Genomic DNA, 57,671 nt, shown 5'->3' on the forward strand with positions numbered 1-57,671 from the left:
GCACGAATGGTGTAACGATCTGGACACTGTCTCAGCCATGAGCTCGGTGAAATTGTAGTAACGGTGAAGATGCCGTTTACCCGCAGTGGGACGAAAAGACCCTGTGCACCTTTACTATAGCTTAGTATTGACCTTGGATAAATGATGTGTAGGATAGGTTGGAGACTGTGAAGTGGCGTCGCTAGGCGTTGTGGAGTCATTGTTGAAATACAACCCTTTGTTTATCTGAGGCCTAACCCCGTAATGCGGGGGACATTGCTTGGTGGGTAGTTTGACTGGGGTGGTCGCCTCCAAAAGAGTAACGGAGGCTTCTAAAGGTTCCCTCAGTACGCTTGGTAACCGTGCGTAGAGTGCAATGGCATAAGGGAGCTTGACTGAGAGACATACAGGTCGATCAGGTACGAAAGTAGAGCATAGTGATCCGGTGGTTCCGCATGGAAGGGCCATCGCTCAAAGGATAAAAGGTACGCCGGGGATAACAGGCTGATCTCCCCCAAGAGCTCATATCGACGGGGGGGTTTGGCACCTCGATGTCGGCTCGTCACATCCTGGGGCTGGAGAAGGTCCCAAGGGTTGGGCTGTTCGCCCATTAAAGTGGCACGCGAGCTGGGTTCAGAACGTCGTGAGACAGTTCGGTCTCTATCTACTGTGGGCGCAAGAAATTTGAGTGGATCTGATTCTAGTACGAGAGGACCGAATTGGACTAACCTCTAGTGTATCTGTTGTTCCGCCAGGAGCATCGCAGAGTAGCTACGTTGGGAAGGGATAAGCGCTGAAAGCATATAAGCGCGAAACCCACCACAAGATGAGATTTCTTTTAAGGGTCGTAGGAGATGACTACGTTGATAGGCTATAGATGTAAAGGCAGTAATGTCATAGTCGAGTAGTACTAATAACCCGTAAGCTTATGTACAAATCCTCCCCCCAACCCCTCCGAAGGAGGGGGAGACAGCACGCAAGTGTGGGGAGAAGAAACTTTCTAATTAATTTTTTTTACTTATCTCAGTATGTTAAGATATTGGTTTACACTTGAGTGTTCTTGAAACAGTAAATTGTAAGCAATGATTGCCCAAAGCAATTGTAACCTCTTAAGGTGGTTATTGCGGCGGGGCTCACCTCTTCCCATCCCGAACAGAGTAGTTAAGCCCGCCTGCGCAGATGGTACTGCAGTTATGTGGGAGAGTATGTCGTCGCCTTTCTTTTGAAAAACCCTATTCCTTTCGGAATGGGGTTTTTTGTTTTTATGCCTTTTTGAATGTTTCGGCAAAACTGGATCAATCCGGATCAATCCCAAAACCTGTAGACTTGGAAAAATTGGATCAATCCCAAAACCTGTGAAGCGATAAAAATTAAGCATAAACCGTCTTATTTTATCTCCAATAAATGGGTTTGTTCGCCAACATTCCAGCCCGAAATTACCAGTCGTATTTTGGTTTTTTGAACTAAATTCTTGGGGATAACGCATTTGATTGTTCTTTTCTCATTTGGCAAAACACTAACATAATTGTCATCCCAAAAAACCGGAAAAATGGTGTTATTTTGACTGTCCGTCATATTTAGATGAATAAAAAAGGCCATTTTTGAATTGGTATTTGTTAGCGTGACATTTAATTCCTCATTGGTTCCAATAGTTTTTATAGAATATGTTGTGGTAATTTCAGATTTTGGCAAATCATTTAATTTAGTAAAATCGGCATATTCTTTAAAAGGCGTGTTTCCCCAAAGGCTTTTGTCCCAATCGAAAACGTCTTTTTTATTAGATAACCAATATAAATTTGATGCAATTTGAACTCCTTTTTTATCAAATAATTTCAAGTCAAGGAAAATACCTTCGGGATAAGAATCCATTTGAAAAATAGATCGGGATGAAATAGAATTTATATCAAAATTTAAAATTTCTTTTTTTAATAAATTGGAATTAAAGTCATAAACAGTAATTTGTGCCTTGAGTTTTTTCTCAGTATTTAATGATTCATTTACTGCAATGATTTGATTTTTGGCATAATCATAGATTAATTGAGTAATATTGTTTGCTTTTCTAGTAGCGTAATATCCAGAAGTAGGCAACAAATAGTAATCATACAATTGCCAATAAAACGATGGCCAAGCGGAGTTAAGCATCCATTGAATTATACCTGTCGCTTTTGGAATTCTTGCTCTAAATCCTTCAAACATTCCTCTCATGGCTTCATATCCCAACGCATCGGATTTCATTAAATATTCATTTATATCTTCAGACTTCCCATAACGTTTGTCTATCATTAAAGTATTTACATCTAAATTATTAGACATTAGTAATGAACTCGTACAATGATAATTCCATGCGCTATTTATAGGCCATAGTTTATCTTTTGGAATCATTTTTTTTATAGTTTCTAATGAAGGGATTTGAGCTCCTGGAGAAGTTTCCGTATTAAAGCCAAATGCGCCACCTTTTTTCGTGTCTTCAAACCAATAATTTGGCGAAACATATTCATACGGGCCATTCATTTTTACTCCAACGGGCCCGCTAACTTCACTAGTTCTGGTTCCTGCGGTCAGTAAATATGGGCGATTGTCAATTTTATCAATTAGATTTTTATATTTAATTTCCAATTCGGGTCTTGGTAATTTATCGCTTCCTAAAAACCAAACAAAAATACTCGGATGGTTTCTTAACCAATAAATTTGGTCAGCCAAGGATTCGAGGGCCAGATTGATGTCGGCATCTGTTTGAATTCCGCCAAAAGCATCACATGGTTTTCCTAAATATTCAATCCATTCCCATTGACAACTCCATCCCACCATTGCCATTATTCCATATTTGTCGCATAAATCATAGATTTCTTGTGATGTTCCCCAAATGCCTTCGAACCGCAAAGTATTCAAATTCATATGTTTTACATATTGCAATTGGGTTTCTAAACTCTGCTTCGTATCTCGAAGGAAAATATCATCAGTCCAACCACCGCCTTTGATTAATATTTTCTTACCGTTGAGTATAAATCCTTTGTGACCTTCGGCTGTAAAATAGGTATCAATTTCTCGAATGCCAAAAGTGATTTCATCTGAATCGGTTATGTTCTTACCAGTTTCAAATCGAAGGGAAAGATTGTATAGATTGGGTTCGCCAAGATTATTGCACCACCAAAGTTTTGGATTTTTAATGTACAAAGAGGGGATTTCCTTTGAAGTCAACGATAAATTCCTAGTTTCGTTTGGGTTTAATTTCACGGGATAACGGAATTCTTTTCTGCCAATTTTGCCAACTAATGTTCCAGAAACAACTTCAGAAGTATAATTTTCGAGTTCGGTTTTTACGGTCAGCCAAGCTTCTTTTAGCGTCGAAGTATTTACTTTTGATTGAACAACTGTATTTTTCAGGCCCACTTCACCATCAATTTCGACATAAACTGGACGCCAAATCCCCATATTTTCGTCCAATGGCCTTGGATTCCAATCCACAAAACCGATGTTGTAATCTCCTGGTTGCGCACGGAATATTTCAACGGCAAGAATGTTTCCTTTCTTTTTGGCCAAAGCCGTAATATCAAATTCAAATTGTTGGAACGTCCCGAAAACTTTGTCCCGTGAAGCTATTAATTTTCCGTTAAGCCAAATATTGGCATAGTAATTTATTCCGTCGAAATGTAGGGAAATGTTATTTTCCGGAAGGATATTAGGCAAATCAAACTCAGTTTTGTACCACCAAGAATCGTCAAATTGGGTTTTGTCTAATTCTTTATAATTCGTGCCAACAAAAATGTCTTTATAGAAACCATTAGCGGTCAAAACTCCCATAACTGTTGACGGCACACTTGCTTTATACCAATTTTCGGAATTATTGTCAGATGAAGAAATGGTTGCTCCATCGCTTAAAACTTTATTGTTTTGCCCAACTTTCCAATTTTCTTTTAATTGTACTCGTCTTGAAATAATGGGTTTTGTTACTGCAAAAGAGTATTGCGAAAAGGCAATAAGAATGAACAAAATAAGTGATCTTGATGTTTTTCTCATAATTTTTCTAAATTATTATTTAATCCATGAGCTGTAGAGCATCCCAAAATATGCGATAATAACAAAATTACAGAAAATATTGTCCCTCTTGATTTTTGATTATTAGTGTAGGGTTTTTATGTGATATTGTCCTTATATTTTAAAAATTCCGGTAAGTTTAGTTTAAACCTGTAAGGAAAATATAATGAAAAAAACTAACCAAAATTTTAAAAATAATATCTTTTAAATGCTTCCATTGCCGTGTATTCGGCGAGACCCAAAGCATTGTATTTATCCGCCGTGTTTTTGGTGCGTTCTTCTACCCTTACCCAAAATTCTCTCGAATCTTCACCCTGAAACATTACGTTGTCTTTTTGTGATTGATGGTAAAAAATAGCTTTTCGTTTTTTTAATACCTGGTCTTCACTCATGGGAACTGCCATTTCAATTTCTTGTGGTTCCCATTCATGCCAAGCTCCACGATACAGCCATATCCAACAATCCTTGATAAAAGGTTCGTTTTTCAATTTTTCTATGGATGTAAATATGGCGTCTAAACAAACTTTATGGGTTCCATGTGGATCGGCTAGGTCGCCTGCGGCAAAAATTTGGTGCGGTTTTATATCCGAAATCAATTTGCTTACAATTTCAATATCTTTTGGCCCGAGATTATTTTTCTTAACGGTTCCGGTTTCATAAAAGGGTATATCCAAAAAGTGGACTTGATTATCGGGAAGTCCTAAAAATCGTGTTGCTCCCAGTGATTCTTTTCGTCTAATTTGTCCTTTTATTTTGCGAATGATTAGTTCGTCACTTTTGCCAATTTTTCGTGTTTGCAACGAAAGAATTACATTTTTTATGGTTTCATTATTCTCGGGAGAAATATTGAGGGTGACTTCGGCATATTTTAATGCTTCTTCGTCAGAAACCGCAATATTTCCCGAGATTTGATAGGCAATATGCACCTCGTGTCCTTGCTCTACAAGTCTGTCAAATGTGCCTCCCATCGAAATCACGTCATCATCGGGATGAGGACTGAAAATGACGACTTTTTTCTTTGCCGGCAAAGCTCTTTCGGGTCTGTTTTCATCATCGGCATTGGGTTTTCCTCCAGGCCACCCGGTAATGGTGTGTTGTAATTTATTAAACATTTTTATGTTTAAGTCGTACGCTGGGCCTTCTTCGGCAAGCAAACCTGACATTCCATTGTCATTATAATCCTTGTCGTTTAGTTTTAATACAGGTTTTTTTGTTTTTTCGCAAAGCCAAACAATCGCCCTGCTTTTTAGTTCTTCTGTCCAGAGGCAAGAAGAAACAAGCCACGGGGTTTTTATTCGGGTAAGCTTGGATGAAGCTTCTTTATCCAATACAAATGTAGTGTTGTTGTGGCTTTGTAAATAAGTGGCGGGAACTTGTGACGAAACGTCACCTTCTATGGTTTCCTTAATTATGGATGCCTTGTTTTCTCCCCAAGCCAAAAGCACGATTCTTTTTGCTTTTTTGATGGTTCCAATTCCCATCGTGATTGCTCTTCTCGGAACATTGTTTATTCCTAAAAAAGAGGCTGCTGCATCGGCTCTTGTAATGTAGTTTAAGGTTATGCTTCTTGTTCCGGAATTGAAATGGGAGCCAGGTTCGTTGAAGCCAATATGCCCTGTTCGGCCGATGCCAAGCAATTGAAAATCCAATCCTCCAGCTTTTAAAATAGCAGCTTCATAATCCAAACAGTATGGGTCTAAATTTTCCTGGGCAACCATTCCGTCCGGAATATGTGCGTTTTCGGGCTTTATATCGATATACTTGAATAGATTTTCGTGCATAAAGTATTGGTAACTTTCGATATTATCTTTTTCCATTGGATAATACTCATCAAGATTGAAAGTGATCACGTTGTAAAAACTCAAACCTTCTTCCTGGTGCATCCTGATTAACTCTTCGTAGACTTTTATAGGCGAAGATCCGGTGGCAAGTCCCAAAATGCAATTTTCATTTTTGGATTGTTTCTTTCGTATTAAATCCGCTATTTCCTGCGCCACTATTTTGGATGCGATTTCAGAAGATTTGAAAATGGCATTGTGTATTTTCTCGAATCGTGTCTCCTCAAATTGTCCCGGTTCTTTGTGGGAAATTGAAAAATTGTTGCTACCTTGATTTTGCATTTTATTTTGAAAGGATAAAATTATTTATCAACTATACATATTTAGTTTTTTAGCCGTGAACGGTTTCTTTTTTCCCGTAGTTTGTAATGAGCTCGCCCTCAAAATCTATCCATTCTTTCCAACGTTTGTCAACATCCACTTTTTCTGAATATTTTCTTGCGAAACGCAGAAACGTGGTATAATGACCGGCTTCACTTGTCATTAATTCCTTGTAAAATGCAGCCAATTCTTTGTCTTCAATGTTTTGGGACAACACTTTAAATCTTTCGCAGCTTCTGGCTTCAATCATTGCCGAGAAGAGTAATCTGTCAACAAAAGCATCATTTCTACTGCCGTCTTTTTTAAGAAATTTAAAAAGTTCGTTGACGTAATGGTCTTTTCTTTCTCTTCCCAAGGTTAGTCCACGTTCTTTAATAATGTTGTGAACCCTTTGAAAATGCTCAATTTCTTCTTTGGCAATTTCCAATAAATCAGTAACTAAATCGACGTGTTCTGAATTATAAGTAATTATTGTAATAATATTTGTTGCCGCTTTTTGTTCGCACCAGGCGTGATCGGTCAAGATTTCTTCGATGTTCGATTCGACGATGTTTACCCATTTTGGGTCGGTGGCTAATTTTAATCCTAACATTTTTTTGTTTTTATGGAAATTGAATCGTAAAAATACAGATTTTATTTGTTGTAGAACGGATTGATTCACGGATTATTTTCCTTATTTTGCATCGTAAATAATAATTTTATGATTGCAAATCAGCGCGTTTTAATTCTTGGATTTGTTTGGCCTGAACCCAATTCTTCCGCGGCAGGAGGAAGGATGGTGCAATTGATTTCAATCTTTAAGGAACAGGGTTTCGATGTTACTTTTGCCAGTTCCGCTTCGGATAGTGATTATATGGTTGACCTTGAATCGCTCGGTGTTGACAAGAAATCAATCGCTTTAAATTGTTCCAGTTTTGATGTTTTTGTGGCAGCATTAAATCCATCCATCGTTTTGTTCGACCGTTTTATGATGGAAGAGCAATTTGGCTGGCGCGTTGCCGAAAATTGTCCTGATGCCTTACGTTTGTTGGATACCGAAGATTTGCATTGTTTGCGTTTGGCACGCCAAAAAGCATTCAAGGAAAATCGAAAATTCACCACCGACGATTTGTTGGTTGAAGATGTTGCCAAGCGGGAAATCGCCAGTATTTTGCGTTCGGATATTTCATTTATAATTTCTCAATTTGAAATGGAATTGTTGCAATCCGTATTCAAAATTGATAAAGGATTACTGTGTTATTTGCCTTTGCTGTTGGAGCCAATTGATGATTCGGACATTCAAAATTTACCTTTATTCGAAGAACGAAACAATTTTGTGTTCATTGGAAACTTTCTCCACGAACCCAATTGGAATGCGGTTCAATATCTGAAAGAAACGATTTGGCCACTCATCAGGAAGCAATTTCCGGAAGCCGTTTTACAAATTTCCGGAGCGTATCCTTCACAGAAAGTATTGCAATTGCACCAACCGAAGGAAGGGTTTCATATTATGGGTCGTGCCAATGACGCTCAGGAAGTGGTAAAAAATGCTCGAGTTGTCTTGGCTCCTTTGCGTTTTGGTGCAGGAATAAAAGGGAAATTAGTGGAAGCGATGCAGTGCGGAACGCCAAGCGTGACGACAAACATTGGAGCCGAATCGATGCATGGAAATTTGCCTTGGAGCGGATTCATTGCCGATGATTCCCAAGTTTTTGCCGATGCGGCTGTGGAATTGTATCAAGACAAAACCCTTTGGCTCAAAGCCCAAGAAAATGGTTTTCGAATTATAGAAAAACGCTATTTGAAAGCCTTGTTTGTGGATGATTTGATACAGCATATTTTGAAAGTGCAAAACCATTTAAAACAACATCGATTGCATAATTTTATGGGCGCAATGTTGCAACATCACACCTTGACCAGCACAAAATATATGTCGCGATGGATCGAGGAGAAGAATAAGAAGATTTAGGATTTTCCCGAAAAATTTTTGTTAGATTTCTTTGCGGGTGTTTGTGTGTTCAAAATAGTTTTGCGCCAGTCTTTAGTTTTGCAAAGTATTTTATTTTATGTGATCTGACAAATTCTGTATAAGGAAAATATTTTCACAGATTGCATAAATTATACCATTGGTTAATATGTTTTAGTCCAATCGTTCTGGTATAATGCCGCTGTATATTTCATTTAGTTCNNTGAAATAACTAGCGGTATTAAAATATGACAATCTGTTAATAAAAAAAGGAACTCGATGGAGTTCCTTTTTTATATTATTCTAAAATTGGAAAAACTATCCTGCCAATTCCACCATCTTAATATCCCCAACCAAACTTACTTTTACCAAACCATGTTTCGCCAAGCCTTTCATGGCAGCATCCCATTTTTTGCCGCTCAAATCCGATTTGATTTTCAAAACACCCAAATCCATTTTATTGTCATTGGTTTTCAATAAATCAATGATTAATTTTTCTTCGTCTAATAATTCAATTTGAACTTGAGTTTTTTCTGGTCGCATTTGCGGGAATAACAATACTTCCTGAATAGAGGCATTATTGGTCAGAAACATAATCAAGCGGTCCATTCCTATTCCTAAACCAGAAGTTGGTGGCATTCCGTATTCCAACGCTCTCAAGAAATCTTCGTCAATAAATTGTGTCGCCTCATCGTCGCCTCTTTCGGCTAGTTTTAATTGGACTTCAAAACGCTCGCGTTGGTCAATCGGGTCATTCAATTCCGAATAGGCATTGGCCACCTCTTTACCGCAAACCATCAACTCAAAACGCTCGGTCAATTCCGGATTATCGCGGTGTTGTTTGCATAAAGGAGACATTTCTTTTGGGTAATCAGTTATAAATGTGGGCTGAATATAATTTCCTTCACATTTGGCTCCAAAAATCTCGTCAATCAATTTTCCTTTACCCATCGATGCATCAACGTCAATACCCATTGATTTTGCTGCTTCGAATAATTCGGTTTCATTTTTTCCGGCAATATCAAAACCAGTAAAATGTTTGATAGAATCAGTCATAGTAACACGAGCATAAGGCGCTTTGAAATTCACTTTGTGTTCGCCAAAAGTAGCTTCTGAAGTCCCGTTTACTGCCAAAGCACAATGTTCTAGCAAGTTTTCGGTAAATTTCATCATCCAGTTGTAGTCTTTGTAGGCTACATATATTTCCATGGCGGTAAATTCAGGATTGTGTGTCCGGTCCATTCCTTCATTGCGGAAGTTTTTCGAAAACTCATAAACACCGTCAAAACCACCAACAATTAATCTTTTTAGATACAATTCATTGGCAATTCGCATATATAAGGGAATGTCAAGCGAATTGTGATGCGTGATAAATGGTCTCGCCGCAGCACCACCGGGAATCGGTTGTAAAACGGGTGTTTCCACCTCAAGATATCCTTTGTCATTGAAGAAACTACGCATTGCATTGAACAATTTTGTTCTCTTGATAAACGTTTCCTTCACGTGGTCATTTACCGTTAAATCCACATAACGGCGACGGTATCTTTGTTCCGGATCAGCAAAAGCATCATGCGTTTTTCCGTCGGCATCCGTTTTTACCACGGGAAGTGGTTTCAAGGCTTTCGCCAAAACTGTCAATCCATAGACATGAACCGAAATTTCGCCCACTTGGGTTTTGAAAACCGTACCGCGAACCCCAATGAAATCGCCAATATCCAGCAGTTTTTTGAAAACCACATTGTACATTGTTTTCTCCTCGTCAGTAGAAATGTCATCTCTCGAAACATAGATTTGTATGCGTCCTTCGGCATCTTTCAACTCGGCAAAAGAGGCTTTCCCCATAATTCTTTTTCCCATCAAACGACCGGCCAGAATCACTTCTTTGCCGTCAAACTTCTCGAAATCGGCAAGGATTTCCTTGGAATATGCGGTGGTAATAAATTCGGCGGCGGGATAAGGTTCGATGCCCAAATTGCGTAATTGGGTGAGTGCTTCTCTGCGAAGGATTTCTTGTTCGGATAATGCCATTGGATTCTGATTTTAAGAGTGCAAAGATAACAAAAGATAACAAAAGATAACAAAAGATTGCAGATTGCAGATTTCAGAATTTTTAGGAGCAGAAATAGTGGTTGTTTCAATTGGCATTCGTCCCGCTATTCGCTCTATCTTTTTTCAAAGCTTCCAGACTTTGAAAGGCTGGAAGCTTTGAAAATTCAAAAATTCAACATTCGTTAATTAACATTCATCATTCAAAACTTTGTAACTTTGCCATTCAAAGAAAAAAAATGAACAAAAAAATCCAACTTCAAGATTTAGGACTCCAAGACTACAAAGCAACTTGGGAATATCAGGAAGAATTATTCAAAGGGGTTGTCGATTTAAAAATCAGGAATAGGAGGGAAGAACTCAGTCTGGAAACTCCTAATTATTTTCTTTTCGTAGAACATCCACACGTTTATACTTTGGGTAAAAGCGGCGATTTAGAAAACCTTCTTTTATCCGAAAAACAGCTCGAAGCCAAAGGAGCGACTTTCTACAAAATTAATCGTGGCGGCGATATTACGTATCATGGGCCTGGACAAATTGTGGGTTATCCTATTTTAGACTTGGAAAATTTCTTCACTGACATTCATAAATATTTGCGATTTCTGGAGGAAGCCATCATTCTCACTTTAGCAGAATATGGACTGGATTGTGGTAGAAGTGCAGGCGAAACAGGTGTTTGGTTGGGTGCAGGAACTCCATTTGCGAGAAAAATTTGTGCACTTGGCGTTCGTGCTTCGCGCTGGGTTACGATGCACGGTTTTGCTTTGAATGTAAATGTGGATTTGGGTTATTTCGACAATATCATTCCCTGTGGCATTCGCGGCAAAGCGGTAACTTCCTTAAATGTCGAACTTGGAGTCGAAAAAGTGGACGAAGAAGAAGTAAAGGCGAAAATCCTGAAACATTTTTCAATTCTTTTCGAAGCGAAATTTCAAACTTCAAATTCCTAATTTTATTTGTCACCCTGAGCGCAGTCGAAGGGCAATTCCAACTGTTCCGGCAATAATCGAAACGAAATTCGATAGTATTTTGCGATTCCGAGCAATCGAGTTATAATGTCCCGGCGCTTTGAGATGGTGGGGATTTCGGAACAGAATATTTTCTGTTTAACGAAAACGTGATGCGGAACGATAATTCCACTAAAAACCCTGCTTGCAAAAATATGCTGTTATGTGGTGTTTTGTTTTTCATCAAGTTCACTGTCTGTTATTATACCAGTAAATTCAAGGTCTTTAAGTCCCGCATACCAAGTTCGTCTGTTTTTTCCATCTCTAATATTAAACAGTTTTAAGTATCCTTTAGTCCGATCTAACTGATTATTTATACTAATTCCATTTGTAAAGTTTTCGGTAAAAAATGGTTCTTGATATTTGTCGCACCCAATGTCTTTGTATTCTCTCATTCCCTTTTTCTCCTGAGAATTGAACTCCTGAAACCAAATGTAAAAAATCCGATTGTAAATTTTCCCATAACCTGGGAAATAACTACAATCTTTCCCTCTACCAAAAAGATCTGCATACCTATCAGTTTTATATCTGACTAATTCTGTTTGATCATTTGGCAATGGTTCTATCCTTTCACTTTCAAAACAAACCCCTCTTGTATTGCCACTTCCATACCATTTAGGATATTTCTTTACCCATTTGGCATACTCAAGGCTATCTTCCTCTGTCTGATTAGAAACGGTCTCCATGTTAAATTGAATAGTCCTTTGCTCAGTAAAAGCTGCTGATTTTTGCTTTGGTTTTTGTTTGTTGATAAATACGACAAAAAATACAATAAGAATTATGGTGATGATAAATGTTGTCATTTGTTCTCGAATTGTTTTTTATGAAGCAATTTTTTAGTTCCCTTTAAAATCGCATCTTGGCTCAATAGGATATTATTATCACCTTCTATTGTGTTTGACTTTAAGTAGTCAGCATCCATACCTAATTTGGTAATAAGTCCCTCCAACTCCTTTTCTTCTTTAATGTCATCGTTTAGCATTATTTGAGCCTGATTTATGAGTAGGAGCATTTTCGTTTTATTTAATTTTTTGTTGTAGTCAGGGTCGGTGGTTGTGATTAGTTCTGATATAATTTGTCTAAAATTTGAAATCCATTCGTATCTGTTTTTAAAATCAAAGTCCGAATGAATTTGAAGCCTAATTTTTTCTAAGTCTGCTTTAATTGTTTTGCGAATTAGTAAATATTGAGAAGCAACTGTAATTATTGCAACCAGCAGCATTCCAAGAACAGTAACATAGGTCGAATTTAGGTCACTACTGTCCTGAACAGGTAGTTTGTCAACCGTGTCACTCAATAAGTTAATTACTTTGTCCTCTAATATAATTTTTAAGGTGTCTCTCATATTGTAATGGTCGTCTTAAAATGCCACTAACGTTTCGCAACTACAAGAAGTGGCAAATTTCGTAACTGGATATTTTCGGTTACTGCAAAATTCCCTGCGAAACGTGAACGTAATTTTACCACAGAATTTGCCATTTCTTGTAACTGCTGTTGGTGGTTCGGCTTTTTATTTATTTCAATTTTTTCGGTTTCGCATTTTCACCGCTATTAAGTAAAGTGCAAGTTTAAATTATTTATTATGAAAGATTACACAAAGGAAATTAGAGTAAAAATTACAATTAATTCAAAAGGAAAAAAAAGTTTTAAAATCACTCGTTATCTAGATGGTGTTTTACACGAATCTTACAGATACGAAAAACAAAAAATAGCTTTAATGTGGATTGTTAGTCTCTTTCTGCGTTATCAACCACAACGTAACCCTCTTCGTCTAGATAAACTAGCTCATTAAATTGAATGTGAATCAGGTCGTTTCCGTATAATTTAGCTTGAAAGAATTTTAATCCTCCAAATGATATTCTAAAATCATCGGGATATTGTTCTAATTCTTCTAGTAACCTTTTTTTAGTAATTGTTGGTTCTGATCTGTTCATATTGTTTTTATAAAGGGTTTTTAAATTGTTCAATTATGTCTGAAATTATTCTGTTTGAAACTAATGATAATTGCAAACCGATAATAATCAAAAATCCTCCTAATAGAGTAAAGTTTGTTTTATCTGCAATAAATTTTGGCAATTCCATTAATGTTTCGACATTAATATTTTCAGGATTATTTTCAATATTTGTTTCCATTAGTTGGGATTTAATTAAAAATACAATTCCAGCTATTAATATTACATTTCCAATTAATCGGATATAACCAGCTTCATTATTGTTGGCTTTTATTTCATCATTCATCTTTTAAATTTTAATTATTATGGCAAATTTTTTTCTTTTTCGGAAGTCTTTTTGGCTTTCAGTAGTTCGTTTTCCACTTTCAATATTCTCACTTGGTTCTCAAGGTTGGTGTTTGATAGGGATAATACTTTGTTTTTCAATTCGTATATATCACGATCGTGATTTTTGGGTGCAATTATGGGAATATATTCTCTCAAGATTGGTGTAATAGATATGAAAGCAAAAACTAAAGCTAAATATGTTAGCCACATTATGCTATTGGCTTGTTTGTCAGCAGTAATCCCTTGTTGTACGATAATGTCTTTTAATTCTTCTATTGTCTTATTAGTTTTATGTACAGGGTTTTCAGATATAATTGTTTCTAATGGAGGAGTTACTTTTGGTAAGTTTTTAAACATAGGACTTTCTGAAAATTTTTTAGCAAAATCGAGGGTATTTTTTAAACTCATATTTTTCTTATTTAGGTTTCAGTTCTGCAAGCTGACCACCAACGTTCTCGCGCTACACGCAGGCTGGGGCAAGGAAGCCTAAACTTTCGAGTAATAACTAACCTTAAAAACACAAAACTATGTTTAAATTAAGCCAAAATCCCAGCTTGCTTGTAGCGTGTGTTGGGCAACGTATTTTCTGTTTTCTATTCGGTTGTAGAATAGAAAACAGAAAATGCACCCGTTGCTTTTTGGAGTTTGGAGTTCCAAAAATGTCTAATCCTCCAAATCCTCCCAATATACCAAACCCTCCTTAATGTTTTCTGTCGATCTTGGATTTTTAAATTGTTCTTTGATTTCTGTAATTACTTGGTTTGACACTAAAGATAATTGTAACCCGACAATAGTCAATAATCCTCCTAATAGAGTAAAGTTGGTTTTGTCTGCAATTTTTTTAGGTATTTCCAGTAGTGTTTTAGCATCAATGTTTTCATAATCATCAATTGACACTTCCATAACTTGTGAAATTATCAGTAATATGATTCCAGCTATTAATACTAATCTGCCAACTAAACGTACAGAATCAGCCGAACTATCAGTTATTTTTATTTCATTACTCATTATTTATAAACTTTAAAAATTAAATTATTATGTTAGATATTACAGACAAAATCAAAGAGGAAACTATTTCAATTGTTACACTTTATGAAAATTTTGATTTACAAGATGAACTTGTAAATTTTTTAGAACAAAAAGGTTATATTGTAACTTTAGATAGTTCAGAAATTGATGCTCCAGAAAATCAACCACCAAGATTACTTATTTTGGTTAGGAAACAAAATGAAGCATAGATTCTAAAGACGTTTTTTTACCTGTCATTCTAAACATTTCGTAATGTGCTAAAATTGGAGTGTCAAAAGCAATAGGCAAATCTAATTCGGTTTTCTTTTTAAGTAATTCACTTCTTAATTCTAACTTTTCAGTTTTATCATTAGAATCGTAATACTTTTTAATTAAATCTTTTAATTCCATTTCGCTTTATGTTTAAGGTTATTATTAACGTTCTTTTGGCACTTCGGTTTCTCAATATGTTGCCCAACTTGTATATAGGTCTGACAAAATCATACAAAGCCACCCAAATTTAGCTAGATAGGTAAGATAAACATCATACTTTATTTGTTTCTCAAATATATAAATAATTCTTTACAAATTATCAAAAGGACTTTTATTAAAAAAAACAATCTAAATATCTAATTTCAACTGTTCCGGCAACAATCTAAACGTCATTCGATGGTATTTCGTAACACCATATTTCCTTATGGCTTCCCGATGCTCTTTCGTGGGATAACCTTTGTTTTGCTTCCAATTGTACATTGGAAATTCCTCGTGAATCAGGTTCATATAATCATCCCGATACGTTTTTGCCAGCACAGAAGCCGCTGCAATGCTCATATATTTCGAATCTCCTTTTACAATACTTTGATTGGGAATAGATTTCAATAATTCGATTTCAGCTTTAGAAAATTGTTTTCCAAAAGTGTTTTTTAAACCCAATTTTGCGTTCAACAACCTGTTGCCGTCCACAATAATAAATTCGGGTGTTAGATTTAATTTCAAAATACATTCCTGCATTCCTTTCATTGAAGCATTCAGGATATTGATTTCATCAATTTCATTCGGATGTAAATGTGTTACAGCAAACGAAATGGCTTGTTGTTCGATAATTGGCCTGAGTTTTTCCCTCGTTTTTTCGGATAATTGCTTACTGTCATTCAAGATTTCATTTTTAAAATCAGGAGGAAGAATTACGGCCGCTGCGGTAACTGGACCGGCAAGACAACCGCGACCAGCTTCGTCGGTGCCGGTTTCTAAATATTGTGTTAAAAAATAATTACTTAACATTAGATTAATTTTAGCAAAAATATAATTTTTTACACTATTTTTTAAATAATGTTGAATAAATAAGACTGTATTGTGTTGGTATTATGTTCATATCTATTTTTTATTGTGAATAAAAAAATAATATTATCATAGATTTATGTTGTTTATTTAAGAAATTATTAAGATTTTTGCAAAATAACTAATTCAAATAAATTAATATGAGATCAAAATTCAAATGGATTTTTACGCTATTTTTAGCGTTATCAATGCAGTTTTCTTTTGCACAAGAGAAAATAATTACGGGTGTAGTTTCAGACAATTCAGGTCCCATTCCGGGAGTAAATGTTATTGTTAAAGGAACAAAAAAATCAATACAAACTGATTTAGACGGGAAGTATTCTATTAAAGCAAGTGTGGGAGAAATTTTAGTATTTTCTTTTGTAGGTATGCAGGAGATAACGGTTAAGGTTGGTACTTCTGATTCTTTAAACGTTAAGATGGCTTCAGATGCAGAAATGATGAATGAAGTTGTTGTAATGGGGTATGTTACCAAAACTAAAAGTAACATGACAGGTAGTTCTAAACAACTTTCCGGAAGCGTTTTAAGTAGTGTTCCAACTGTTTCTGTTGATCAGGCTTTACAAGGTAAGGTAGCTGGTTTACAGGTTTCTAGTTCTTCAGGAACTCCGGGTTCGGTTCAGGATATTCGTATTAGAGGTGTAGGTTCAATTTCAGCAAATAATCAACCTTTGTATGTTATTGATGGCGTTCCTGTTGTAAGTGGAGATTTCTCAGGAGCTAATGATAATAGAACGAACCCAAATGCGAGTACATCTTCTTCGATTTCTTCTTTGGCGGCAATAAATAGTAATGATATTGAAAGTATTACAGTTTTGAAAGATGCTTCTGCAACAGCTGCTTATGGTGCAAGAGGTTCTAATGGTGTAATTGTAATTACGACCAAAAAAGGTAAAACAGGAAAGGCGGTTTACAATTTTAGTAATTCTGTTGGTTTTCAAAACAATGCTGTTGATGGAAGAAATGCTTTGACTGGAGATCAAAGAAAAGAGCTTTATTTAGATGCAATTTTTAATAGCTATGGAACGGCCAATGGTTTTGATAGAGCTGGTGCGCAAACTTGGTTGTTTAATACACCATTAGGACAAACTACAGATGGTAGGAATGGATCATTGGCAGATTGGGACGGAGTAAGTCATAATTGGGGAGAATTGTTAAAAAACAAAGATGCCTTAGTGCAAAATACTAATTTATCAGTTTCTTCAGGTGATGAGAAAGGTACGTTTAATGCATCTTTAGGTTATAATAAGACAGAGGCAACCGTTAAGGGGGGGGAATTTAATCGTTTGACAGCTAACTTAGGTTTGACAAGAAAATTGAGCGAATCGCTTAAGTTTAGTTCTTCGAATTCCTTTTCTGAGGCAAAGCAAAATGGTATTTTAGAAGGATCGGGTACTTTTAGTAACCCTAATTTATCTAAATATTTCATGAATCCATGGATTAATCCTTATAATGCTGATGGTTCTTATAATATTGGTAGTGCTGCTGGTACTGGGCCAAAACCTTCAGATATTAATTATTGGACATCATTGCATAACACATTTTATACTTTAGAGCATAATATTAAAAAGAATGATTTGGTTAGGCTTATGTCTAACAATACTTTGGATTGGAAAATTTCTAATCATTTCAAATACAAATCTGTATTTGCTGTAGATTACATAATGAACACCTATCTTAATTATAATAATAGAATTCATGGAGATGGAAAAGCTCTTAATGGCTCTGTTTATCAAAATGTTAGAAAGAATGTAAATCTAGTTTCACAAAATTCGATTAACTATAATTTGAAATTAGACAAGCATAGTTTTGATGCCACTGCTTTATTCGAACATCAAAAAAATAAAAATGATTATCTTGGTGGTTATGGTGAAGGTATTGCTGCGGACGGTTTGAATTATTTAGATGTTGTTTCAAAAAATAAAACTGTTGAAGGAAATTATGTTGATTGGACAAATATTTCTTATTTAGGATTGTTCAACTATGGTTACGACAGTAGATATATATTAGATGCTACATACAGAAGAGAAGGATCATCTAAATTTGCAGAAAATTTCCGTTTTGGTGATTTTTGGTCGGTAGGTGCTGCTTGGAATATTTATAAAGAAGCATTTATGGAGGGATCAGTTTTTAATAATTTGAAACTGAGAGCATCTTATGGTACTTCTGGAAATAGTGGTATAAACGAGAATCAATATCAACGATTATTAGGATTTTCCGCTTCTTATGATTCGCAGCCAGTTCTTTATCCATCAGGTGTTGGGAATGGAACTTTAACTTGGGAGAAAAATAAAACTGCCGATGTAGGGTTTGAATTTGGTGTATTCAATAATAGATTTTCTGGAAGTGCATCCTACTATAATAGAAACACTTACGATTTATTGCAAAGTGTTCCAGTTTCATTGACTCAAGGAGTTACCTCTCAGTTAATGAATGTTGGTTCTGTTCTGAACAAAGGAATTGAAGTAGATATTAATTTTGAAATTATTAGAAGTAAAGATTTCCATTGGTCAATTTCTGCAAATTATGCACATAATGATAATAAAGTTGAAAAGCTTGCAAAGGATTTAGCAGGGAAGGATATTGAAATTGTTTCAGGTACAAGAATTACCAAAGTTGGTGAATCAATTAATACTTGGAATATGCGTAAATGGGCTGGAGTAGATCCGGCAAATGGTTTGCCATTATGGTTTGTTAATGGTCAAGATGGAGCAACAACATCTATCTATAATGATGCTAAAGTTGCTATGCAAGGAAAATCGGCTCCTGTTTTTTCTGGTGGTTTCGGAACTCATGCTGATTACAAAGGTGTTTACTTTGATGTTTCATTTTATTATGCAGGAGGGCATAAAGTTTTTGAGGATTGGGCTTCTTATACTCAAAGTACAGGGAATTATACTTTCGCAACTTTTAATGGTACGGAAAACCTAATGGACAGATGGCAAAAACCTGGTGATATTGTTTCAACTCCAAAAATGGAAATTGGAAGTGGAAGAAGTGCTGCATCTACATCAACACGGTTTTTGTATGGTGGGGATTATTTAAGAATGAAAGATTTAGTATTGGGTTATCAATTTAACCAAGGGATTCTTAAAGCCATGGGACTTGCAGGATTAGACATGTCAGTAAGAGGAACTAATTTGTTGACTTTTGTAAAAGACAGCAATTTGAAGTACGATCCAGAAGTACGAGCTGATGGTTTAACTCGTTTAGTTAGCCCTCCTGTAAAATCAGTAGTATTTGCAATTAATCTAAAATTATAAGAAAATGAAAAAAATAATATATACTGTTTTGGTTTTTTCTGGAATTTTTTTAAATTCTTGTACAGAAAAAGATCTTGAACCTACTTTGACCGTTAATAAAGACGTTAATGTAATATCTAATGTAGGGGATTTGAAAGGTTTACTCAGTGGGGCTTATGATAGAATGACTTCTGCCACATACTACGGAAGAAATGTAATAGTTTTTGGCGATGTTCGTTCTGATAATGCATATGCAAATGGAACTTCAGGTAGGTTTTTAACTTCTGGGGCTATGGATATGACTAATTCTAATGTTGACGCCGATGATGCTTTTCTACAGATGTATAGTGTTATTGCTAATTGTAATATTATTATAAATGCTAACATATCTGGAGATCAAGTAGCTATTGATCATGTCAAAGGTCAGGCAATGGCTTTACGTGCATTAGTTCATTATGATTTGGTACGTATTTTTGGACAACAGCATGTTGGAACGGGAGGGTTGAGTGCCTTAGGTGTAGCTTATGTTAAACAATTTTTGGCGCCAACAGAAATGAAGCCAAAAAGAAATACTGTAGGAGAAGTTAAATCTTTTATTTATGATGATTTAGATAAAGCTTTAACAATGATGACTCCTTCTTTAAATGGAGATAAAAAAACTATTAGAACTTTTACGGTTAATGCTATTAAAGCTAGAGTTGCGCTTTATTTTGGGGATTGGGCTATTGCCAAAACGGCATCTCAAGCCGTAATCACCGGAAGTGGAGCCAGAGTACTTACTGCAGCTGAATACCCTGCAGCATTTAAAGCAAACCTGCAAGCAAATTCAATATTTGAATTAGTTTTTGCTTCTGATGATAACCGCGGGAATGACAGTTTGTATAATATTTTTAACAATACTGCTTATGGAGATGTTGTTGCTTTGCAAGATTTAAAAGATCAATTCTCTTCAACTGATGTTAGAGGAGGTATGATTACAATACAAGAAAAATCTCGTTTGAGAAATACTGGTAAGTTTACAAAAGCAGACATCAACGTTGTGTTGTTTAGATTTGAAGAAATGTTGTTGATAAATGCAGAAGCTTCTTTTAGACTTAATGCAGCTGATCCTTCAGCTTTGACAAATTTAAATCTTGTAGCGACAAACCGTGGAGCAGTGGCTTATGCTGCGGTGTCGATTGATAATATTCTTTTAGAGCGTAGGAAGGAACTATGCTTTGAAGGTTTTAGATTTGATGATATTGCAAGAACTAAAAAGGATATGCCTATTGTAGATGCCGTTAGGCAGACTTATGATGATTTAGGACCGCTTATTTATGGAAGTTATAGATATGCATTTCCAATTCCATTAAGAGAAATGAATGCTAATTCAAATTCTGATCAAAATAAAGGATACTAATCAATAATTAGTTTTTATATTAACAAAAAACCCGATTGCAGATGCAATCGGGTTTTTTTATTTCTCTTAATTTACTTTTTTTATTTATATGTTTTTTCATTTACCTTTGCTTGAATAAAATTCTTGAATAATTACCTAATTATATACCGTTCCAAATGAGGATTCTCTTTTTCTTATATCTTTTAGTATTACCAACATTCCTGTTTTCTCAAGAAAAAAAGACTAATGAATTAGACTATAATAGCAAATACAACCGCTCGGATTCAATAAAAAAACCAAAAAAAGTAGCTACCATAGATTTATATCGAGTGATTACACTGGAGCGCGACACCACTTATATTGACACTTCCTTAACGATAAAAAAAGCATATAGTTTCAATTATTTGAGAAAAGACACTTTTGGGCTTTTGGCTTTTCCTAATGAAGGGCAAACCTATAATACTTTACAATATAGTTTAACGGATTTTTCTCCCTTTCCCGAATTTGGTTTCAAGGCAAAGCATTTTAATTTTTTGGAAGCAAATCAAATACGATATTGTTCCGTTGCGACTCCGGTTACAGAATTATATTTCAAAACCGTGATGCAGCAAGGACAATCTGTTGACTCATTTATAACCTTAAACACTTCTCCGAGATTCAATTTTTCTATTGCTTATAGAGGATTGCGATCTGCCGGAAAGTATATCAATCAATTGTCAAGCACCGGAAATTTCAGGTTCACCACAAGTTACAACACAAAAGACGAGCGCTATTATGCCAATGCGCATTTTACTTCCCAAGACATTTCAAATGGCGAAAATGGTGGAATCACGACTATTGATAATTTTGAGAGTGAAGATCCTGCTTATAAAAACAGGGCTAGATTCGAAGTTTATTTTAATGATGCAAAATCATTCCTGAAAGGGAAACGAGTGTTTTTGGACCATTTTTTTAGAATCAATGCGGTTAAGGGAGACAACAATTTGTATGTTGCCCATCAATTTAATTATGAAAATAAATTTTTCGAATACAATCAAGCAACAGTTCCGTCAAATGTTGGTGCTACAACGGTCTATAGATTTGGTGATTCTTACAAAACCAGTGGGATAAATGACCAAACTCATTACAATAAAATGTACAATAAGGCAGCACTTATTTATGAAAATACGAGCTTGGGGAAATTTCAGTTTTTTATCGATGATTTTAGAACCAGTTATTACTACCACCAAATATTAATTTTAGACAGCCAGACCATTCCTGCGGCATTAAACCTAAGAATAAACAGTGTGGGAGGTCAATATGACTATCAAAAAAACAAATGGAACGGCAAATTTTTATATTCAAGATCCATTACAAATCAATCCTTGTCGAATCTGGACGCCAAGATGCGATATGATTTGAATGAAGAAACTCAATTGTCATTTGAATACCAAAACATAAACAAATTGCCTAATAATAATTATGATTTGTACCAAAGCAGCTACGTAAATTACAACTGGTACAATGAATTCAAGAACGAAAAAATAAACTCGATTAATGCCAATGTAACTACGCCTTGGTTTGATGCGTCGCTACAATTTCTAACCTTAAATGACCATTTGTATTTTGATAATGTGGCTACCGATGCAACAACCCAAATAGTAAGACCAAACCAATACAATGGCACCATAAATTATTTGTCGGTTAAAGTGGGCAAAGAATTAAAATTCGGAAAATTTGCATTGGACAACACCCTTTTATATCAAAAAGCGGATCAGCAGGATTATATTCTAAACGTACCCGAAATTGTCACAAGAAACACGCTTTACTATTCTAATACGATGTTCCATAAAGCCTTGTTTTTGCAAACAGGAGTGACCTTGAACTATTTTACAAAATATTATGCGAATGACTATAATCCGGTAATTGGCGAGTTTTTCGTTCAAAACAAGAAAGAAATCGGTAATTTTCCAAACCTCGATTTTTTCTTTAATGCCCGGATTCAAAGGACTAGAATTTATTTAATAGCCGAACATTTTAATTCGGCTTATACAGGAAATAATTTCTATTCGGCACCCAATACTCCGTACCGCGATTTTATGATTCGATTTGGTTTGGTTTGGAATTTCTTCGAATAAATTTTAAATTCTTTTTTAAAATGAAATATTCAGAAAATATATTAGGCACAATCGAGGAAGTTTCCAGATTGTTTACCAAAGAAAACGAAGTGGTTTTGGTAGATTTAGAAAACGGAAGCCACCATATTATTACCAAATCGGATATTATTGGTTCGATAAAATAGTTTTAGATTTGTCTTCCCGAGCGCAGTCGAGGGATTTTAAAATACACCTGCAAGGTTTTTTGAACCTTGCAGGTTTTTTGCTTTATAGTGTTGCGGGTTGACGGAAAACTTTTTAATAGCCATAAATTATATTGATATTTTATTGAGTTTTAAAAAGATCTTTAACCTCTATTTTAAGTGCTTCAACTATTTTTAGCATTGTGCTTACTTTCATTTCTTGTTTTCCTTTAATATATTTTCTTAGATTTTCAACATCCATATCAGCATCGTGAGCAACTTCTCTAGTTTTCAATCCTTTTTCTTTGATAATTTCCTCAATACGCTTCCCTAAAAGGAGAATTTCTTGACTCATTTCCGATTTCCGAACTCTTTTTTCCATAATTGGAAAGTTACTTTCGTCTGATTAAATAAATAGGATTGTATGAATCGGGTTGTATTCAACTGTTTTTTTATATATTTGGAAAAATATAAATGATTTAAATGAAACTATACGCAATTCTCGAATCGGTTTTAAAATCGGAATCCAACAATACTTCCACCACAAAACTAATAGACAATCAAGGGGATTTGATGCTCAATAAAATCCACGATTTAGTCGATAAAACCGATGAAAATTTAATTGGTTTGTTATTAGAAAATCAAGAATTACGAGAAAAATTCTTCTTTAAAATTAAAGATGTTTATGTTTTTAAAACCAATGATTTCAAGTTTTTCCTGGATGAAAATAAAATTGATAATTCCTACACTCAATACGAAAACAGAATTGGATTAACTGCTAGTGGAAAATTTCTAAAAGACAGTTCCGATGTTGTTTTAGATTTTCCATACAAAGATTGCATTCTTGAAGGAGGACAAAGCACCGAAGAAGGCACTGATACTTATTTTGAATACGACCCAAAAGAAGGTCATTATCTTGCAAAACAAGCCAAGCGAAAAGAAATATTTTTTAATACCGTTCTTGCCAAAGACGAAATTGACCGATTGCTTGAACCTAAAGCGTTTTCTAACATAAAAAAATACAGCCCCCTAACCCCCGAAGGGGAAACAATACAGAAATTTGAAAGAGATGAAAAGGATACGATAAAAGACAATCTTATCATTAAAGGAAACAACCTTTTAGCCTTGCATACTTTGAAAAGCGAGTTTGCCGGCAAAGTAAAACTCATTTATATTGATCCGCCATATAATACTGGGAATGATAGTTTTGCATACAATGATAATTTTAATCATTCTACTTGGTTGACTTTTATGTATAATAGGTTGCAAATTGCAAAAACATTTTTAAAAAATGATGGTGTGATTTTTATAAGTTTAGATGATAACGAGTACACATATTTACGTTCTTTATTAGACGATGTTTTTGGAAAGGAACGATTTGAAAATATTTTTCATATTAAGGTACGACACGAGAATAGGATTTTGAGGCAAGATGCAAGATACCAAAAAGTTATGGAGCAAACACTCTGTTATTCAATGCCGGAATTTACCCCAAACAGAATTTTTTTAGAAAAAAATAAAGATTTTGATTATAATTTTGATTTGATAATCAAACCAAGTGTTAAGCCATATAAAGTAGAAATAATAAATGGTTTTGAAGTTGAAATTTATAAAAAAGAGGATTATGAGTTAGTTAAAAAAGCTAATGGAAGCTATAAGGAATATAATATTAGAGGGTCATTGATTACGCAGAAAGGTTCTGCTTCAGAATTTTACGAATTGTTTTTACGTGAGAAAAAAGAAGGCGATGGTAAAGGAGCGTTATATAAAGTTTTAAAAATGGGAGAAAAAGGCGACGGTTTAGGTTATCGCTATATTAGACAGCCTTTTGACAATGGCTCGAATGGGTTTTATTATCAAGGAAAGCCCACTAAAGCGGGTAATGATAAAGGTAATCCTTATCCCAATTATTATGATTTTGAAAAGGATTTTAATAATTGTGCCAATGAAGGAGGGATTATTTTTAAAAACGGAAAAAAACCAGAAAATTTTTTAAAAAAGATATTTGAAATTGCTAATATTTCTGAAAAAGATATTTTTTTAGATTTTCATTTAGGTTCAGGTTCAAGTTGTGCAATTGCTCATAAATTAGGAATTCAATATATTGGGATTGAACAAATGGATAATCAAGTAAATTTATCTAAAACAAGATTACAAAACGTTATAAATAACGACCAAACGGGAATCTCAAAATCAGTAAACTGGCAAGGAGGCGGTTCATTCGTCTATTTAGAACTAGCCAAAAATAATCAAAATGCTATTGAACACATTCAGTCTTGTGAAAGTTATGAGGCTTTAGTTGATTATTTTGACGTAATGCGCGACAAGTATTTCTTGCATTATAATGTCAAAGTAAATGAGTTTAGGGAAATAATTTGCAAAGAAGAAAACTTCAAAAAATTGACTTTAGACCAACAAAAAATAATGTTTGCCAAAATGCTTGATTTAAACCAGTTGTATGTCAATGTTTCGGACATGGAAGACAGTCGTTATGCTTTGAGTACAACTGATATTGCCGTAACAAAAGATTTTTATCAACTGTAATATTTGTCAAAGTTCAAAACTTTGACAAAGATAAAACCCTAACAAACAATGAGTTTATTTCCAGAAAAATATCTTTATCAAGAAATAGCAGAAAAGCAAAGAGAATATCGTTTGCCTTATTCTAACATTCCGAATTATATCACAGATAATTTAAAATTTACACTTTTCAAGTGGCAGGAAAGCGCCTTGCTTAACTTTTTAGATTATGCGGTTATAAAAGAATATGAAGAAGATAAAAATCCAACTCATTTGCTTTTTAATATGGCGACTGGAACAGGAAAAACCTTGTTGATGGCAGCCGTGATTTTATATTATTACAAACAAGGAAAAAACAAGTTCATCTTTTTTGTAAATCAAAACAACATAGTTGGCAAAACAGAAGATAACTTAACCAATCCGTTACACAATAAATATTTATTTCAGCCCAATATTGTTATTGATGATACGATTGTAAATATAAAAAAAGTAGATACATTTTCTAATTATGATGATGCTATTCAAATTGTTTTTACGACTATTCACGCACTTCATAATTCGGTTTATAAAGTAAAAGAAGATAGTCTTTTCTTGGAGCAATTGCAAAAAGACGATATCATTATGCTTGGCGACGAAGCACATCATTTGAACGCAACGACCAAAAAGAAAAAAGGGCAACAGTTAGAAATTGAGACGGTTTTTGAATTGTCCGAAAAAGCAAGTCAAGACCAAGTAGAAAAAAGTTGGGAACACACGGTTATTCAGTTGATTTTAAATAAAGGAAAAAAGGAACAAAATTTCCCTAACAAAAATGCGCTTATCGAATTTACGGCAACGATTCCAGATAATATAGATGTAAAAGAAAAATATGTTCCCAAAACAATAGCAAAATTTGATTTAAAAGATTTTCTAAAAGCAGGGTACACCAAAGAGATTAATCTGGTTTCGAGTTCTTTTAGCAAACGAAAAAGAGTTTTGCAAGCCTTGTTATTCAATTGGTACAGAAATGAAATTGCGTTAAAATATAACATTCCAAATTTCAAACCAGTTATACTTTTCAGAAGTAAATACATCGACAAAGACCAAGAAAATAATTCGCAAGAAGATTTTGAGTTTTTCATTAATTTAATCAAAGATTTAACAACCGAAGATTTTATTTTTTTGAATGAATTTGATGAAGAAGCCCTTTTTAATATTACGGAATTGTATAAAAAAGGACAAAGCCGAATTATTGATATTAAACGGTATATGCTCGAAAATAAGTTGACGGCTAATCATATTATTAAATACTTGCAAGGCGCATTTGTAGAACGAAATTGTATTATTACCAATTCTAAAAAAGGTACAAAAACAATAGAAAAAACCGAAGCCGAAACCGAAAGATTATTAAACAGTCTTGAGGATAAAAACAATCATATTCGAGCCATTTTTACCGTACAAAGGCTTACAGAAGGTTGGGATGTTTTAAATCTTTATGATATTGTGCGAATGTACGAAGGACGTGATGAAGGTAAAAGTGAATCTGGAAGTAGAAAAGCAGGGAAAGCTACTACATCTGAAGTGCAATTAATAGGTAGGGGTGTTCGATATTACCCATTTGAATTTGAAGAAAAAGAAAAGAACAAACGCAAATTTGATAATTTATTAAACCACGATTTAAGGGTTTTAGAAGAGTTCTTTTTTCATAGCGATAACAACGAGAAATATTTAAACGAATTAAAAAACGAATTAAAACGCCAAGAATTACTTCCGGAACAGGATAAAATTCTGAAAAAATATGAACTAAAAAAATCGTTTATTGAAGATAATAAAGACTTTTACAATAAAATGCAACTCTATTGTAACAGCCGTCCACCTAATCCAAATAATCGAAAATCTACATTAGATGAAATAAAATCTACTTTTGATTTTGAATATAAATTAGATACTTTTAGAATTAATGAAACAACTGTAAATCTTGAAGAAAAAGAGGATACAACTCGGTTTAAACAAGGTTCATCCGATAGTAAAACATTGAAATTAGAACTAAAAAATTTCGAAAGACACATCGTTTGGAAAGCCATAAATAGCATAGCAAAAAAAAGTAATTCAATATTACGATTCAATAAACTTCGAGAGGAATTAAGTATAAATTCTATTGATGAAATTTTAGAAGATAAACTTTTAGGAGAATTTCCGATAAGATTAATTGTTCCAAAAACGGTTGTCGGTTTAGATGATGTTACGAATATTGACCAATTAAATGCCTTAATCCGATTTTTTGAAAAAGTTACTTTTGAAATTCAAGCCATTTCAAATCCTTATGTTGGTTCAGAGTTTGAATTAAAACCATTCAAAGAAATGGATGTTTGGTATAAAGAAAAATCAATTGTAGAAGAATTAAATAATATTGATTTAGAAAATGAGTTAAAAGATAAGGATTGGTATATTTATAATGGTTTTAGTGGAACAAGCGAAGAAAGAAATCTGATTTCATTTTTGAAAGATACGATGGGTAATTTCGAAAATAAATATGAAAAAGTATTCTTGTTAAGAAACGAAGAAGTTTATAAAATTTATGATTTTGAAAAAGGAAGAGGATTTCAACCTGATTTTTTATTATTTCTAAAATCGCCTAAGAAAGGATTATATTATCAAGTATTTATAGAGCCAAAAGGCGGAGATAGAATTTCAAACGATGATAGCAAATGGAAAGAAGAATTTTTAAAACAAATTTCTCATAAATATGGAACAAACAAAATCCTAAAAGCCGAAAACAAGGATTATGTTTTATTTGGATTACCATTGTACAATAATCAAAACGATTTAGATTTTAAGAAAGCGGTTAATGAAAATTTAGATGTGTCGATTTAAAGTTTGACTTCTATTAAACTTGTATAATTGATATTAGTTTTATATTTGTTGAGTAACTAAACAATCAATGAAAATAATTCCAGAAATACTTTTAGAAGACTATAAAAAAAACTTCCCTCAAGGATTAACTGAAAAGTTTGAGGCACTTCACGATGCCGAAATTTCTACTGAATCGTTTAGTTTTTACACTTCGGTTGCATCAGTGTTTTCAAGCAAGATTGAAGGAGAGGAAATAGAATTGGATTCCTATATTAAACATAAAAAATTTGGAATAGAATTTCTTCCGGATTATACCAAGAAAATTGATGATTTGTATAATGCCTATACTTTTGCAAAGATAAATCCGTTGAATAAAAACACCATTTCAGAAGCGCACAAACTTATTGGTAAACATCTTGTTTCAAAGCAAATGCAAGGCAAACATCGTGTCCAAAATATGTTTATTACCAACGATGAAGGACGAATTGAATATGTTGCAGCTTTGCCACATCAAGTAGATGATGAAATGACCAAGTTTTATGACGATATTGAATCTCTATTGAAACAAGATTTAACTTTCGAAGAAATTTTCTATTTCGCCAGTATGATACATTTGGTTTTTGTAAAAATACATCCTTGGAATGACGGCAATGGACGTTCAGGAAGATTGTTAGAAAAATGGTTCTTGTCGGAAAAACTTGGCGCAAAAGCTTGGTTTATGCAAAGCGAAAAACAATATTATCAAAACCATCAATTGTATTATGATAATCTTAGAAGGCTAGGTTTTGAGTACGAATCCTTGGATTATTCTAAAGCAATGCCTTTTCTTGAAATGTTGCCAAAGTCATTATTTTTGTAATTTCAATGACAATATCAATTTCAAAAATTGTAAATCTGAAATCAAAAATCTGAAATCAAAAATCAGCAATCAAAAATCGTATATCAAATGACCTTCACTGCCATAGATTTTGAAACCGCCACCGCATTCCATCCGTGTTCAGTGGGAATTGTTACCGTCGAAAACGGCGTGATTGTTGACGAATATGTGACGCTAATCAAGCCGCCAAGAAATGAATATTCCCATTTTACAATAGCAGTTCACGGCATTTATCCGCGGGATACTGTAAACGCAAAAACCTTTGCACAGGTATATCCTGAAATCCAAAAACGTCTCCAAAACCGAGTGATTGTCGCTCATAATGAAAGTTTTGACAGAAATGTTCTTGCTAAATCGATGGCGCTTTATCATTTGGATTATGCCGATTTGAATATTGCTTCTCGTTGGGAATGCACCGTTAAAATTTACAAGTCCAAAGGAATTGTGCCAACCAAATTAAGCGATTGTTGCCGAAAAATGAAGATAGATTTGAATCATCACGAAGCGTTGTCGGATGCTCGGGCTTGCGCCAAATTGTATTTGATGCGATAGAAAAATTAGCCACGAATTTCACGAATATTCCACGAATTATTAATTTATCATTTTAAAAAAAATTAGTGAGAATTTGTGTAATTCGTGGCGAAAAGAATAATACCATAGAAAATTTTGTGGCAGAATCTATTTTTTTACTACTTTAGGCTTTATTCTATTATCTAAAAGTCTGAAAATGAAAGAAGAGTTTCTCCATTATCTCTGGAAATTCAAGAAGTTCGACACCTTGAATTTGAAAACTTCCAATGGAGAGGAAATCATCATCGTCAATGTTGGGCAATATCTGGAACTCGCCGGGCCTGATTTTTTCAATTCCCAGATTGTTATTGGAGACCAAAAATGGGCTGGAAACGTGGAGATTCATCTTAAATCTTCGGATTGGTATGTGCATCATCACGAGAGAGATACCGCTTATGAAAACGTGATTCTTCACGTAGTTTGGGAACACGACACCGAAATATTCAGAAGTAACAATACAGAAATCCCAGTTTTGGAACTTAAAAATTATGTTGACGCTGCAACAATTACGAATTACCAGTCATTGATGGCGCCAAAATCCTGGATTTTTTGTGAAAGACAACTAAAAGAAATTGATGAATTTACCTTGCGAAATTGGCAGGAACGATTGTTTTTTGAGCGTTTGGAAAGAAAATCAAAACCCATTTACGAGTTGCTGGAACAAAGCAACAATGATTGGGAAGCGGCGTTGTTTTGCCTCTTGGCCAAGAATTTTGGTTTGAATACCAATGGAGAAATCTTTTTAAAAATCGCCCAATCGATTCCTTTTTCCATCATAAGAAAAGAAAGTTTCGAGGTCGAAAACTTGGAAGCCTTGCTATTGGGAAGTGCGGGATTATTGGATTCGGAAAAGGAAGATAATTATTTCAAGGATTTGAAATTCAGGTATTTTTATTTGCTGCACAAATACCAAATAGAGAAAAAAATAGTGGATCCTGTCCAGTTTTTCAAGCATCGCCCCGATAATTTCCCGACAATTCGACTCTCGCAATTGGCCAATTTGTACCACGTACAGCAAAACTTGTTTTCGAAAATCAGCACTTCAAATTCAGTTAAGAGTATTTATGAAACTTTCGAAGTTTCGGCATCCAATTATTGGCAAAACCATTATCAGTTTGACAAGGAAAGTCCCAAGAAAAAGAAAAAACTATCCAAATCATTTGTCGATTTGGTTATCATAAATACCCTGATTCCGCTTCAATTTGCGTATGCAAAAAGTCAGGGCAAGGAAATTTCCGAAGACTTGATTCAGCTGCTGAATGAAGTCGCTCCAGAGCAAAATGCGATTATGGATAAATTTGGTTCTTTTGGAATAAAGTCCAAAAATGCTTTTGAATCCCAATCCCTATTGCAACTCAAAAACGAATATTGCAACAAAAGCCGTTGCTTGGAATGTGGAATTGGAATGGAATTATTGAAGAAGAATTAGAAAATTTTGTAATTTTGCCTATAAGTCATAATATTGTCACCCTGAGTACATTCGAAGGGTATAACTCGTAATCTAAAAAAATGTCGGCAGTTCTAAAACTTAAATACTTTTTCGAAAAACATGGCTTTCATGTTTCCTCTCGCCTTGCCGACAAGCTGGGAATGCGGGTAACCAGCGTGCGCTTGTTTTTTATTTACATCACGTTTGTAACCGCCGGTTTGTGGTTTGGTGTGTATTTAACGCTGGCTTTCTGGATTCGGCTGAAAGATTTGGTTCGGGCCAAACGCAGTTCAGTTTTTGATTTGTAGCGAATTATTATTAATAAAAAAGGGATTATAAAGTTTTAAAACTCTATAATCCCTTTTTTAATGCGATAGAAAATTATTTGTCCGGATTATTCAAGACGCTATTTTTTCGGCCATAAGCAAAATAAATTATAATACCAATTGCCATCCAAGCAAATAATCGCAGCCAGTTTGGCCATCCTAAACCGTACATCATTGCTAAACAAACCACAACACCCAATATTGGGACGAAAGGAACCCAAGGAGTCCTGAATTCTCTTTTCATATCGGGTTCTCTTTTTCTTAAAATGATTACCGAAATGCAAACTAAAACAAAGGCAAATAATGTTCCTATACTTGTCATATCACCCACGATATCGCCAGGAATGAACGCAGCAAATGCACCTACAATTACTAATATTGCTAGGTTTGCTTTGTAGGGAGTTTGAAATTTTGAATGTAATTTGCTGTATCTTTTTGGCAACAAGCCGTCTTTACTCATAGAGTAAAAAACCCTTGATTGTCCAAGTAACATCACCAAAATTACGGAGGTAAATCCAAATAAAATGGCGACAGTCACTAGTTGACCCAGCCAGGAATAACCAATCATATATTTGTTGATGGCAAATGAAACCGAGGCTTCTTTTCCGCCAGTTCTAAAATCTTCAACCGTGGCAACGCCTGTCAAAACGTGGGCAAAAAGAATATATAAAACCGTACATATTGCCAGTGATCCTAAAATTCCTATTGGCATGTTTCTCTTTGGATTTTTCGTTTCTTGGGCAGCGGTACTCACGGCATCAAATCCAATAAAGGCAAAAAACACGGTGCCTGCAGCTCCTAGAATTCCCATTATACCACCATAACTGTGATCAATTCCGTGCTCATCAGTAAATACAGAAGCGGCAGGAATATAAGGAGTGTGGTTAACAGGATTGATGAAATGCCAACCAATTACAATAATTAGAATTACGATGGTGACTTTTACGATTACAATAATTCCATTCACAAACGCAGATTCTTGAATTCCTTTTATCAAAAGCAAAGTTATCATACCAACTATAAACAAAGCGGGTAAATTGATTATTCCGTGCGTTACTTCGTTAGTTACAGGATCGACTATTTTTTGGAAGGGTGAATGCGAAAATTCAAATGGAATTGGGCTAATATGAAGCACGTTAATCAAAAAATTATTCAAATATTCACTCCAAGCAATTCCGACAGTTGCAGCTCCTACGGCATATTCAAGAATTAAATCCCAGCCAATAATCCAGGCTAAAAACTCACCCATTGTAGCATATGTATACGTATAAGCACTTCCTGAAATAGGAATGGATGAAGAAAGTTCGGCATAACATAATCCTGCCAAAGCACAGCCAACAGCAGCAACAACAAAGGCGATAGTTACTGATGGACCGGCATTTTGGGAAGCTGCCATTGCAGTTCTTACAAACAAACCAGCACCAATGATAGCGCCAATACCCAATGCCATTAATGACCAAGCGGTTAGTGTTCTTTTTAATCCTTTTTCAGAATCAGCGGCTTCTGCTAAAAGCTGGGCTAATGGTTTTCTTTTCCAAATAGACATATTTTATGGTTTATTGTTATTAGTTTTCAAATATATTGTTTTTTTAATGTTGCAACGATATAGAAATCCGTATTTTTTTTAAATTATCTTATTTTGTTTTTTGACATTTCTTTAGAGGAAAGAACTATTTCATAAATTATTTATTATTTTTAGGGTTTAAAACTCAATTTGTATAGAGTTAATTTAATCTAAAGGAATGAATTTCAAAACAATAAAATCCTATTTTAAGTTTTCGCGAGGTCAACGCTCGGGTATTTTTTCATTGTTTGCCATCATCATCATTTTGCAATTAATTTATTTTTTTGCTGATTTCAGTTCGTTTTCTACTACTTCTCCCGAAAAAGAAAAATGGCTTTCCCTACAATCGCAAATTGATTCGGTGAAACAGGAAAAACGAGATTATGTTCCAAAGATTTATCCCTTTAATCCCAATTTTATCACAGATTTCAAGGGATATAAACTCGGAATGTCAGTTCTCGAAATTGACCGACTGCTTGCTTTTAGGAAAGAAAATAAATATGTGAATTCGCCAAAAGAATTTCAAGCCGTGACAAAAGTTTCTGATTCCTTGTTGGAGGCCATCTCGCCTTATTTCAAATTCCCGGATTGGGTAAACAACAAAAAGGAATTCAAAGACTATAAAAAGTACCCCAATACGGCTTTCGCCAAAAAAGAGAAAATTGTCATCATCGACATCAATCAAGCGACTCAGGAAGATTTAATCAAGATTTATGGAATAGGCGAGGCAATTTCGCTTCGGATTTTAAAATTCAAAGAAAGTTTGGGTGGCTTTGTTTCGATGGAACAAGTGAAAGACGTTTGGGGACTTTCGCCTGAAGTTATTGATAATTTAAACTCCCATTTCAAGGTTTTCACACTTCCCAACTTCAAAAAAATTGACATCAACAATGCCTCCATAAAAGAGCTTTCCCAATTCCCTTATTTCAAATATCCGCTCGCAAAAAACATAGTTACCTTTAGAAGTATGAATGGCGACTTCAAAACCAAAGAAGATTTGTCTAAAATTAAAGATTTCCCGGTCGATAAAATCGCCATAATTGCGCTATATTTGGCGTTCTAAAAAGAGCACAAAAATGAACTTTGATTACAGCGAAACACAAGTAATGATTGCACAATCTATTCGGGATTTTGCAGAAAAAAATATTAGACCTTATATAATGGAGTGGGATGAGGCCCAAACTTTTCCGATTCCGTTGTTCAAAAAACTGGGCGAAATGGGTTTTATGGGGGTTTTGGTGCCTGAAGAACTCGGCGGTTCCGGATTGGGTTATCACGAATATATTACCATTATAGAAGAAATATCCAAAGTCGATCCGTCGATAGGATTATCGGTTGCGGCGCATAATTCATTATGTGTCAATCATATTTTGACTTTTGGAAACGAAGAACAAAAGAAAAAATGGATTCCAAAATTAGCCACGGGCGAACATATTGGTGCTTGGGGATTGACCGAGCACAACACCGGTTCTGATGCTGGCGGTATGAATACAACTGCAGTTAAAGACGGTGATCATTGGGTTGTAAATGGAGCCAAAAACTTCATCACGCACGGTAAATCAGGCGATATCGCCGTGGTTATTGTGCGTACCGGAAAAAAAGGAGATTCCAAGGGAATGACCGCCTTTGTTTTCGAAAAAGGAATGCCGGGATTCACCTCGGGGAAAAAAGAAAATAAATTAGGAATGCGTGCCAGCGAAACGGCCGAATTGATATTTGACAATTGCCGAATTCCCGATGCCAATAGATTGGGAGAAGTGGGAGACGGATTCGTTCAATCAATGAAAATATTAGACGGCGGAAGAATTTCCATTGGGGCGCTGTCACTCGGAATTGCAAAAGGAGCTTATGAAGCTTCATTGAAATATTCGAAAGAAAGACATCAATTCGGTAAACCAATATGTGAATTTCAAGGAATTTCGTTCAAACTAGCCGATATGGCTACCGAAATCGAAGCCTCGGAATTGCTGTTGCACAAAGCGGCTTTCCTGAAAAATAACAACCGAAATATGACAACTCTCGGTGCAATGAGCAAAATGTATGCTTCTGAAGTTTGCGTGAAAGTGGCCAACGAAGCGGTACAAATTCACGGTGGTTATGGTTATACGAAGGATTATCCCGTGGAGAAATTCTATAGAGATTCGAAACTGTGTACCATTGGAGAAGGAACTACTGAAATTCAGAAATTAGTTATTTCGAGAAATATTTTGAAAGGGTAGTCATTGCGAGGAACGAAGCAATCTGTTTATGTTAATAGGATAAGAGCCAAGAAACAAGAAATTGTAACTTGGCTTTTTCGATTACATCTATCCTCTTTTTTCTTTGTTCTATATTTCTTTTTAAATAATTCGCAATTTATAACTCATAATTCAAAAGTTTGATTACTTTTGCACACTTAAAGAAAGGGGGTGTCTATATTATGTTAATTATACCAATTAAAGACGGAGAAAATATCGATAGAGCATTAAAGCGCTATAAAAGAAAATTTGATAAAACAGGAACTGTTCGTCAACTAAGAGCACGTACTGCTTTTATTAAACCTTCAGTTACCAATAGAATCAAAATTCAAAAAGCAGCTTATATCCAGAATATGAGAGACAACATAGAGAATAGTTAATTATTTTTCTATTAAAATAAAGTACCGTTAGTCATTAAAGTTTAATACCTTTGATACTAACGGTTTTTTTTATGACTTGTCATTGAGAGTTCCGATAGCTATCGGAACGAAGCAATCTTTTTATATGACTAACAACTTACAATCATTTAAAGATTATCTGCAATTGGAGAAAAAGTATTCTCCACATACCGTAAATGCGTATTTGAATGACATAGGATTCTTTGAGTCGTTCAACAAAAATCAATTCAATCAAGAAAATGTCGAGCAAGTGAACTACAGTCAAATCAGGACTTGGATTGTTTCACTTGTCGATGACAATTTGTCTAATGGGACCGTTAACAGAAAGATTGCTTCGCTGAAGGCGTTTTATAAATTCCTGTTGAAGACAAAACAAATAGAAGTTAGTCCGCTTTTGAAACACAAAGCATTAAAAACTCCTAAAACACTTCAAATTCCGTTTTCCGAAAAAGAAGTTGCTGAGGTTTTGAATCAAATACAAAATCCGGAAGGTTTCGAAGCGATAAGAGACAAACTCATAATCGACTTATTTTACACCACCGGAATTCGCAGAACCGAATTAATTCATCTCAAAACCAGCAATGTTAATCCGTCCAATAATACAATAAAGGTTCTTGGTAAAAGAAATAAGGAACGGATTCTTCCTGTGTTGCCAATTATTGCTAAGCAACTAATTTTGTATTTGAACGAAAGAACACATTTAGAGAAAGTTACGGATGGAGAGTATTTTTTTCTCACAAAAAAAGGGTTAAAATTAAATGATTCCTTTGTGTATCGATTAATAAATACGTACTTTAGTACTGTTTCCGAGAAAGTAAAGAAAAGTCCGCACATATTAAGACATACATTTGCGACTCACTTATTGAACAACGGAGCCGATTTAAATTCAGTGAAAGAATTATTGGGACATTCAAGTTTGGCGTCAACACAAATTTATACGCATAGTAGTTTATCGGAACTAAAAAAAGTTTATGAAGAGGCACATCCAAGAAATCAAAAATAATTCGAATATGTTTAACCAATAAAAATTTCGATTATGAAGGTAAATGTTCATGCGGTTAACTTTACAGTTGACTCAAAGCTAGTAGGTTTTATTCAGGAAAGAATGGACAAAGTAGAAAAGTATTACGACAAGGTAGTAGTATCAGACGTTTTTCTGAAAGTTGAAAAGACAAGCGATAAAGAAAACAAAAGCGTAGAAATAAAAATTATAATTCCTGGGGATGATTTTATTGTGAAAAAACAATGTAAAACTTTTGAAGAAGCCGTTGAACAATCGGCTGAATCGCTAGAGCGTTTGTTGATTAAAAGGAAAGAAAAAATCAAATCAAATATTTAATATAAATTTTCATTAAAAATAGTTTGATTAAAAAACAAAAAGATATACATTTGCAGTCCGTTAGAAATAGCGGACTTTTTTTATTGATATTGCCAGTGTAGCTCAGTTGGCTAGAGCAGCTGATTTGTAATCAGCAGGTCGTGGGTTCGAGTCCCTCCACCGGCTCAGTTCTTTTAGAAGATTGATAATTAATGGTTTCGGGGAGATACTCAAGCGGCCAACGAGGGCAGACTGTAAATCTGCTGTGTGAACTTCGCAGGTTCGAATCCTGCTCTCCCCACAAAATGAAGTTTAAAAGTTTCAAGTTTCGGGTTCTATGCAAATTTGAAACATTAAAACTGAAACAAAAATTTCTCTGCCGACTTAGCTCAGGGGTAGAGTGCTTCCTTGGTAAGGAAGAGGTCACGGGTTCAATTCCCGTAGTTGGCTCAACAAAGTATAAATTTGAACACTAATAAATAACTAAGATTAAAATTAAGTAAAATGGCAAAGGAAACTTTTAACCGTAACAAACCCCACTTAAACATAGGAACAATTGGGCATGTGGATCACGGAAAAACTACATTAACTGCAGCAATAACAAAAGTATTGTCTGATGCAGGTTACTGTCAAGCAAAATCGTTTGATCAAATCGATAATGCTCCAGAAGAAAAAGAAAGAGGTATTACAATTAATACATCTCACGTTGAGTATGAAACTGCTAATCGTCATTACGCTCACGTTGACTGTCCAGGTCACGCGGATTACGTAAAAAACATGGTTACAGGTGCTGCTCAGATGGATGGTGCTATTCTTGTTGTAGCCGCTACTGATGGACCAATGCCACAAACGCGTGAGCACATCCTATTAGGTCGCCAAGTTGGTATTCCTAGAATGGTTGTATTCATGAACAAAGTGGATATGGTTGACGATGAAGAGTTATTGGAACTTGTTGAAATGGAAATTAGAGATTTATTGTCTTTCTACGAATATGATGGAGACAATGGCCCTGTAATTCAAGGTTCAGCTTTAGGTGGATTGAACGGAGATCCAATTTGGGTACCGAAAATCATTGAATTAATGGCTGCTGTTGATGCTTGGATTGAAGAGCCGGTAAGAGACGTTGCAAAACCTTTCTTAATGCCAGTTGAAGATGTATTCTCAATTACTGGTCGTGGAACTGTAGCTACAGGTCGTATCGAAACAGGTATTGCTAATACAGGAGATGCAGTTGAAATCATTGGTATGGGAGCTGAAAAATTAACTTCTACAATTACAGGAGTTGAGATGTTCCGTAAAATCCTTGATAGAGGAGAAGCTGGAGATAACGTAGGTATCCTTTTGAGAGGTATTCAAAAAGAAGACATCAAAAGAGGTATGGTTATTTGTAAACCAGGTTCAGTAAAACCACACGCTACATTTAAAGCTGAGGTTTATATCTTGAAAAAAGAAGAAGGTGGTCGTCACACACCATTCCATAATAATTACCGTCCACAGTTCTACGTACGTACAACTGACGTAACAGGTATCATTACTTTGCCAGAAGGTGTAGAGATGGTTATGCCTGGGGATAACTTAACAATTGATGTTGTGTTGCTTAGTGCAATTGCATTGAGCGTAGGTTTGCGTTTTGCTATCCGTGAAGGTGGTAGAACAGTAGGTGCTGGTCAGGTGACTGAGATAGTAGCTTAATCCTATAAAATAATTTATAAAGCCAGTGTCGTTTTTAGCGACACTGGCTTTTAACGAACGGGCGTAGTTCAAGGGTAGAATAGCGGTCTCCAAAACCGTTGATGGGGGTTCGAATCCCTCCGCCCGTGCAAAAAATAAATCATAATGACAAAAGTTGTTAATTACATATCAGAGGCATTTGAAGAATTAAAATCAAATGTAACTTGGCCAGCTTGGGCTGAAGTGCAACATCTAACGATTGTTGTTGCTGTTTTTTCAGTAGTACTTGCCTTGGCAACTTGGGGAGTAGATGAAGTTTTCGCAAAATCATTGGCTGGTTTTTTTAACTGGATAAAAGCATAATTTTTTTGTTATGGCAGATAATAATATAAAAAAGTGGTACGTCGTTCGAGCAGTAAGCGGGCAAGAAAATAAAGTGAAAGCTTACATCGAAACCGAAATCGCTAGATTAGGGATGGGTGATTATGTTTCGCAAGTTCTGGTTCCTACCGAAAAAGTGGTTACTGTAAAAGACGGAAAAAAGATAACTAAGGATAAAGTCTATTTTCCGGGTTATGTGATGATTGAAGCCAATCTAATAGGGGAAATTCCTCATATTATTAAGTCTATAACAAGTGTAATTGGTTTTTTAGGTGAAACTAAAGGAGGAGAACCGGTACCATTACGGCTTTCTGAAGTAAACAGAATGTTGGGTAAAGTAGATGAATTGGCTGTAAATACCGATACACGTTCTATTCCGTTTAATTTAGGAGAAACTATCAAGGTTATTGATGGACCTTTCAATGGCTTCAACGGAACCGTTGAAAAAATAAATGAAGAAAAGCGTAAACTAGAAGTAATGGTGAAAATTTTCGGAAGAAAAACACCGTTGGAATTAGGGTTTATGCAAGTTGAAAAAGTATAATTTTTGTTACATATATAATAAACCACATCTATCGCTTCCAATGGTAATGTGTTAAATTTTTTAAAAAATGGCTAAAGAGATTAGTAAAGTAGTTAAACTACAAGTTAAGGGAGGTGCTGCGAACCCGTCGCCACCGGTTGGACCTGCTTTAGGTGCTGCTGGTGTTAATATCATGGAATTCTGTAAGCAGTTTAATGCTAGAACCCAAGATAAACCAGGTAAAATTTGCCCAGTGCAAATTACAGTGTATAAAGACAAATCTTTCGATTTTGTTGTAAAAACACCACCTGCTGCTGTTCAGTTAATGGACGCGGCAAAGCTTAAATCTGGTTCGGGAGAACCAAATCGTAAGAAAGTAGCTAGCGTTACTTGGGATGTTATTAAAGCAATTGCGGAAGACAAGATGGTTGATTTAAATGCATTCACAATCGAGTCTGCTATGAGCATGATCGCAGGAACGGCTAGATCTATGGGTATAACTGTATCAGGAGACGCTCCTTTTTAATTAAGAGAAAGACATGGCAAAATTGACAAAAAAGCAAAAAGAGGCTGCTTCAAAAATTGAAAAGAACAAACTATACTCTTTAAAAGATGCTGCGGCATTGATAAAAGTAGTTGCTTCTGCAAAATTTGACGAGTCGGTTGATATCGCAGTACGTTTGGGTGTAGATCCAAGAAAAGCGAATCAAATGGTTAGAGGTGTGGTAACATTACCTCATGGAACTGGTAAAGACGTAAAAGTATTGGCATTGGTTACCCCAGACAAAGAAGCGGAAGCTTTGGCAGCTGGTGCAGACTATGTAGGTCTTGACGAGTATTTACAGAAAATCAAAGATGGTTGGACAGATGTTGATGTAATTATCACTATGCCAAGTGTTATGGGGAAATTAGGTCCATTAGGTCGTATTTTAGGACCTAGAGGTTTAATGCCAAACCCTAAAACAGGTACGGTAACTATGGATGTTGCAAAAGCTGTTCAGGAAGTGAAAGCGGGTAAAATCGACTTTAAAGTTGATAAAACTGGTATCATACATGCAGGAATTGGAAGAATTTCTTTCGATGCCGATAAAATTGTAGATAACGCTCACGAAATTATTCAAACATTAATCAAACTTAAACCAACTGCGGCTAAAGGAACATACATCAAAAGTATTTACCTTACAAGCACTATGAGTCCTGCAATTGCATTGGATCCTAAAGCAGTATAATTGGTAGTTAAAAATTTTTAGTATGACTAGAGAAGAAAAATCAATCGCGATTGAAGATTTAACTGCACAGTTAGCTGATACAAACATTGTTTATGTATCTGATATTTCTGGATTAAACGCAGAAACAACTTCAAACTTGAGAAGAGCTTGCTTTAAAGCAGGTATAAAATTAGAGGTAGTTAAAAATACGTTGCTTGTAAAAGCAATGGAAGCTTCGGCTAATGATTATGGGGATTTACCTTCTGTATTGACAGGTAATAGTGCTATTTTTATTGCAGATGTTGCTAACGCACCTGGAAAAATAATCAAAGATTTCCGTAAAAAGAATGCTAAGCCAATTTTGAAAGGGGCTTACATCAATGCTGAAATTTATATTGGAGATGATCAACTAGATGCCTTGGCAACTATTAAATCGAAAGAAGAACTTATTGGCGAACTTATTGGATTGCTTCAATCACCAGCCCAAAGAGTTATTTCTGCTCTTCAAAACCAATTCGCTAATATCGAAGAGGTTGCTTAATTAAACTAGTTTTTAGTTTGAATTAAGCGCATTAAAACGCGCACAATAAATAAATTATATTTTACAAATCATTTTAAAACGATAGAAAAAATGGCAGATTTGAAACAATTCGCAGAACAATTAGTTAACCTAACAGTAAAAGAAGTTAACGAATTAGCAACAATATTAAAAGACGAGTATGGTATCGAACCAGCTGCTGCAGCCGTTGTGGTTTCAGGTGGTGCAGATGCTGTAGCTGAAGAAGTTCAAACTGAATTCACTGTAATTTTGAAAGCAGCCGGTGCTTCTAAATTAGCAGTTGTGAAATTAGTGAAAGAACTTACAGGTTTAGGTCTTAAAGAAGCTAAAGATGTAGTGGATAGCGCACCAAGCGCTGTTAAAGAAGGTGTTTCTAAAGAAGAAGCTGAAGGGCTTAAAAAATCTTTAGAAGAAGCCGGAGCTGAGGTTGAGCTTAAATAGTTTAACTCGGTTTTGAGAACTAGGTTTAGGTCTTGGGTACGCATCCAAAGACCTAAACCATTTTTCGTATAATAAATTTATACGTTTATTTCATTTTTTTTAATCAAAATTTTGTCCATAGATGATAACAAATCAGACTGAAAGATTGAATTTTGCCTCTACAAAAAACATTCCTGACTATCCAGATTTTCTAGATGTTCAGGTTAAATCGTTTAAAGATTTTTTCCAATTGGAAACTAAATCTGACGAAAGAGGCGACGAAGGTTTATATAACACCTTCATGGAAAATTTTCCAATTACAGATACAAGAAATAATTTTGTATTGGAGTTCCTTGATTACTTTGTAGATCCACCACGTTACACAATTCAAGAATGTATTGAGAGAGGCCTTACCTATAGTGTGCCTTTAAAAGCAAGGTTAAAACTATATTGTACAGATCCAGAGCACGAAGATTTTGAAACTATTGTTCAAGACGTATATCTTGGAACAATTCCTTATATGACTCCTAGTGGTACTTTTGTAATCAATGGCGCCGAACGTGTTGTTGTTTCTCAATTGCACCGTTCTCCAGGGGTTTTCTTTGGACAATCATTCCATGCAAATGGAACAAAATTATATTCTGCCCGAGTAATTCCTTTTAAAGGTTCTTGGATAGAATTTTCAACCGATATCAATAGCGTAATGTACGCTTATATCGATAGAAAGAAAAAATTACCTGTAACTACATTATTTCGTGCAATAGGTTTCGAAAGAGACAAGGATATCCTAGAGATTTTCGACCTTGCCGAAGAAATTAAAGTATCTAAAACAGGACTTAAAAAATATATTGGTAGAAAATTGGCGGCTCGTGTGTTGAACACTTGGCATGAAGATTTTGTGGATGAAGATACCGGCGAAGTTGTTTCTATCGAACGTAACGAAATTATCCTTGACAGAGATACCATTATCGATAAAGATAATGTGGAAGAAATCATCGATTCTAACGTTAAATCTATTTTGTTGCACAAAGAAGATAATAATCAAGTTGATTATTCCATCATCCACAACACGCTACAAAAAGATCCAACCAATTCTGAAAAAGAAGCCGTTGAGCATATCTACAGACAATTGCGTAATGCAGAACCGCCTGATGAAGAAACTGCTCGTGGTATCATAGATAAATTGTTTTTCTCTGACCAACGTTACAACTTAGGTGAAGTAGGTCGTTATAGAATAAACAAAAAACTGGGTCTTGATACTCCAATGGAAAAGCAAGTGCTTACCAAAGAAGACATCATTACCATAGTGAAATATTTGATCGAATTAATCAATGCGAAAGCGGATATTGATGATATCGATCACTTGTCAAACCGTCGTGTTAGAACAGTTGGAGAACAATTGTCTCAACAATTTGGTGTAGGTTTGGCTCGTATGGCCAGAACCATTCGTGAGAGAATGAACGTTAGAGATAACGAGGTGTTTACACCTATTGATTTGATTAATGCCAAAACATTATCATCAGTAATCAACTCTTTCTTTGGTACAAACCAGTTGTCCCAGTTTATGGATCAAACGAATCCATTAGCCGAGATTACACACAAAAGAAGATTATCTGCGCTAGGACCAGGTGGACTTTCAAGAGAAAGAGCCGGTTTTGAAGTACGTGACGTTCACTATACGCATTACGGACGTTTATGTCCAATTGAAACTCCTGAGGGACCAAACATTGGTTTGATTTCATCTCTTGGTGTTTATGCCAAAGTAAACGGAATGGGTTTCATCGAAACGCCTTACCGTAAAGTAACCAAAGGAGTTGTAGATTTAGTTTCTACTCCTGTTTACTTGAGCGCAGAGGAAGAAGAAGGAATGATGATTTCTCAGGCCAATATTGAGATGGATGCTACAGGAAAAATTCTTGCCGACAACGTAATTGCACGTCAAGAAGGTGATTTCCCGGTAATTGATCCATCAAAAGTAGATTATGCCGATGTTGCTCCTAACCAAATTGCTTCAATTTCAGCTTCATTAATTCCTTTCTTGGAACATGATGATGCGAATAGAGCATTGATGGGATCTAACATGATGCGTCAAGCCGTACCATTAATTCGTCCGGAAGCACCAATTGTTGGAACTGGATTAGAACGTCAAGTAGCCTCAGATTCTAGAGTTTTGATTAATGCAGAAGGCGATGGAGTTATAGAATATGTAGATGCAAACATTATCACTATTAAATATGACCGTTCTGAGGAAGAAAGAATGGTTAGTTTTGAACCTGATGAAAAAACGTATAATCTAATTAAATTCAGAAAAACCAATCAAGGAACAAGTATCAACCTGAAACCTATCGTAAGAAAAGGAGATAGAGTGGTTCTTGGTCAAGTATTGTCTGAAGGATATGCCACCCAAAATGGAGAATTGGCTTTAGGTAGAAACCTAAAAGTTGCGTTCATGCCTTGGAAAGGATACAACTTTGAGGATGCGATTGTAATTTCTGAAAAAGTGGTTCGTGACGATATTTTTACCTCTATTCACGTTGATGATTATTCATTGGAAGTGAGAGATACTAAATTAGGTAACGAAGAATTGACGAACGATATTCCAAACGTTTCTGAAGAAGCCACTAAAGATTTAGATGAAAATGGAATGATTAGAATTGGTGCCGAAGTAAAACCTGGCGATATTCTTATTGGAAAAATTACACCAAAAGGAGAATCAGATCCTACTCCGGAAGAGAAATTGCTTCGTGCAATCTTCGGGGACAAAGCAGGTGACGTGAAAGACGCTTCATTAAAAGCATCTCCATCATTACACGGTGTAGTTTTAGATAAAAAACTGTTTGCAAGAGCAGTAAAAGATAAACGCAAACGTACCCAAGACAAAGATGCTTTGGGAGCTTTAGAAATTGAATTTGAAACTAAATTTGTTGAATTGAAAGACAAACTGGTAGAGAAACTTTTCTTAATCGTTAATGGTAAAACATCTCAAGGTGTAATGAATGATTTGGGTGAAGAAGTTTTACCAAAAGGTAAAAAATACACTCAAAAAATGCTTTATGCTGTTGAAGATTTTGCTCACTTAAGCAAAGGACAATGGGTTGCCGATGATACAACGAATACTATGGTAAATGATTTAATTCATAACTATAAAATTAAGTTGAACGATTTACAAGGAGCATTGCGTCGAGAGAAATTCACCATTACTGTTGGAGATGAATTGCCAGCAGGAATTTTGAAATTGGCCAAAGTATATGTTGCCAAAAAACGTAAACTGAAAGTTGGGGATAAAATGGCAGGACGTCACGGTAACAAAGGTATTGTTGCTCGTATTGTTCGTCATGAAGATATGCCTTTCTTAGAAGACGGAACACCTGTTGATATTGTGTTGAACCCACTTGGTGTACCTTCACGTATGAACATTGGTCAAATTTATGAAACTGTTTTAGGTTGGGCTGGACAAAATTTGGGTAGAAAATTTGCTACTCCAATTTTTGATGGTGCTACCTTGGATCAAATCAACGAATTGACTGATGAAGCTGGAATTCCACGTTTTGGACACACGTATCTTTATGATGGAGGAACTGGAGAACGTTTCCACCAAGCGGCAACAGTTGGAGTAATCTATATGTTGAAATTGGGTCACATGGTTGACGATAAAATGCACGCACGTTCAATAGGACCATACTCGCTAATTACACAACAACCATTGGGTGGTAAAGCCCAGTTTGGAGGTCAGCGTTTTGGAGAGATGGAAGTTTGGGCACTTGAAGCTTATGGAGCATCAAGCACGCTTAGAGAAATATTGACCGTAAAATCTGACGATGTAATTGGTAGAGCCAAAACTTACGAAGCAATCGTTAAGGGTGAATCTATGCCAGAACCAGGATTACCGGAATCATTCAATGTATTAATGCATGAATTGAAAGGTCTTGGACTTGACATTCGTTTAGAAGAATAAATAATATTTGGCTCAGGTAGAGACGTTGCATTGCAACGTCTCTACTTTGGCATTTATAAGAGTTTTTAGGATTTAGACCCGTAACCCGTTCCGATTTTTTATATAAACTCAATAGGTTTAATAAATAGCACTTCAAAATTTTTGTTTGAAGTTTAGAGAAGTAATCCGAGGTAGTAGCTTAATGATATCATCTTTTTTTGAGCGATTCGCTTACTAGTTAAAAGTAAATCATAAATCTAAAATCAATTTTTAATTGCAAATAAATCAATAGTAAAAACTATGATGAATAATAGAAACAACAATAAAGATAAGAATCCTGTAAAAAGATTCAACAAAATTTCGATAGGACTAGCTTCCCCTGAATCTATCTTGAAAGAATCAAGAGGTGAAGTGTTGAAGCCAGAAACTATCAATTATAGAACTCACAAACCAGAACGTGATGGTCTTTTCTGCGAAAGAATTTTCGGGCCAGTAAAAGATTTCGAATGTGCTTGTGGTAAATACAAAAGGATTCGCTACAAAGGAATTATTTGTGACCGTTGTGGTGTGGAAGTTACCGAGAAAAAAGTACGTAGAGACAGAGTAGGACACATCAATCTTGTAGTTCCGGTTGCTCATATCTGGTATTTCCGTTCGCTTCCAAATAAAATTGGTTACATATTGGGTCTTCCATCCAAGAAATTGGACATGATTATCTACTACGAAAGATACGTGGTTATCCAAGCCGGTATTGCCAAAACTCCAGAAGGAGAATCAGTACAAAGATTGGACTTTTTGACAGAAGAAGAATATCTAAACGTTTTAGAATCCCTTCCTGCCGACAATCAATATCTTGACGATTTTGATCCAAATAAATTTGTTGCCAAAATGGGAGCAGAATGTATTATGGATTTATTGGCTCGTATCAATCTAGATGAATTGTCTTATGATTTGAGACACAAAGCAAATAACGAAACGTCTAAACAACGTAAAACAGAAGCGTTAAAAAGATTAATAGTAGTTGAATCTTTCCGTGAGTCTAACCTGAACCGCGAAAATCGCCCTGAATGGATGATTATGAAAGTTGTTCCTGTTATTCCACCAGAATTGCGTCCGCTTGTGCCTCTTGATGGTGGTCGTTTTGCAACTTCAGATTTAAATGATTTATACCGTCGTGTAATCATTCGTAACAACCGTTTGAAAAGATTAATGGAGATTAAAGCTCCGGAAGTAATCCTTCGTAACGAAAAACGTATGTTGCAAGAATCGGTAGATTCACTTTTCGATAATACACGTAAGGCTTCTGCTGTAAAAACAGAATCAAACAGACCTTTGAAATCACTTTCGGATTCCCTTAAAGGAAAACAAGGTCGTTTCCGTCAAAACTTATTGGGTAAACGTGTGGATTATTCTGCTCGTTCGGTAATTGTTGTTGGACCTGAATTGAAATTGTCTGAATGTGGTATCCCAAAAGATATGGCAGCCGAATTATACAAACCTTTCGTTATCCGTAAATTGATAGAAAGAGGAATTGTAAAAACGGTAAAATCAGCCAAGAAAATAATAGATAAAAAAGAGCCTGTAGTTTGGGATATCCTTGAAAATGTTATCAAAGGGCACCCAATATTACTGAATCGTGCTCCTACTTTGCACAGACTTGGTATTCAAGCATTCCAACCAAAATTAATTGAAGGAAAAGCAATCCAATTGCACCCTTTAGTTTGTACTGCATTTAATGCGGATTTTGATGGGGATCAAATGGCAGTTCACTTGCCGTTAGGACCAGAAGCTATTTTGGAAGCTCAATTGTTAATGTTGGGTTCTCACAATATTTTGAATCCTGCAAATGGTGCACCAATTACTGTACCTTCCCAGGATATGGTTTTGGGTCTATATTATATGACCAAAGAACGTTTGTCTACTCCAGAACACAAGATTTTAGGCGAAGGCTTGATATTATATTCTGCTGAAGAAACAAATATTGCCATAAATGAAGGTCGTTTAGAATTGAATGCTAGAGTTAAAATTCGTGCCAAAGATTTTAACGAGGCTGGTGAATTAGTTTACAAAATTATCCAAACAACTGCTGGTCGTGTATTGTTTAACGAAGTAGTTCCAGAAGCTGCGGGTTATATCAATGATGTATTGACCAAGAAAAACCTTAGAGACATTATCGGACATGTTTTAAACGTGACCAATGTGCCAACAACGGCCGCCTTCTTGGATGACATGAAAAATATGGGGTACAAATTTGCCTTCAAAGGTGGATTATCATTCTCATTGGGAGATATTAGAATCCCAGATGAAAAACCAAAATTAATTGCAGATGCCAGAGAACAAGTTGAAGGTATCTCTGCAAATTATAATATGGGTCTTATCACCAATAACGAACGTTACAACCAAGTTATTGACGTGTGGACTTCAACAAATGCACAGCTTACAGAGACAGCAATGAAAAACATTAGAGAAGACCAACAAGGTTTTAACTCTGTGTATATGATGCTTGATTCTGGAGCAAGGGGTTCCAAAGAACAAATTCGTCAGTTAACCGGTATGCGTGGTTTGATGGCTAAGCCAAAAAAATCTACTGCTGGTGGTGGTGAAATTATTGAAAACCCGATTCTTTCCAACTTTAAGGAAGGTCTTTCGATTCTTGAGTACTTTATCTCTACTCACGGTGCGCGTAAAGGTCTTGCGGATACGGCTTTGAAAACGGCCGATGCGGGTTACTTGACAAGAAGATTGCATGATGTTTCTCAAGATGTAATTGTAAACACGGTTGACTGTGGTACTTTAAGAGGTGTTGAAGTTTCTGCATTGAAAAAGAATGAGGAAATCGTGGAAAGTTTAGGCGAAAGAATCTTGGGGCGCGTGGCATTGCAAGATGTTATCAATCCTTTGACAAATGAGCTTATCATTGCAGCGGGAGAACAAATTACCGAACCATTTATGAAATTAATCGAGGCTTCTCCAATTGAGAAATTGGAAGTTCGTTCTCCATTGACTTGTGAAGCATTGAAAGGTATTTGTGCTAAATGTTACGGTAGAAACTTGGCAACAGGAAAAATGACCCAAAAAGGAGAAGCGGTTGGTGTAATTGCAGCGCAATCCATTGGAGAACCTGGAACACAGTTAACACTGCGTACCTTCCACGTTGGTGGGGTTGCGGGTGGTATTTCTGAAGAATCCAGTATCGTTACAAGATTTAACGGTAAAATTGAAATCGAAGATTTAAAAACGGTTAAAGGCGAAGACAACGAAGGAAATGCAGTGGATATTGTAGTTTCTCGTTCTTCTGAATTGAAATTAGTTGACGAAAAAACAGGAATCTTACTGAGTACAAACAACATTCCTTACGGTTCAAGCATCTTTGTTAAAGATGGTGCATCAGTGACCAAAGGAACTACAATTTGTAAATGGGATCCTTATAATGGAGTTATTGTTTCGGAATTCACGGGTAAAATTGCTTACGAAGATTTAGAGCAAGGACAATCTTTCATGGTTGAAATTGATGAGCAAACCGGATTCCAAGAAAAAGTAATTTCTGAAGCTAGAGCCAAGAAATTAATCCCTACTTTATTGGTTTACGGTAAAGAAGGTGAATTGATTCGTTCGTATAACTTGCCAGTGGGTGCCCACTTGATGGTTGAAAATGGCGAAAAAATTAAAGCAGGTAAAGTATTGGTTAAAATTCCACGTCGTTCTTCTAAATCAGGAGATATCACGGGAGGTTTACCAAGAATTACCGAGTTGCTTGAAGCTCGTAACCCTTCAAATCCAGCAGTCGTTTCTGAAATCGACGGAGTTGTTTCTTTTGGAAAAATCAAAAGAGGAAACCGTGAGATCGTTATCGAATCTAAATTTGGTGAGGTTAAGAAATACTTGGTGAAATTGTCTAGCCAAATTTTGGTTCAAGAAAATGACTTTGTAAGAGCGGGTGTACCATTGTCTGATGGCGCCATCACTCCGGAAGATATTTTGAGAATTCAAGGTCCAGCTGCTGTTCAACAGTATTTGGTAAATGAAATTCAAGAAGTATACCGTTTGCAAGGGGTAAAAATAAACGATAAACACTTTGAAGTAGTAATACGTCAAATGATGCGTAAAGTAAGAGTACAAGATCCTGGAGACACTTTATTCCTAGAAGAACAATTAATTCATACTAAAGATTTTATCGTTGAAAACGATAAATTATACGGAATGAAAGTAGTTGAAGATGCCGGGGATTCCAGCAACTTAAAACCAGGACAAATTATTTCTCCTCGTGAATTGCGTGATGAAAACTCGTTATTGAAACGTTCCGACAAAAATCTGATTGTGGCTCGTGATGTTATCACGGCAACTGCAACTCCAGTTTTACAAGGTATCACGAGAGCATCGCTTCAAACGAAATCATTCATCTCGGCTGCATCGTTCCAAGAAACCACTAAAGTATTGAACGAAGCTGCTGTAGCAGGTAAAATCGATTACCTAGAAGGATTGAAAGAAAATGTAATCGTTGGTCATAGAATTCCTGCCGGAACCGGTATGAGAGAATATGACAATACCATTGTAGGTTCGAATGAAGATTATAATGAAATGATGGCAAACAAAGAGGAATATATTTATTAAGATATGAGTAATTCTAAACAACAACAAGAGCAAATCAACATTGAGTTGGATGAAAAAACTGCAGAAGGAATTTATTCCAATTTGGCAATAATAAATCATTCTTCCTCTGAATTTGTATTGGATTTTGTAAGTATCATGCCTGGTATTCCTAAAGCCAAAGTGAAATCAAGAATTGTCTTGACTCCGCAACACGCCAAAAGATTGTTGAAAGCAATTGGAGAAAATATTCACCGTTTTGAAGTCGCCCACGGCGAAATTAAAGACGTAGAACAACCTTCAATACCGCTTAATTTTGGTCCGCCGGGACAAGCATAATTGTATAAAAGGCTCCAGAAATGGAGCCTTTTCTTTTTTTGCATTATAATGGATTTAGGATAATACCCTGTTTTATTGGACTTGTAGTGCTAGTTTTTTTTGTGTTTTAACGAGTATTGAGGAGCTTCATCGAAAATATTTTTTAGTAGAAAATGAATCGTCTAATTTTGACCCCAGATAAGAGACCTACCTCATATCACAACAAAAAAAACGAATATGAATAATTTTTCCAAAATATACGGTAGCAAAAAAAACAGTATCATTTTTATGATGTTTGTTTTTGTTTTATTATCAAATGTTTCTGTTTTTGGTCAAACTTCAATTGAAAACAATGTTTTTTTGAATAATACGATCATAAACGATACAGCCGAAATTAGTGTTGGTAGACAAGAGGCCACAACAACTTTTTCAAATATGAATTTCGTGCTTTGGTTTATGGGGTCAAAACAAGATCCAAACGTAAAAATTTCACCTACAGGCGAAAACACAAGGAGACAATTCATAACTTCTGGATTAGCTCCTAACCGTTTGTTGATTAAGGCTTTCTTGAAAAAAGCGGTTAACTTTGAAATTGGAGTAGCTTAAGTTATCACTAAAATTAATTTCCTGTACCTTTATACAAAAAGCTCCCGCCAAGACGGGAGCTTTTTTTTGGTTTGAGAACTACTGAAATTATTCAAATTCCGATGTGAAAAACAACTTCACATTTGGAAATTTATTTTGCGTCATTTGGATCGTAAAATCGGAATCAGCAAGGAAAACCAATTGGTTGTATTTATCGTGGGCCAAGAATTTTTGTTTTATTCTTCGAAACTCCCTGAATTCCTCGCTTTTCGGATCATTGGGTTTTACCCAACAAGCCTTGTGAACGGGGAAATTTTCATAGGTACATTTGGCTCCATATTCGTGTTCCAATCGGTATTGAATTACCTCATATTGAAGTGCTCCCACAGTTCCTATGATTTTTCGGTTATTCATTTCGAGTGTGAACAACTGCGCTACACCTTCATCCATCAACTGGTCAATTCCCTTGTCGAGCTGTTTGGCTTTCATAGGATCGGCGTTGTTGATGTATCTAAAATGTTCCGGTGAGAAACTTGGGATTCCTTTGAAGCTCATAATCTCGCCTTCGGTCAAAGTATCTCCAATTTTGAAATTCCCCGTGTCGTGCAATCCCACAATATCGCCAGGATAGGAAATATCAACGATTTCTTTCTTCTCAGCAAAAAAAGCATTCGGACTTGAGAATTTTAAATATTTTTTTTGGCGAACGTGATAATACGGTTTATTTCTCTCGAAAGTCCCCGAGACAATTTTTATAAAGGCTAATCGGTCTCGGTGTTTCGGATCCATATTGGCGTGGATTTTAAAAACAAAACCCGACATTTTTTCTTCTTTTGGGTCAACTAATCGGGTTTCCGATTCTTTTGGTCTTGGAGATGGGGCAATTTCGATGAAGCAGTCCAAGAGTTCGCGAACGCCAAAATTATTCAATGCCGAACCAAAAAACACGGGTTGTAATTTTCCGTCCAAATAATCCTGACGGTCAAATTTTGGATACACTTCGTCAATCAGTTCCAATTCTTCGCGCAGTTTATAAGCTGGTTTTTCACCAATAATTTTTTCTAATTCAGGATTTAGCACATCCTGAAAAGCGATGGTTTCTTCAATATTCTTGCGGCTATCGCCACTAAACAAATTGATATTTTCTTCCCATAAATTGTAGATTCCCTTGAAATCATAACCCATCCCAATGGGGAAACTTAGCGGCGTAACCGATAAGCCCAGTTTTTGTTCCACCTCATCCATCAAGTCAAAAGCATCTTTTCCTTCGCGATCCAGTTTATTGATAAAAACGATGATGGGAATTTTCCGCATTCTGCACACGGCAACCAGTTTCTCCGTTTGTTCCTCGACCCCTTTGGCAACATCAATAACAACAATGACACTGTCAACTGCGGTCAGGGTTCTAAAGGTATCCTCGGCAAAATCCTTGTGTCCCGGAGTATCCAGAATATTTATTTTCTTGTTCTTGTAATTGAATGCCAAAACAGAAGTCGAAACCGAAATTCCTCTCTGGCGTTCAATTTCCATAAAGTCACTGGTTGCCCCTTTCTTAATTTTGTTGTTCTTTACCGCACCCGCTTCCTGAATGGCACCTCCAAAAAGGAGAAGTTTTTCTGTAAGCGTTGTTTTTCCGGCATCGGGATGCGAGATAATCCCAAAAGTTCTTCTTCGCTGTATTTCTTCTAAAAAGCCCATATTTATATAAATAGTTTGCAAAAGTACTATTTATAAATGCCAATTAAAAAAATAGTATAATCTAAATAAACTTCGGCTTCTAATTGAAAGTTTACATCCCAAAAGGATAGGTTTCGGGAATCTGGTTTCCGTCCGGCACAATGTGTATGGGGTGCAATGCGGTTGTCTCATCAATAAAAATAAAGGCGTCATATCTCTTTGGTAAAATGGTAGGAACATAATTTCCAAATCTTTCATGCTCTGGGTTATAGACGACACCAATCGCACGATGCCCAATATGGGAGGAAATGCATTTTTCTTCTTTTAGTTTATTCAATAGTAATAATCTATTCTGTCCGTTGCTGGCTAGATGAAAGGCGTGTTCCCAGCTTCCTTCAACTGCATCTGGAATTCGTATTTTTCGCATTTCATCGCCCCAACTCCTTGCTGCAATGACGCTTCCCTTGTAAGAGCCAAATCCTACAGCCACAACTCCTTCTTTCGAATATTGTTCTCTCAACAACTGTCCCACATTGACCATTCCTTCTGATGCCATGTCTGTGGCACGTGCATCGCCAATGTGCGTATTGTGTTCCCAAACGATTGTCTTTGCTTCATTGCCATGGTATTTCATAAGCCGTTCTAAAGTGGAAACCATGTGCTCATCACGGATATTCCATGATGCCGAACCTCTTTTTATCATGGCACGATAATATTTTTCCGCATTTCTTGCCACGAAAGCATTCTGTTCCGTGCTCATGACATTCTCGTGATCTGTATTGTAACTTTCGACCTTGCTTCTTATTTCGGTTAACAAATGAAGCACATCTTTTTCGCACAATTCCGGAACTAGTGTGGAGGCTCTTGCATACGATTGCCCTTCATCTTTGCCATAAGGTTCAAAGCATTCCATTACTTTTTTGGCAGACTTAAGCGCTTCTGGATCATTTTTCTCCAAATATTGAATTATGGAATTCATGGATTCCCTGAAACTGTACACGTCCAAGCCATAAAAACCTATTTTTTTATTGGAAGGCAAACTTTCGTTAAAAACTTTGAGCCAATCTATAAATGCGGCTATTTCCCAATTTGCCCACATCCATGTTGGCCAACGGTTGAATTCATTCAGGACGCCATAAATATCTTTTCCTGAATTCAGGTATCCTTTTGCAAAACGATTAATGCGGTAACAGTCAGGCCAATCGCCTTCTACTCCCACAAAGGAAAAACCTTTTTCTTGAATTAGTCTTTTTGTTATTTTTGCTCTCCACGTATAGTATTCATGTGTTCCGTGCGAAGCTTCTCCGAGCAGGACATACTTAGCATCGCCAATATAATCCATTAGCGGGTCCAAATCTTCTGAATTTTCCAAAGGGGAAGAGGAACGATTTAATAATTCTATGATTTTATCAGAATTGATAGGATTGTTTAAATTTTTTGATGTTTCCATACTGTTTGATTTTTCTAAATTACATGTAGTGTTAACGGAATTGTCAACTAGAAATAATATCAGCCAAAGTTTAGTTTATGTCTAAAAAAACACATATAAATTTACGTTATATATTTGATAATGAGGGGTGTTTGTTAAATTTTATTCATTTAAAATATATTTAAAAAGAGCAGTGGTTTTTGTTGTTTTATTTTTATGGAGGAGGCATATTTTTTTGTCTCTTTTTTAATTGGAGAAGGAAAATTGAACCAATAGGAGATAAATGATTCCAATAGGACTCAATCCTATAATATTTAAAAAAAATTACAACGTTATCGTTAATAATATTCAGTAGTTTAATAAAATCATTTCAAAAGATAGAATATCTTTGTATTTCGAAACATAAAAATAAAATAAAGATGAGTATTATTATCAAAATTCACGCAAGACAAATATTCGATTCAAGAGGAAATCCTACTGTAGAAGTAGACGTAGTTACCGAAAACGGTGTTTTAGGTAGAGCGGCAGTTCCATCAGGAGCTTCAACTGGAAAATTTGAAGCAATGGAATTACGTGACGGTGGAAAAGCCTTTCTTGGAAGAGGAGTTTTAAAAGCGGTTGAAAATGTAAATACTAAAATAGCTGAAGAATTATTGGGAACATCAGTTTTCGAACAAAACTTGATTGACCAAACTATGATCGAGTTAGATGGTACTCCAAATAAATCAAACTTGGGTGCAAATGCTATTCTTGGAGTGTCTCTTGCGGTTGCAAAAGCGGCTGCCAACGAATTGGGATTGCCATTGTACAGATATATTGGTGGAGTTTCGGCAAATACATTGCCTGTTCCAATGATGAATATCATCAACGGAGGTTCACATTCTGATGCTCCGATTGCGTTTCAGGAATTTATGATTATACCGGTAAAAGCAACTTCTTTTACGCAAGCGATGCAAATGGGAACGGAAATTTTCCATAATCTGAAAAAAGTATTGCACGATAGAGGTTTGAGTACCGCTGTTGGAGATGAAGGTGGTTTTGCTCCAAATTTAGCCGGTGGAACTGAAGACGCTTTAGATACCATCAAAAAAGCGGTGGAAGCTGCGGGTTATAAATTTGGAGACGAAGTTATGGTAGCCTTAGACTGCGCTTCATCTGAATTTTACGTAAACGGAAAATACGATTATACTAAATTCGAAGGTGAAACTGGAAAAATCAGAACTTCAGAAGAACAAGCGGATTATTTGGCTGAATTAGCCGCCAACTATCCAATTATTTCTATTGAAGACGGAATGGATGAAAATGACTGGGATGGGTGGAAATATTTAACCGATAAAATTGGAGACAAAGTTCAATTAGTTGGAGATGATTTATTCGTGACCAATGTGGAACGTTTGTCAACTGGAATTGAAAGAGGTATTGCCAACTCGATTTTGGTAAAAGTAAACCAAATTGGAACATTGACAGAAACTATCGCAGCGGTAAATATGGCAAAAAATGCAGGGTATACCTCAGTGATGTCACACCGTTCAGGAGAAACCGAAGACAATACCATTGCTGACTTGGCAGTGGCCTTGAATTGTGGTCAAATAAAAACAGGTTCAGCTTCTCGTTCTGATCGTATGGCTAAATACAATCAATTGATTAGAATTGAAGAAGAATTGGGAAACACCGCTTATTTCCCGGGTGTAAAAGCGTTTAAAGTGAAATAATTATCTAGTATAATTCTATATTAGGCCATTCGCTCTTGCGGATGGCTTTTTTTATGATATTTTATCAATTTTGTAACAAATCTCACTTTTAATTAGCATAAATTTTCTTATTTTTGAGAAATTAAATAATTTAACATCTACTATGTCAAAAATAGCAACATTAGAATTTGATGGTAAAAAATACGAGTTTCCAGTAATTGTTGGAAGCGAAAATGAAGTGGCCATCGATATTAACAAATTACGTGATTTGTCAGGAGCAATCACATTAGATCCAGGATATAAAAATTCCGGTTCTTGCACAAGTACAATCACTTTCTTGGACGGTGAGGAAGGAATTTTAAGGTACAGGGGTTATTCGATTGAAGACTTGGCGGATAAAGCCAGTTTTCTTGAAGTGTCATTCCTGCTGATTTTCGGAGAATTACCTTCTGCGCAAAAATTGGAGCAATTTGAAAATGATATTAGAAGACATTCTTTGGTCAATGAAGAAATGAAGAGTATCATTGACGGTTTTCCGAAAACGGCCCATCCGATGGGGGTTTTGGCTGCTTTGACAAGTGCATTAACGGCCTTCAATCCAAAGTCTGTAAATGTTGAAAACGAAAAAGAAATGTATGAGGCGGTTTGTAAAACCATATCTAAATTTCTTGTCATCGCCACTTGGACCTACAGGAAAAGTATGGGTTATCCTTTGAATTATTACGATAATACCCAAAGTTACGTTGAAAACTTCATGCGTTTAATGTTCGAATTGCCTACAGGACCTTACAAAGCAAATCCAATAATAGTTGATGCCTTAGATAAATTGTTTATCCTTCATGCGGATCACGAACAAAACTGCTCAACATCGACCGTAAGAATGGTAGGTTCTTCTCACGCTGGATTATTTGCCTCCATTTCTGCGGGAGTTTCCGCACTTTGGGGACCATTGCATGGTGGAGCGAATCAGGCAGTTCTCGAAATGCTCGAAGAAATTCATGCAAATGGTGGGGATGCCGAAAAATACATTGCTAAGGCCAAAGACAAAAACGATCCTTTCAGATTGATGGGTTTTGGACACAGAGTTTATAAAAATTTTGATCCAAGAGCGAAAATTATTAAAAAAGCGGCGGATGAAGTTTTAAGAACCCTTGGAGTTGAAGATCCTATTCTGGATATCGCAAAAAAACTGGAAGCAGCGGCACTTGTCGATGAGTATTTTGTGTCAAGAAAATTATATCCAAATGTCGATTTCTATTCAGGAATTATTTATAGGGCATTGGGAATCCCTACCGATATGTTTACCGTGATGTTTGCAATAGGCAGATTGCCTGGATGGATTGCCCAATGGAAGGAAATGCGCGAAAACAAAGAGCCTATCGGTCGTCCGCGACAAATATATACAGGGCATCCTTTGCGAGATTTCAAGACTTCTGACAAACGATAAAATTCGATTCAAAAAGCTTCACATTCCGTGGGGCTTTTTTTATCTTTGGCAAAAGCCTAACAAACAAAATATGCTTGAATTAAAGATCAAGAACGAAACCTCGAGATTGCGAGCCGTTGTTCTGGGAACCGCAATCGATAACGGACCTACACCCAATATTGATGAAGCGTATGACCCAAAATCATTGGAGCATATTTTGGCAGGAACGTATCCTTTAGAGTCAGAAATGGTGTCAGAAATGGAAGCGTTCAACCAAGTTTTATCAAAATATGGCGTTACCGTTTATCGTCCAAAATTGATTGAAAATTACAACCAGATATTTGTGAGGGACATTGGTTTCGTGATTGAGGGTGTTTTCATCAAATCCAATATTTTACCGGATAGAGAACGAGAACTGGACGCTATTCAATACATAATGGATCAAATCAATGCTGCAAAAGTCGTTCGTCCTCCCGATGAAGTGCATATCGAAGGGG

The 57,671-nt window shown here is 35.7% G+C and carries 47 protein-coding genes, 4 tRNA genes, 2 rRNA genes and 1 pseudogene (2 of these 54 only partly in view); 38 read left to right on the plus strand and 16 right to left on the minus strand.

What is annotated here, in order from left to right:
• Together B2145_RS03210 and rrf are read left to right on the plus strand one after the other, a co-directional pair.
• Positions 1–909, plus strand: a 23S ribosomal RNA gene (locus B2145_RS03210) (it extends 2,153 nt beyond the left edge of the window).
• A 180-nt stretch (positions 910–1,089) separates the two neighbouring features.
• A 5S ribosomal RNA gene (gene rrf, locus B2145_RS03215) occupies positions 1,090–1,199 on the plus strand.
• Between the two features lie 166 nt (positions 1,200–1,365).
• Here rrf and B2145_RS03220 read toward each other — a convergent pair.
• From B2145_RS03220 to B2145_RS03230, 3 genes are all read right to left on the minus strand, one after another.
• Positions 1,366–3,996 (minus strand): glycoside hydrolase family 2 protein, encoded by a 2,631-nt coding sequence (locus B2145_RS03220; protein ID WP_291098142.1) that lies wholly within the window; start codon positions 3,994–3,996, stop codon positions 1,366–1,368.
• Positions 3,997–4,202: 206 nt separating this feature from the next.
• On the minus strand, positions 4,203–6,134 hold the full coding sequence (nagB, locus tag B2145_RS03225) for a glucosamine-6-phosphate deaminase (protein WP_291098145.1): 1,932 nt from the start codon (positions 6,132–6,134) through the stop codon (positions 4,203–4,205).
• A 49-nt stretch (positions 6,135–6,183) separates the two neighbouring features.
• Entirely contained in the window at positions 6,184–6,765 is a 582-nt protein-coding gene (locus tag B2145_RS03230; protein ID WP_291098148.1) for a tRNA-(ms[2]io[6]A)-hydroxylase, read from the minus strand.
• Between the two features lie 108 nt (positions 6,766–6,873).
• Here B2145_RS03230 and B2145_RS03235 point away from each other — a divergent pair, with 108 nt between their 5' ends.
• Positions 6,874–8,121 (plus strand): glycosyltransferase, encoded by a 1,248-nt coding sequence (locus B2145_RS03235; RefSeq protein WP_291098150.1) that lies wholly within the window; start codon positions 6,874–6,876, stop codon positions 8,119–8,121.
• 315 nt (positions 8,122–8,436) lie between these two features.
• Here B2145_RS03235 and lysS read toward each other — a convergent pair whose 3' ends face one another.
• Positions 8,437–10,146, minus strand: coding sequence for a lysine--tRNA ligase (lysS, locus tag B2145_RS03240; protein WP_291098153.1), 1,710 nt, complete (start codon positions 10,144–10,146; stop codon positions 8,437–8,439).
• A 257-nt stretch (positions 10,147–10,403) separates the two neighbouring features.
• On the opposite strand from lysS, the gene lipB reads away from it, so the two are divergent.
• Positions 10,404–11,114: a lipoyl(octanoyl) transferase LipB gene (gene lipB / locus B2145_RS03245; protein ID WP_291098156.1), complete on the plus strand. Its 711-nt coding sequence runs from the start codon at positions 10,404–10,406 to the stop codon at positions 11,112–11,114.
• 218 nt (positions 11,115–11,332) lie between these two features.
• On the opposite strand, the gene B2145_RS03250 is transcribed toward lipB, so the two are convergent.
• The 6 genes from B2145_RS03250 to B2145_RS03275 all read right to left on the minus strand — a co-directional run bounded on the left by B2145_RS03250 (position 11,333) and on the right by B2145_RS03275 (position 14,458).
• Positions 11,333–11,974: a hypothetical protein gene (locus B2145_RS03250; RefSeq protein WP_291098159.1), complete on the minus strand. Its 642-nt coding sequence runs from the start codon at positions 11,972–11,974 to the stop codon at positions 11,333–11,335.
• Complete coding sequence (locus B2145_RS03255) at positions 11,971–12,516, minus strand: hypothetical protein (RefSeq protein ID WP_291098161.1); 546 nt, start codon at positions 12,514–12,516, stop codon at positions 11,971–11,973. The genes B2145_RS03250 and B2145_RS03255 overlap by 4 nt, the downstream gene beginning before the upstream one ends.
• 382 nt (positions 12,517–12,898) lie before the next feature.
• Positions 12,899–13,105, minus strand: a complete 207-nt coding sequence (locus tag B2145_RS03260) for a hypothetical protein (RefSeq protein WP_291098164.1) — start codon at positions 13,103–13,105, stop codon at positions 12,899–12,901.
• Positions 13,106–13,112: 7 nt separating this feature from the next.
• On the minus strand, positions 13,113–13,409 hold the full coding sequence (locus B2145_RS03265; protein ID WP_291098167.1) for a hypothetical protein: 297 nt from the start codon (positions 13,407–13,409) through the stop codon (positions 13,113–13,115).
• A 17-nt stretch (positions 13,410–13,426) separates the two neighbouring features.
• The gene (locus tag B2145_RS03270; RefSeq protein ID WP_291098170.1) at positions 13,427–13,858 is read right to left on the minus strand and encodes a hypothetical protein; all 432 of its coding nucleotides are present in this window, start codon (positions 13,856–13,858) and stop codon (positions 13,427–13,429) included.
• Positions 13,859–14,113: 255 nt separating this feature from the next.
• Positions 14,114–14,458, minus strand: coding sequence for a hypothetical protein (locus B2145_RS03275; protein WP_291098173.1), 345 nt, complete (start codon positions 14,456–14,458; stop codon positions 14,114–14,116).
• Positions 14,459–14,487: 29 nt separating this feature from the next.
• Between B2145_RS03275 and B2145_RS03280 the strand changes: the two genes are divergently transcribed.
• Positions 14,488–14,688, plus strand: a complete 201-nt coding sequence (locus B2145_RS03280) for a hypothetical protein (protein WP_291098176.1) — start codon at positions 14,488–14,490, stop codon at positions 14,686–14,688.
• On the opposite strand, the gene B2145_RS03285 is transcribed toward B2145_RS03280, so the two are convergent.
• Both B2145_RS03285 and B2145_RS03290 read right to left on the minus strand, forming a co-directional pair.
• A complete protein-coding gene (locus B2145_RS03285; protein ID WP_291098179.1) occupies positions 14,666–14,869 on the minus strand; it encodes a hypothetical protein in 204 nt (67 codons plus the stop codon). The two genes, B2145_RS03280 and B2145_RS03285, sit on opposite strands and share 23 nt — an antisense overlap.
• A 210-nt stretch (positions 14,870–15,079) precedes the next feature.
• Positions 15,080–15,739, minus strand: coding sequence for a ribonuclease HII (locus tag B2145_RS03290; protein WP_291098181.1), 660 nt, complete (start codon positions 15,737–15,739; stop codon positions 15,080–15,082).
• Positions 15,740–15,936: 197 nt separating this feature from the next.
• Between B2145_RS03290 and B2145_RS03295 the strand changes: the two genes are divergently transcribed.
• The 4 genes and pseudogenes from B2145_RS03295 to B2145_RS03310 form a co-directional block, all read left to right on the plus strand.
• Complete coding sequence (locus B2145_RS03295; protein ID WP_291098184.1) at positions 15,937–19,059, plus strand: SusC/RagA family TonB-linked outer membrane protein; 3,123 nt, start codon at positions 15,937–15,939, stop codon at positions 19,057–19,059.
• 4 nt (positions 19,060–19,063) lie between these two features.
• Positions 19,064–20,437: a RagB/SusD family nutrient uptake outer membrane protein gene (locus B2145_RS03300; RefSeq protein WP_291098187.1), complete on the plus strand. Its 1,374-nt coding sequence runs from the start codon at positions 19,064–19,066 to the stop codon at positions 20,435–20,437.
• Positions 20,438–20,592: 155 nt separating this feature from the next.
• On the plus strand, positions 20,593–22,533 hold the full coding sequence (locus B2145_RS03305; RefSeq protein WP_291098189.1) for a putative porin: 1,941 nt from the start codon (positions 20,593–20,595) through the stop codon (positions 22,531–22,533).
• A 41-nt stretch (positions 22,534–22,574) separates the two neighbouring features.
• A pseudogene (locus B2145_RS03310) lies at positions 22,575–22,697 on the plus strand (helix-turn-helix domain-containing protein); the annotation flags it as partial.
• A gap of 139 nt (positions 22,698–22,836) precedes the next feature.
• Here B2145_RS03310 and B2145_RS03315 read toward each other — a convergent pair.
• Positions 22,837–23,076: a helix-turn-helix domain-containing protein gene (locus B2145_RS03315; RefSeq protein ID WP_291098191.1), complete on the minus strand. Its 240-nt coding sequence runs from the start codon at positions 23,074–23,076 to the stop codon at positions 22,837–22,839.
• A 101-nt stretch (positions 23,077–23,177) separates the two neighbouring features.
• Here B2145_RS03315 and B2145_RS03320 point away from each other — a divergent pair, with 101 nt between their 5' ends.
• From B2145_RS03320 to B2145_RS03345, 6 genes are all read left to right on the plus strand, one after another.
• Positions 23,178–25,238, plus strand: a complete 2,061-nt coding sequence (locus B2145_RS03320) for a site-specific DNA-methyltransferase (protein ID WP_291098194.1) — start codon at positions 23,178–23,180, stop codon at positions 25,236–25,238.
• 48 nt (positions 25,239–25,286) lie between these two features.
• Positions 25,287–28,067 carry a DEAD/DEAH box helicase family protein gene (locus B2145_RS03325; protein WP_291098197.1) on the plus strand — a complete coding sequence of 927 codons (2,781 nt, stop codon included), beginning with the start codon at positions 25,287–25,289 and terminating at the stop codon, positions 28,065–28,067.
• A 67-nt stretch (positions 28,068–28,134) separates the two neighbouring features.
• Positions 28,135–28,905, plus strand: a complete 771-nt coding sequence (locus B2145_RS03330; RefSeq protein WP_291098200.1) for a Fic family protein — start codon at positions 28,135–28,137, stop codon at positions 28,903–28,905.
• Between the two features lie 87 nt (positions 28,906–28,992).
• On the plus strand, positions 28,993–29,475 hold the full coding sequence (locus B2145_RS03335) for a 3'-5' exonuclease (RefSeq protein WP_291098203.1): 483 nt from the start codon (positions 28,993–28,995) through the stop codon (positions 29,473–29,475).
• A gap of 175 nt (positions 29,476–29,650) precedes the next feature.
• On the plus strand, positions 29,651–30,922 hold the full coding sequence (locus tag B2145_RS03340) for a DUF2851 family protein (protein WP_291098206.1): 1,272 nt from the start codon (positions 29,651–29,653) through the stop codon (positions 30,920–30,922).
• An 80-nt stretch (positions 30,923–31,002) separates the two neighbouring features.
• Positions 31,003–31,230, plus strand: a complete 228-nt coding sequence (locus tag B2145_RS03345; protein ID WP_291098209.1) for a PspC domain-containing protein — start codon at positions 31,003–31,005, stop codon at positions 31,228–31,230.
• A 73-nt stretch (positions 31,231–31,303) separates the two neighbouring features.
• Here B2145_RS03345 and B2145_RS03350 read toward each other — a convergent pair whose 3' ends face one another.
• On the minus strand, positions 31,304–32,794 hold the full coding sequence (locus B2145_RS03350) for an amino acid permease (RefSeq protein WP_291098212.1): 1,491 nt from the start codon (positions 32,792–32,794) through the stop codon (positions 31,304–31,306).
• Between the two features lie 196 nt (positions 32,795–32,990).
• On the opposite strand from B2145_RS03350, the gene B2145_RS03355 reads away from it, so the two are divergent.
• From B2145_RS03355 to B2145_RS03450, 20 genes are all read left to right on the plus strand, one after another.
• Positions 32,991–33,875 (plus strand): ComEA family DNA-binding protein, encoded by an 885-nt coding sequence (locus tag B2145_RS03355; protein WP_291098215.1) that lies wholly within the window; start codon positions 32,991–32,993, stop codon positions 33,873–33,875.
• 13 nt (positions 33,876–33,888) lie between these two features.
• Positions 33,889–35,031: an acyl-CoA dehydrogenase family protein gene (locus tag B2145_RS03360; protein ID WP_291098218.1), complete on the plus strand. Its 1,143-nt coding sequence runs from the start codon at positions 33,889–33,891 to the stop codon at positions 35,029–35,031.
• Positions 35,032–35,231: 200 nt separating this feature from the next.
• Positions 35,232–35,429, plus strand: coding sequence for a 30S ribosomal protein S21 (rpsU, locus tag B2145_RS03365; protein ID WP_291098299.1), 198 nt, complete (start codon positions 35,232–35,234; stop codon positions 35,427–35,429).
• Between the two features lie 124 nt (positions 35,430–35,553).
• Complete coding sequence (locus tag B2145_RS03370; RefSeq protein ID WP_291098220.1) at positions 35,554–36,450, plus strand: tyrosine-type recombinase/integrase; 897 nt, start codon at positions 35,554–35,556, stop codon at positions 36,448–36,450.
• 33 nt (positions 36,451–36,483) lie between these two features.
• The gene (gene hpf / locus B2145_RS03375; RefSeq protein WP_291098222.1) at positions 36,484–36,786 is read left to right on the plus strand and encodes a ribosome hibernation-promoting factor, HPF/YfiA family; all 303 of its coding nucleotides are present in this window, start codon (positions 36,484–36,486) and stop codon (positions 36,784–36,786) included.
• A gap of 91 nt (positions 36,787–36,877) precedes the next feature.
• Positions 36,878–36,951 (plus strand) — tRNA-Thr (locus B2145_RS03380).
• A gap of 34 nt (positions 36,952–36,985) precedes the next feature.
• Positions 36,986–37,066 (plus strand) — tRNA-Tyr (locus B2145_RS03385).
• Between the two features lie 77 nt (positions 37,067–37,143).
• Positions 37,144–37,215, plus strand: a tRNA-Thr gene (locus B2145_RS03390).
• 54 nt (positions 37,216–37,269) lie between these two features.
• Positions 37,270–38,457, plus strand: coding sequence for an elongation factor Tu (gene tuf / locus B2145_RS03395; protein WP_291098223.1), 1,188 nt, complete (start codon positions 37,270–37,272; stop codon positions 38,455–38,457).
• Between the two features lie 57 nt (positions 38,458–38,514).
• A tRNA-Trp gene (locus B2145_RS03400) sits at positions 38,515–38,585 on the plus strand.
• Between the two features lie 16 nt (positions 38,586–38,601).
• Positions 38,602–38,799 (plus strand): preprotein translocase subunit SecE, encoded by a 198-nt coding sequence (secE, locus tag B2145_RS03405; RefSeq protein WP_291098226.1) that lies wholly within the window; start codon positions 38,602–38,604, stop codon positions 38,797–38,799.
• Positions 38,800–38,809: 10 nt separating this feature from the next.
• Positions 38,810–39,361, plus strand: coding sequence for a transcription termination/antitermination protein NusG (gene nusG / locus B2145_RS03410; RefSeq protein WP_291098228.1), 552 nt, complete (start codon positions 38,810–38,812; stop codon positions 39,359–39,361).
• A gap of 67 nt (positions 39,362–39,428) precedes the next feature.
• On the plus strand, positions 39,429–39,866 hold the full coding sequence (gene rplK, locus B2145_RS03415; RefSeq protein WP_291098231.1) for a 50S ribosomal protein L11: 438 nt from the start codon (positions 39,429–39,431) through the stop codon (positions 39,864–39,866).
• A gap of 13 nt (positions 39,867–39,879) precedes the next feature.
• Entirely contained in the window at positions 39,880–40,569 is a 690-nt protein-coding gene (rplA, locus tag B2145_RS03420) for a 50S ribosomal protein L1 (protein ID WP_291098234.1), read from the plus strand.
• A 22-nt stretch (positions 40,570–40,591) separates the two neighbouring features.
• Positions 40,592–41,089, plus strand: a complete 498-nt coding sequence (rplJ, locus tag B2145_RS03425) for a 50S ribosomal protein L10 (protein WP_291098237.1) — start codon at positions 40,592–40,594, stop codon at positions 41,087–41,089.
• Positions 41,090–41,179: 90 nt separating this feature from the next.
• The gene (gene rplL, locus B2145_RS03430) at positions 41,180–41,548 is read left to right on the plus strand and encodes a 50S ribosomal protein L7/L12 (protein WP_291098240.1); all 369 of its coding nucleotides are present in this window, start codon (positions 41,180–41,182) and stop codon (positions 41,546–41,548) included.
• 121 nt (positions 41,549–41,669) lie between these two features.
• Positions 41,670–45,482 carry a DNA-directed RNA polymerase subunit beta gene (gene rpoB / locus B2145_RS03435; RefSeq protein ID WP_291098243.1) on the plus strand — a complete coding sequence of 1,271 codons (3,813 nt, stop codon included), beginning with the start codon at positions 41,670–41,672 and terminating at the stop codon, positions 45,480–45,482.
• Positions 45,483–45,761: 279 nt separating this feature from the next.
• The gene (gene rpoC / locus B2145_RS03440; RefSeq protein WP_291098245.1) at positions 45,762–50,072 is read left to right on the plus strand and encodes a DNA-directed RNA polymerase subunit beta'; all 4,311 of its coding nucleotides are present in this window, start codon (positions 45,762–45,764) and stop codon (positions 50,070–50,072) included.
• Between the two features lie 3 nt (positions 50,073–50,075).
• Positions 50,076–50,387, plus strand: a complete 312-nt coding sequence (locus B2145_RS03445) for a DUF3467 domain-containing protein (RefSeq protein ID WP_291098247.1) — start codon at positions 50,076–50,078, stop codon at positions 50,385–50,387.
• Positions 50,388–50,603: 216 nt separating this feature from the next.
• The gene (locus B2145_RS03450) at positions 50,604–50,972 is read left to right on the plus strand and encodes a hypothetical protein (RefSeq protein WP_291098249.1); all 369 of its coding nucleotides are present in this window, start codon (positions 50,604–50,606) and stop codon (positions 50,970–50,972) included.
• An 87-nt stretch (positions 50,973–51,059) separates the two neighbouring features.
• Here B2145_RS03450 and B2145_RS03455 read toward each other — a convergent pair whose 3' ends face one another.
• Positions 51,060–52,649, minus strand: a complete 1,590-nt coding sequence (locus tag B2145_RS03455) for a peptide chain release factor 3 (protein ID WP_291098252.1) — start codon at positions 52,647–52,649, stop codon at positions 51,060–51,062.
• A 91-nt stretch (positions 52,650–52,740) separates the two neighbouring features.
• A complete protein-coding gene (locus B2145_RS03460; RefSeq protein WP_291098255.1) occupies positions 52,741–54,078 on the minus strand; it encodes an erythromycin esterase family protein in 1,338 nt (445 codons plus the stop codon).
• Positions 54,079–54,476: 398 nt separating this feature from the next.
• On the opposite strand from B2145_RS03460, the gene eno reads away from it, so the two are divergent.
• The 3 genes from eno to B2145_RS03475 all read left to right on the plus strand — a co-directional run.
• On the plus strand, positions 54,477–55,769 hold the full coding sequence (gene eno, locus B2145_RS03465) for a phosphopyruvate hydratase (RefSeq protein WP_291098256.1): 1,293 nt from the start codon (positions 54,477–54,479) through the stop codon (positions 55,767–55,769).
• Positions 55,770–55,911: 142 nt separating this feature from the next.
• Complete coding sequence (locus tag B2145_RS03470) at positions 55,912–57,195, plus strand: citrate synthase (protein ID WP_291098258.1); 1,284 nt, start codon at positions 55,912–55,914, stop codon at positions 57,193–57,195.
• 70 nt (positions 57,196–57,265) lie between these two features.
• On the plus strand, positions 57,266–57,671 hold the start of the coding sequence (locus tag B2145_RS03475) for a dimethylarginine dimethylaminohydrolase family protein (RefSeq protein ID WP_291098261.1). Its footprint extends 509 nt past the window's final position; 406 of the gene's 915 nt are visible here — the first part of the coding sequence; the start codon lies at positions 57,266–57,268; the stop codon falls past the right edge of the window.

Source organism: Flavobacterium sp. UBA5153 (assembly GCA_002413745.1).
Classification (GTDB): domain Bacteria; phylum Bacteroidota; class Bacteroidia; order Flavobacteriales; family Flavobacteriaceae; genus Flavobacterium.

Coding starts and splice junctions, on each gene's coding strand:
- B2145_RS03220 (WP_291098142.1), bottom strand. CDS start 3,996: ATGAGAAAAACATCAAGATCACTTATTTTGTTCATTCTTATTGCCTTT.
- rpoB (WP_291098243.1), top strand. CDS start 41,670: ATGATAACAAATCAGACTGAAAGATTGAATTTTGCCTCTACAAAAAAC.
- B2145_RS03445 (WP_291098247.1), top strand. CDS start 50,076: ATGAGTAATTCTAAACAACAACAAGAGCAAATCAACATTGAGTTGGAT.
- B2145_RS03255 (WP_291098161.1), bottom strand. CDS start 12,516: ATGAGAGACACCTTAAAAATTATATTAGAGGACAAAGTAATTAACTTA.
- B2145_RS03350 (WP_291098212.1), bottom strand. CDS start 32,794: ATGTCTATTTGGAAAAGAAAACCATTAGCCCAGCTTTTAGCAGAAGCC.
- B2145_RS03340 (WP_291098206.1), top strand. CDS start 29,651: ATGAAAGAAGAGTTTCTCCATTATCTCTGGAAATTCAAGAAGTTCGAC.
- B2145_RS03265 (WP_291098167.1), bottom strand. CDS start 13,409: ATGAATGATGAAATAAAAGCCAACAATAATGAAGCTGGTTATATCCGA.
- B2145_RS03250 (WP_291098159.1), bottom strand. CDS start 11,974: ATGACAACATTTATCATCACCATAATTCTTATTGTATTTTTTGTCGTA.
- B2145_RS03370 (WP_291098220.1), top strand. CDS start 35,554: ATGACTAACAACTTACAATCATTTAAAGATTATCTGCAATTGGAGAAA.
- eno (WP_291098256.1), top strand. CDS start 54,477: ATGAGTATTATTATCAAAATTCACGCAAGACAAATATTCGATTCAAGA.
- B2145_RS03315 (WP_291098191.1), bottom strand. CDS start 23,076: ATGGAAAAAAGAGTTCGGAAATCGGAAATGAGTCAAGAAATTCTCCTT.
- rpoC (WP_291098245.1), top strand. CDS start 45,762: ATGATGAATAATAGAAACAACAATAAAGATAAGAATCCTGTAAAAAGA.
- B2145_RS03320 (WP_291098194.1), top strand. CDS start 23,178: ATGAAACTATACGCAATTCTCGAATCGGTTTTAAAATCGGAATCCAAC.
- rplL (WP_291098240.1), top strand. CDS start 41,180: ATGGCAGATTTGAAACAATTCGCAGAACAATTAGTTAACCTAACAGTA.
- lysS (WP_291098153.1), bottom strand. CDS start 10,146: ATGGCATTATCCGAACAAGAAATCCTTCGCAGAGAAGCACTCACCCAA.
- B2145_RS03455 (WP_291098252.1), bottom strand. CDS start 52,649: ATGGGCTTTTTAGAAGAAATACAGCGAAGAAGAACTTTTGGGATTATC.
- B2145_RS03345 (WP_291098209.1), top strand. CDS start 31,003: ATGTCGGCAGTTCTAAAACTTAAATACTTTTTCGAAAAACATGGCTTT.
- B2145_RS03295 (WP_291098184.1), top strand. CDS start 15,937: ATGAGATCAAAATTCAAATGGATTTTTACGCTATTTTTAGCGTTATCA.
- lipB (WP_291098156.1), top strand. CDS start 10,404: ATGAACAAAAAAATCCAACTTCAAGATTTAGGACTCCAAGACTACAAA.
- nusG (WP_291098228.1), top strand. CDS start 38,810: ATGGCAGATAATAATATAAAAAAGTGGTACGTCGTTCGAGCAGTAAGC.
- rplA (WP_291098234.1), top strand. CDS start 39,880: ATGGCAAAATTGACAAAAAAGCAAAAAGAGGCTGCTTCAAAAATTGAA.
- B2145_RS03305 (WP_291098189.1), top strand. CDS start 20,593: ATGAGGATTCTCTTTTTCTTATATCTTTTAGTATTACCAACATTCCTG.
- B2145_RS03355 (WP_291098215.1), top strand. CDS start 32,991: ATGAATTTCAAAACAATAAAATCCTATTTTAAGTTTTCGCGAGGTCAA.
- hpf (WP_291098222.1), top strand. CDS start 36,484: ATGAAGGTAAATGTTCATGCGGTTAACTTTACAGTTGACTCAAAGCTA.
- B2145_RS03235 (WP_291098150.1), top strand. CDS start 6,874: ATGATTGCAAATCAGCGCGTTTTAATTCTTGGATTTGTTTGGCCTGAA.
- B2145_RS03285 (WP_291098179.1), bottom strand. CDS start 14,869: ATGGAATTAAAAGATTTAATTAAAAAGTATTACGATTCTAATGATAAA.
- B2145_RS03325 (WP_291098197.1), top strand. CDS start 25,287: ATGAGTTTATTTCCAGAAAAATATCTTTATCAAGAAATAGCAGAAAAG.
- B2145_RS03360 (WP_291098218.1), top strand. CDS start 33,889: ATGAACTTTGATTACAGCGAAACACAAGTAATGATTGCACAATCTATT.
- rpsU (WP_291098299.1), top strand. CDS start 35,232: ATGTTAATTATACCAATTAAAGACGGAGAAAATATCGATAGAGCATTA.
- B2145_RS03330 (WP_291098200.1), top strand. CDS start 28,135: ATGAAAATAATTCCAGAAATACTTTTAGAAGACTATAAAAAAAACTTC.
- rplK (WP_291098231.1), top strand. CDS start 39,429: ATGGCTAAAGAGATTAGTAAAGTAGTTAAACTACAAGTTAAGGGAGGT.
- B2145_RS03460 (WP_291098255.1), bottom strand. CDS start 54,078: ATGGAAACATCAAAAAATTTAAACAATCCTATCAATTCTGATAAAATC.
- B2145_RS03280 (WP_291098176.1), top strand. CDS start 14,488: ATGTTAGATATTACAGACAAAATCAAAGAGGAAACTATTTCAATTGTT.
- nagB (WP_291098145.1), bottom strand. CDS start 6,134: ATGCAAAATCAAGGTAGCAACAATTTTTCAATTTCCCACAAAGAACCG.
- rplJ (WP_291098237.1), top strand. CDS start 40,592: ATGACTAGAGAAGAAAAATCAATCGCGATTGAAGATTTAACTGCACAG.
- B2145_RS03275 (WP_291098173.1), bottom strand. CDS start 14,458: ATGAGTAATGAAATAAAAATAACTGATAGTTCGGCTGATTCTGTACGT.
- B2145_RS03335 (WP_291098203.1), top strand. CDS start 28,993: ATGACCTTCACTGCCATAGATTTTGAAACCGCCACCGCATTCCATCCG.
- B2145_RS03450 (WP_291098249.1), top strand. CDS start 50,604: ATGAATAATTTTTCCAAAATATACGGTAGCAAAAAAAACAGTATCATT.
- B2145_RS03470 (WP_291098258.1), top strand. CDS start 55,912: ATGTCAAAAATAGCAACATTAGAATTTGATGGTAAAAAATACGAGTTT.
- B2145_RS03230 (WP_291098148.1), bottom strand. CDS start 6,765: ATGTTAGGATTAAAATTAGCCACCGACCCAAAATGGGTAAACATCGTC.
- secE (WP_291098226.1), top strand. CDS start 38,602: ATGACAAAAGTTGTTAATTACATATCAGAGGCATTTGAAGAATTAAAA.
- tuf (WP_291098223.1), top strand. CDS start 37,270: ATGGCAAAGGAAACTTTTAACCGTAACAAACCCCACTTAAACATAGGA.
- B2145_RS03300 (WP_291098187.1), top strand. CDS start 19,064: ATGAAAAAAATAATATATACTGTTTTGGTTTTTTCTGGAATTTTTTTA.
- B2145_RS03290 (WP_291098181.1), bottom strand. CDS start 15,739: ATGTTAAGTAATTATTTTTTAACACAATATTTAGAAACCGGCACCGAC.
- B2145_RS03270 (WP_291098170.1), bottom strand. CDS start 13,858: ATGAGTTTAAAAAATACCCTCGATTTTGCTAAAAAATTTTCAGAAAGT.
- B2145_RS03260 (WP_291098164.1), bottom strand. CDS start 13,105: ATGAACAGATCAGAACCAACAATTACTAAAAAAAGGTTACTAGAAGAA.